The organism is Porphyromonas gulae DSM 15663 (assembly GCF_000378065.1).
In the GTDB taxonomy this organism is placed as follows: Bacteria; Bacteroidota; Bacteroidia; order Bacteroidales; family Porphyromonadaceae; genus Porphyromonas; species Porphyromonas gulae.
The window spans coordinates 1-57,671 of the sequence record NZ_KB899149.1 but is presented as its reverse complement, the minus strand read 5'-3'; the positions used below and the strand labels follow the sequence as shown (position 1 = coordinate 57,671).

Here is a 57,671-nt window from a genome sequence, read left to right as displayed (position 1 = left end):
TGTCGACAAACGAGCGATTCGCGCTTTTACCTCTCTGGTCGAGCGAGGGGCCATACGGCTGGAGGAAGAAGTAAAAAACCGGTACAAGGCCAAGACAGAAGCATTCGTTCGTCTGGCAGAGCCTTTCCGGACGGAAGAGGGTTTTGCCTCACTTCTGGATAGTTTGCATCGTGCTCCCAAGCAATCCGCCCTTTTGCTTCGCTGGGCAGAGCTGATAACAGAGCACTCCCTCCCATATTCCTCTCCCATACCGCAAAGGCTACTGGCGGAGTCCGAGCCTCATGCTACAGTTACCCTTTCCGCTCTGAAAAAGAAAGGAATCTTTCTGTCCGAATCTGTTACACACTCGGTCATGTATTCGGCCGGCGGAGGTGAGTACCGCCTGTGGGAGCAGCCCCAAGAGGAAGATAAAGCCATTCGATCGGAAGAGAGTTCTACAGACTCCGCAGTATCGGCTCCCCTGCCTCAAAAACCGCTCTCTCTCCTCTATACGCATGACTTTCGACGCAAAGAAAAACAACTCTTGGCTTGGACGGAAGCAGTTGTCCGTTCAGGAGGTCAAGTCCTGTACCTCTCTCCGGAAGCGAACAAACGAGCAGGAAGCGATACTCTGTCCACACGCATGGCCGAGAGACTGGGCAGTCGTTTGCTATCCTATCATGCCTTTGAAAGCGATGCCAAAAGGGTAGAAGTGTGGAACCGATTGGCCGCAACGGAAGATCCTTGTATGGTGCTCGGTGTTCGATCGGCTCTTTTCCTGCCATTCCGTCGTTTGCGATTGATCATAGTGGACGAGGAACAGGAATACCTCTACAAGCAGCAGGATCCTGCCCCCCGATTCCATACGCGACAAGTGGCAACTCGACTCGGCCGCCTGCATGAATGCCCCGTGGTACTGGCTTCGGCTACTCCTTCCGCCGAGGTGCTCCACCAAGTTCGCCACAAAGCCTGTGAACTGATTGCGTGGCCGGACGATTGGGTTCGCCCCCGATTCGATTTGGAAGTCATAGACATGGGCAAGATGCGCCGTCAAAGACAGGTCGGAGCAGGCGACCTGCTTTCTTTCCCCCTCGTCTCAGCGATTGAAGAGACGATTCGGCAAAAAAAAATGGCCGTCATCCTCCAAAATCGCAGAGGATTCGCTCCGTATATCATTTGCAGCTCTTGTGGGGAAAAGCTCCGTTGCATCCACTGCGACGTGAGTCTCACCTATCACAAGCATTCCGGTATGCTCGTCTGCCATTACTGCGGCTACAGCAGACCCCTTCCGCGCATCTGCCCCTCCTGCAAGGGGGCATCGGGAGCAGGAGGGCCGAGCAGCCTGCAACCCGTGGGGTATGGAGCTGAAAGAATAGAGGAAGAGCTTAAAAGACGTTTCCCTACCGCCTCCATCCTCAGAATGGACAGCGATATGGCCATGAGCCGGACGAAGATGGACGAGGCCCTGGCGCGTCTGGAGGCGAAAGAGGTGGATATACTTGTCGGCACCCAACTGATCAAGGGGCAACCCTATAACGAACATGTAGGCCTTGTAGCCGTCACCCAGCTGGACAGCATATTGGGTTTCCCGGATTTCCGCGCCTACGAGCGAGCTTATCAGCTGCTCTATCAGCTCATGCTTAGGAGCAGAGCCTCCCGTCTTTATGTACAAACGAACAATCCGGGCAACTCCTTTGCGGATTTATTGCGAGAAGGTGATTATAAGGCTTTTATCGGAGAACAACTGGAGGAGAGGCAAATGCTTTTCTTCCCTCCCTTTAGCCGGCTGATACGAATCGAGTTCCGAGCAGGCGAAGAGAATCTCGCGGAGCGAATCGCCTCCGACTATGCCGCCTCTTTGGCCGCCCATCTGCCGGAGTTGAGTCTCTCTCCCGTTTTGGTGCCCCCCATCTCCCGTCTTAGGAATGCATTCATTCGCGAATTGCTCCTTCGTCTTCCTCTCTCATTCTCCGTATCTGCAGCGCGCAATATACTCGATACCATTCGCACAGCACTTCAGACCCGCACTCAAGAATACAAGCGAGTGCGCATCCTATTCGATGTAGATCCGCTTTAGACAGCCTCCGGATCCTTCGGAGTCAGATCATTCGGGTGCACCGAGAGAAAGGCGAAGCCTGCTGATCAGATTGTTCCAGAAGTGCTCCATGTCGGCCACTTCTTCCGGAGCAATGTAGTCGATAACCTCCAAAGATTTCCCTCCGGTCAATTCCGAGTGATGGATGACAAATTCGAAACAGGCATTCTGATCCTGTTCTCTATGCCATTGGAAACGGATCCTTTCGCCCTCTCGCTGCTCGAGGACAGAAGCCTTCTCGCCACTATTCTTATCCCATTGGAAATAGAAGTCCCCGTTGTCTTCCAACCTCACATTGTAGGCAAACCATTCCGACAAACCATCCGGTGTACTCAGATAACGCCACAGACTACGTGTCGATACACGGTCGAAAATATACTCCAGCTGTAACTTATTCTTTTCCATAAACAAGTCGTCTCTGAAAAACAGAGGCCAATATAGCATTTTTCGCCGAAACAACAAAGGAACTTTGTTAAATTCTTTTCTCTTCCACTAACAAAACTATTCGTTCCGTCAGGGCATCTTCCGGATTTTTGTCGGGTTCGTAGCGAGTCTTCAGGCTAGCGCCATAAAAGCGGGCAAAGAGATTCCACCATCCGGCTTTCCATCCACCGAGAAAGGCCTTGAGCAATTGGTAGCTCGACTGCGCACACTGTCGGTCGATCAGCTTGATCAGGAGCTTGCCCTGTCGCAGAGTCAGCCGTTTCATTTCCGGCATATATTGCTGCTTCATCTCCTTTTCCATGCGCTTGAGATGCTTTTGTCTGCTTTTCTCATCGGGCATCGTCTCCATATATTCGTATGTTTCGATCAGAGTAGCAGCGATCATTTTGGCATAGGGCAAGGTTCGTTTTACGTCCCGAATCAGCCTCCAAAGCTCTTGTCTCTCCTGCGGTGTCAGCTGGCGCGACTTGTACTTCTTGTGTTTCACCCACACCTGGGGTAGAGCGATATCGTATACGGTGTCGCCCTTCTCCACGGTGACCACGGTTCCGTGCCGCAGCATGGAATCCGGTATCCCTAAGCGCGGCTCCTGAGTGTACAATCGGTTCAAAGCCAACAACTTCAAACCCAACAAAAGCAAGGCTTTTCTATACATGTCTCAAACTTACAAAAAAACGACTGAGACTGCTTATACAATCGCAGCAAAAAAAATACAATCGATTGATTTTCAAAATATTCTATACAAACCCACAACTCCGCATCCATCCCGATATTCTTTGTAGACCGTTTCCGGATATTTCCTCATTATCGCCAAAGAAATCCTTTTGACAATGGCCCTCTCTCCAATTATTTTGACTCCAAAAATTCCCTGTTCTATAGGCTCAAAAACGTGGCGCGGGAATTTTTTCGGTTTTGTTGGGGAAGTAAAAAATTCTCGTTAAGAATTAAAAATTTTTGGAACCACAGCGAAAAAATTCTCGCGCGTGTTTTCCCGAAAACACGAACCGTAATCGGGCCGATTCCGGCGCGATTTTTTCATTTAGTCATTTGAGGTAGGAGGATGTTTTGCGCCCATCGGTGACTGTCTTTGGACAAGGGGGCGGCGGTCAAGTGTGTGCAAAAAATTACCTTTGGACAAAGAAACCAAACAGAGCCTCTTGGCTCGCACTCGAAGATGATCATTCAGGATATTATAGAAGCTATCGAGGCGGTCTGCCCGAGGGCTTATCAAGAGAGCTATGACAATAGTGGCGTGCAGGTGGGCGACACCAAGCGGGAGGCAACGGGTGCCCTCCTCTGTGTGGATGTTACCGAAGCGGTATTGGAGGAGGCCATTCGGCTGGGATGCAATCTGGTCATTGCGCATCATCCTATTCTCTTCAAACCGCTCAAGCGATTGACCGGCAGCTCCTACGTGGAGCGGTGCGTGGAGTTGGCCGTACGGCACGGACTGGTGCTATATGCGGCTCATACCAATGCGGACAACGCTCCGCAGGGACTGAATGCGCTGCTGGCCGAACGCTTCGGCTTGCTGAATACGCGACCGCTGGAGCCGCTGCAGGGCAAGCTCTTGGAGCTGGTCACCTTCGTCCCCACGGAGCATGCCGATGCCGTGAGGCAGGCTTTGTGGCAGGCCGGTGCAGGCCGCTTGGGACATTACGATTGCTGTTCGTTCAGCCATGCCGGTACTGGGACTTTCAGGGCTGCCGAGGGTGCCAATCCCTTTGTGGGAGCGATAGGCGAATTGCACCGTGAGGCGGAGGAGCGGATCAGCGTCGTACTGCCTGCATACAGGCAGGGTGCCGTGATGCAGGCTCTGCACGCGGCTCATCCGTACGAGCTGCCGGCTGTCAGCCTGATCCCACTGGCCAACGATCATCCCTCGGCCGGAGGTGGCATCGTGGGCGACCTGCCTTCGCCCACAAGCGAGCGCGAGATGCTGCTACGCATCAAGGAGGTATTCGGCCTGAAGGTGCTGTCCCATTCGGCTTGGAGGGAACGGCCGTTGAGGCGGATGGCTATATGCGGCGGTAGCGGTGCTTTCATGTGGCGGCGTGCCGCGCAGGAGGGCGCAGACCTCTTCCTGACGGGTGAGGCGAAGTACAACGACTTCTTCGATGCAGGGGAGCATCTGCTGCTGGTTACGATCGGTCATTACGAGAGCGAAGAGGTGGCTAATGAGCTATTTATGCGTATAATATCGCAGAAATTCCCTACCTTTGCCACCCACAAATCATCGGTTGCAACCAATCCGGTAAACTATTTGTAGTTAGTTAATTGAGCATCATGGCTAAAGAAAAGATCATCGTTGAGAACGAACAGAGCGTAGAGGAAAAATTGGCAGCACTGAGCAAGTTGCAAAATACCCTCTCTGAAATAGATAAGATCAAGACTCTCCGTGGGGAACTGCCCCTGGAAGTACAGGATCTGGAAGACGAAATCGCCGGAATGCAGACTCGTTTGGAGAACTTCACAGCCGGATCCAAGCAGCTCAATCAGGCTGTAACCACCGAAAAGGAAAAGATCAATACAGCCAAGACGCTGCTGGAGAAATACAAAAAACAGCTCGACGAGGTGCGCAACAACCGTGAATTCGACAATCTCTCCAAGGAGATCGAATTTCAGGAGCTGGAGATCCAACTCTCAGAAAAGAAGATCAAGGAATACAACGCCGAAATCCAACAGCGCAAGACCGATATAGCTGCTCTGAAAGAGGTGCTGGAAGAGCATAGCGAGGTGTTGGCCGAAAAGCGTGGCGAACTGGATACCATCATTGCCGAGACGAAGCAAGAGGAAGAGAAGCTGCGCGAAAAGGCGAAGAAGCTCGAAGCCAAGATCGAACCGCGCCTGCTGACGGCGTTCAAGCGTATCAGGAAGGGTGCGCACAACGGCCTGGCCGTGGTGCCCGTAGAGCGTGATGCCTGTGGCGGCTGCTTCAACAAGATTCCTCCTCAGAAGCAGCTGGACGTCAAGCTTCGGAAAAAAATCATCGTCTGCGAATACTGCGGACGAATCATGGTCGATCCCGAAATGGGAGCATAAGGCTCCTGAAAAGTAAGAGGCCGGTATGGGCGGTTTTCGCTGGCGGCCGATGCTTCGGGTTCACAGGTGCGGAAGTTTTCCGAGACAAGGTCCGGCTCTCTTCGGAGGTGCCGGCAGGACTGATGAGAGAGGACGAGAGTTCTCTCTTTGTTTTATGGCAGCATTCGGCTCATTCGGATGAAGAGCCTCGTCATTTCCAAGAGATTTTCCCATCGGCAGGATGGCCGGTCCGGATATTTTCCCCTGATATATTCACGACAAGATGAAGATTTCCCTGACAAACCGCGTCCGAACGACGATCAGAGAGCGGAAGCTCTTCCGAGAAGGAGACCGCCTCGTACTGGTAGCTCTCAGCGGAGGTGCCGACTCGGTGGCTCTGCTCTGCGTATTGCGCGAATTGGGGTATGAGACGGTGGCGGCACACTGCAATTTCCACCTCCGAAGGGAAGAGAGCGATGAGGATGCAGCTTTCGTGGAGGGTCTGTGCCGTGAGCTGAATGTCCGGCTGCATCGGATCGACTTCGACACGGTTCGTTATGCTCGCGAGCGGTCGATTTCGATCGAGATGGCCGCACGTGAACTGCGTTACGAATGGTTCGGACAGTTGCGGAAAGAACTGGCTATCGAATACGTGGCAGTGGCACACCATGCCGACGACAATGCCGAAACCATGGTGCTCAACCTCTGTCGGGGAACGGGAATCAACGGCCTGTGCGGGATGCCTTATAAGCGGAACGATGGTGTCGTGCGCCCCCTGCTGGATGCCACACGGGATGAGATAGAGGCTTATCTGCTCGACCGAAAAATCACCTATCGTACGGACTCTTCCAACGAGGATACGCGCTTCCGGCGCAATCTGGTCAGACACCGGATCATGCCGCTATTAAAGGAGTTGAATCCGTCGCTTCAGGAGGCGTTGCTGCGCACTCGGGAGAATCTGGAGGGCGTTGCAGCTTTTTACTCGAAGGCAACGGAGGATTTTCACGACAGCCTGAGAACGACCGCTTCGATAAGCATTCGGGAGGTCGAAGAAACACCTGCTCCGTTTACGCTGCTGTACGATCTGCTGCATCCGTACGGGTTCAACAGGGATCAGATACGGGAGGTGGCTGCTGCTCTGGACAATCCGCCCGGAGCTTCTTTTTTCTCTTCTTCGCATCGTCTCTTGCGTGAGAGGGGGCGGCTTACGGTGCTTCCCTTATCGTCGAAGACGGAGATGTCGAAACCGTTCGGCCTTGAAATCGGAGACTCCTTCCTCGATCTGCCGGATGGAAAGCGACTGAGTTGGCAGCGTGGTACTCCTGCCGATTTGGGCTTGGAGGGTCTGCGGCTTCCGAATACCAAGCTGTTGCTTTCTTTGTCGCTTGTGCAATCCTCTCCGGAGGGGCTTTGCGTGCGTCGTCCGCAGCCAGGCGATCGTATTTATCCTTACGGGATGAATGGCTGTAAGAGAGTGAGCCGTTTCTTTATCGATCGTCATGTGCCGCGGAGCCGGAGAGAGGAGGCTTGGCTCTTATCTCGAGGTACAGAAGTGGTATGGATCATGGGCTATGCAGCCGATCGGCGATTCGCCATCAATGGGCTGACGGATTCAGAAGAATATCTGCTCTTTTCTTTCGAATTATAGAGCTTGCTCGATGGTTTTTTCTCTGTGAGTGTATTCTTTCCCCTTTGCATCCATCAGGATGAAGTAAGCACGGTAAAGGCGGAGTAGGGTATAGGAATACTGCCCATTGAGACGCTCATACAAGGATTTGAGCTCGAATATGCGAGAGGGATTGGTGAAATAGGGGCGTAATTCGGAGATGATACCGGCATTTATATAGGCATCGGGAGCCAATCGTCCTTTCTCTATCAAAAGGGCAACGTGCCCTTCGATGGTGCTCGGACTGAGTTTCCGCTCGGTAGCGACCTCTTCTATGCTCATACCTGCCAGTAGCAATTCGAGCGTTGTCTCGTGGGTAGTCTTTTTCTTTTCCTTGGTTTTTTTCTCTTTACTCTTCCGGTTGCCGGCGGCTGTTGGCAGGGCTTCGTCCTTGGGTGAGATGCTGTGAACCCATTCGGTCATCAGCTCTTCCGTCCGAAGCTCCTGTCTGCTGAGACTTTGTCCGGCAGAGAGAGCACCGAAAACGGCTCGTAAGCGAAGCAGGCGGTACACGGCGGTATGCAGATTGTCCTGTAGTTCGAGCAGTTCTTTCGCAAACTGTTTGGCTTTTTTCAGCATTCCGACTTCTTGGATCGTGGAGGAAAGTTCCCGTGCTATGGCAGAAAGTTGTGGCAGGAAATAATCCACGGCTTTGTCGATTCGCTCCTTGACGGTCGCAAAGTCGAGTGGCGATTGCCCCCAAAGACCGTTAAGCTGCCGGCGAAAACGGCCGGCTACTTTGGTGATCGCATCTATTTTGGCCGATTGTTCGGCTGCTCTATCGCTATAATGGCTTTTGCTGCTCAGCTCGCTCTCCTCTCGATAGCTGAGACTGTGTTTGTGCCATATATTCATCAAGCTCTGCCAGTCGAAAGCCTCATCGGATTGCTGCTTCCAATAGGCGAGGCTGTTTTCCTGCAAAGAAGTCCGGAGTCCCTTTTCGTCGGGCTTCGTCTGTGCATATTCGACCAGTTCTTGAGGAGTTTCCAACCCACGCAGATCCGGAGGAGAGAGCAGTACCATCCCCTCAGGGCCTGTCATACGTGACAGGGCTACGTAGGCTTGGCCGGGAACGAAGACACCTTCCAGATCGATGGCGGCATGCTCGAAAGTCAGTCCTTGGCTTTTGTGCACGGTGATAGCCCAAGCTGCTCGAAGCGGAAAGAGGCGGAAGCTGCCGATTACTTCCTGTTCGGGGGCGTTGGTTTCGGGGTTCACGGAGTAGCGGACGTTGGTCCACTCGTGTGGCTCTACCTCTATAAGTTCTCCGCCGTCAGTCCGAACGACCACCGACGATGCAGAAAGGGAGTGGACTACGGCTATTTTCCCGTTGTAGTAGCGTCTTGGGTGGTGGGTGTCATTGCGAACGAACATTACTCTGGCACCTTCTTTCAACGTCATTGTCGGTTCCAAAGGATACAGATGTTCCGGAAAATCGCCTTTGATGGTCGCTTTATAGGTTTGGGACGGTGCAGGTAAGGCTTCCAAAGCGCGTCGATTGATTTGATCGGCTTTGTGATTATGCGTTGTCAGCGTGATATAGCCTTCGTGACAGGTGCTGTCGAAAGTCGGATTCACATGATCCTTCAGGTAAGTCAAATCGTCTGCCGGCAGACGATTGTGGCGCAGGTTGTTCAGCAAGGACATAAAGCGTGTGTCCGTCTGCCGGTATATCGTTTCCAGTTCGAGGAATACAGGCGGATGCTGACAAACCACCATGGAATGAAAAAAGAAAACGCCTTGATAGATTGCTGACATTAGCTCCCATTCATGCGGTTTGACTACCGGTGGAAGCTGCATAAGATCACCGATAAACAGGACTTGTACTCCGCCGAAAGGTCGGGGATTGCTCCGCATGCGACGAAGAACGAAATCGATCAGATCCAGCGTGTCGGCACGGAGCATGCTGACTTCGTCGATGATGAGCAGCTCCATGTTTCGAAGCAATTTACGCTTCGACGCATGCATACGTGTCTGTTTCCAGAAAGATGTCGGTGTAAGGATGTTTACCCCCATTGTGCTTTCGGGAGGCAATCCGTACGGAATGAATGTCCCCGGAGGAAGCTGGAGAAGCGAATGCAGCGTCACGCCACCGGCATTTAAGGCTGCTATTCCGGTGGGAGCAGCTACTATACAGTTTTTGAATGTGTGTTGGACAATGTGGCGCAGCAGGGTCGTTTTACCTGTCCCTGCATTGCCGGTAAGGAAAAGGTTACAGTTCGTGCGGTTGATAAAGTCCAGCACATATTCTTTTGTGTTCATGGAGATTTGTTTCAGGCAGACAACAATTATATCGGTTTGTCAGCCGCTGACATAAAATGCCCCTTGCCCGAAAAGACAGAATCGGGGAGATTATCGACGCTTGCGGAAGCGGCGAACGATACTACGCTTGACAAAGCCAAGCAGGGTACTGATCAACAAAGGACGACCGAAGTCCGTAAGTTGCTCGATCAGATGAAGCGTAGGTCGACCCGTCGGAGTCATTAGTTTAGCTGAAGGCACTTGCTTCTTGCCGATGAAGAAGCGGAGTATTTTGTTGCCGAGGCTACCGGGGTAGAACAGGTGGTTCTCAACTTCTTGGAAGATCATGTCGCCATAATTGTTGCGTACATGATCCAAGCAACGAAAGATATCCTTTTGGCACCGCATTGCTTCCTTTTCGCATGCATCTCGACGACGCTTCAGTTCATAATATGCTCGCATCTTTCTTTTTGTTATGGTTTGTACGACGACTTTTGTCGGAACTATTTATTATTTGCCCTCTCTTCCTCTTCTTCTTTTTTTCTTTGATGGCGAGCTACGATTTCCAGCACCTCTCCGGCCAGCCGTCCGAGGATAAATCTTCTGATCAGATGACGACAAAGATATCCGATCAGGAAAACCAGCAGATAGATCCCTACTACAACGAAAAAGCCTCCCGTAGCTCCTATTCCGAGCCACCGCCCAAAGCCGAATCCTAAGGCGATACTCAGGAATATGAGTATCAGGAACGACATCAGGACGGACATAGCCAGCAAAGCCAATTTCGCGATCAATCGTGCTCCTTCTTCGGCTATCGTATATGCTATGCTCTCTGTCCGAAGGGCGAAATAGCGATATGTATTTTCTATTAGTCGTTTGAGCATTGTCTGTCTATCTTAGTTAAACTTAAATGGAATAGGGATGAAAAAACGAGATAAAGAGCCGGGCAGCAGATTATATTTCAGTCCGGCAACAAAATCAACTCGACCGCATACAACCATCTCTACTGCTAAAAACCTTACGTCCCTGAGGGGGTGTTCGATTGGCACAAAGGGGAACGGGCTCTCTGACACACTTCCGCCTTCAAAAGATAAGGCGTGTAGATGGTATGCCTGGCACACGATCTACACGCCCCCGGAGTTATTCGCTTCTGAGATCGTCGAGTACTTCGTCGTACTTGTCACCGATCTCTTCCACCATATCCTCGGTGATCCCCTTCATCTTCCTGCGGTACTTCTGGTAGCGGTTCTTGGCTTCGTAATAGCCTTCCACCACGCTGTCCTTTACTTTGTCGGCAGTGCTGTTGATGTCTTCAACGAAGCGATTGCGCTTTTCACGATCGGCGAAATAAGCAGCGGCAGCCCCAATGGCAAGGCCCACTAACAGACCGAGAGAAAACTTTCCTTGTGAGCTCATAAAAATCCTCCTTACTTTAATTAAATGCTTTTGAATCAATTTTGTCAGAAAACCAATTACACTCGAATGGTGAATAGTTTCGTTAATTGTTCATCCGTAAAGATAAAAGTTTTTTCCGAATGAAACAATTTCATATTTCTCCGATTCTGCAGTTCCTTCCGAATTGTAAATACCTCTTCATATTCATTGCTCCATTATTTTTACTTTTGTTTCTAAAATAGAATACGAATGGACAGAGCACAGTTGCGAGGTATGGGGGTTGCCCTGATTACCCCCTTCGATGAGAAGGGAGAGGTAGATCACGAATCGCTTCGACTTTTAGCGGATTATCAGGTAGCGGGAGGTGCCGACTACATCGTAGTACTTGGCACAACGGGTGAATCGCCCACCATCGAGGAAGCCGAACGCTCTGCCATAATGCAAACAGTCAGGGAGGCGGTGGCAGGACGGTGTCCGATCATCGTTGGGGCCGGAGGTAACTATACGGAGCGGATCGTCAATCGGCTCCAAGCCATGGACAAGACCGGCGTGGATGCCATCTTATCCGTTGCACCTTACTACAACAAACCCACGCAAGAAGGCATCTATAGACATTACAGGAAATTGGCCGAATCTACCGATACGCCTATCATCCTTTATAACGTTCCGGGACGAACGGGTGTAAATATCAAACCCGAAACTACTCTTAGACTGGCTACAGACTGTCCGAATATCATCGGTGTCAAAGAAGCATCGGGCAATGTAGACCAAGTACGTGCAATAGTGGCGGAAAAACCCGATCCTTTCATCGTCCTGTCGGGCGACGATCATCTCTCCCTTTCCTTTATTAAAGAAGGTGCCGAGGGGGTTATCTCCGTGATCGGGAATGCCTATCCGGAACTTTTCAGTCGCTTGATACATCTGTGTTTGGAGAACCGATTTGAAGAAGCCGAAGCCATCCAACAGCGACTCGAAGGAATGTACTACCTGATGTTCGTCGATGGTAATCCGGCCGGAATCAAGGAATTGCTCTATCAAAAAGGACTCATCCGTCACAATATACTACGGCTGCCGCTTGTATCTGCATCGGACTCTACGTCTACTTTGATTGCCAGAGTTCGCAATCAGATCGAACAGCGGTAAAAAGATTTTCAACTTTCGTCCATACAGCCATGCCTATCATTCCCTCTCAAGTCCTGTTTGTAACCGGAATAGACACGAATATCGGGAAAACTTATGCCACGGCTTTTCTTTTCGACAAGTTCTCCGAGTCAGGGCAAAGAGTCATCACCCAGAAGCTCGTACAGACGGGATGCGTCGGCACTTCTGAGGATATAGAAGCACACCGCCGTCTGACCGGATGCTCCATGATGGAGGAAGACCGATTAGGTCTTACCTGCCCCTATATTTTCAGTTATCCGGCTTCCCCTCACTTTGCCGCCGATATAGATGGCAAAAGGGTGGACTGCAAGATCATAGACCGGGCTACTGAGGCTCTGCTTTCTCGCGGCTACAATCGCGTGCTTCTGGAAGGCGCCGGCGGACTGATGGTGCCCATCACCAAAGACTATCTTACGGCTGATTTTATTGCTGACCGAGATTACCCGATCGCACTCGTGACGAGTGGGCGACTGGGGAGTATCAACCACACGCTACTCAATTTGGAATTATGCCGCCACAGGGGCATTACGGTCGAAACCATCGTCTACAATCTTTATCCCGCCGAAGACGACCGCATCACAGCCAACACCCTCGATTATCTCCGCTTCTATCTGGATAAATATCATCCCGACACCCAGCTTATGGTGATGTCAGAACGGCATTGATTCGGGCACAGGCCAACAATCAAGATTCTATCCTCAAAACAGAAAAGCCTCCGACTCTCCTTATTAGGCAGAGTCGGAGGCTTTCGCTATTTCCTTAGGTCTATAAGGCTTATTTCAGCGTACCTTGCTGAGCTTGTTCGATCATCTTGGCATTCGGCAAGATGTAAACCTCTACACGACGGTTGGCCGAACGTCCGGCAGCTGTGCTGTTGTCCGCAATCGGTTCGTGGCTTCCACGTCCTTCAGCTGTCATACGCGACATACTCACGCCCTGAGAATTCAGGAAAGAGTATACGCTGGCTGCACGTCTCTCGGACAGAGGATCGTTGATCTTGTCGGAGCCTGTATTGTCCGTATGGCCTACGATGCGGATGTCCGTATCGAGGTTCTTGTTCATGTTTGCAGCGAACTTCGTCAGCGCAGTGCGTGAGTTAGGACTCAGCGTGCTGGAGTTCGTGGCGAAAAGAATGCCGCTGTCGAAAGTAACAAGGATAGCTTCTCCGTCATTTACGGTCTGGATCGTAGCGTCGGGTACAGCAGCCTCCAGTTCCTTCTTCTGCTTGTCCATCTTTTTCCCGATGAGAGCACCGGCTGCTCCACCGACTGCGGTACCGACGATGGCACCGACAGCCGTATTTCCGGCCACGTTACCTACTCCGGCACCGATAGCACCTCCTACTCCGGCGCCGATAAGGCCGCCTTTTGCCATATTGTTCAGTCCGCAGCCGGCGAACACGAGACCCACGGCCAAAGCCGAGGCCACTACACTTGATTTCTTCATTAGCTCTTCTTTTTATTCGTTTACACTATGCTTTGTTCACACAAAGCTATCCCGCAGGGGATCAATTATCTTTATTGGCAAAGTACTTCATGAACTGCATACGCTCGTACATCGTTGCCGACTTCACGCTTGCAGCATTCAGTTTGCCTCGGAATTCACTGACCGAATAGTAGCCCTTTACTTGCATCCAGCTCTCAATGGTGGCGATCATTTCGGCCGCGAATTGAGGTCCCTTTTTGTAAAGAGCGGTACATATCTGCGTCACATGTGCACCGGCCAGCAGGCACTTGAGTGCAGCCTCTCCATCATGAACACCCGTGGAAGAGGCGATGGATATGCCCGGCACCAATGCGCTGACGATACCGGCATAGCGAATCGTGTCCGAGATTTCTCCGGCAGAGGTAAATACGTCTCCGGCCACCATCTGCACCTTGTCGATGTCGATGTCCGGCTGGTATGAGCGATTGAAAAGTACTACCCCCTTGGCTCCTGCCGCCCGCAGCTTATCGACGAGAGATGGGATATTGGCAAAAGACTTGGACAGCTTCACCGCTACAGGGATTCTGATGGCTTTGATCAGAGAACTGATAATATCCACATACATCTGTTCGGCCTTGTTGGCATCGAAGAAGAGATCGGTATTGAGTCGCATCACGTTGATTTCGAGAGCGTCGGCTCCGGCCTCTTCGAACTGTTTGGCAAAGTCCACCCACGAATCGGAGCGGAAGCAGTTGATGCTGGCTATTACGGGGATAGCCACCTCGCGCTTCACTTCGCGAAGGAAGTCGAGGTGTTTGGAGATCTCGTTGCTCTGTACATAGGCATTGATATAGTCTGCCGCCTCAGGGTAATCCATCGGGGACATCATTTGGGACATTTCTGCCTCGATCTGCTCTTCGAACAGTGATTTCAGTACGATGGCAGCAACACCCGCTGCTTCGAGATCTTTGATGGTTTTGAGGTTGCGGGTCAGTCCCGAACTTGCTGCGACAATAGGATTTTTCAGGCGCAAGCCGGCGAACTCAGTGGACAAATCGATCATATCTGTTTATTATGAATTACGAAAAAGACCCTGCAAGCCTTCCCCGATCACTCTCGGTCATCTCTTTCAAGACAGACGAAAAACGCCCTCGACAACAGGACTTCCCAGTGCCTCCGGCACATATATGCGAGATACGGGCTACACAGAAGGTCTATTCTATTGATACTTACACTTTTGTTAGAATGAATACTTGCACAAAGATATAATTTATTTCACCTCAGCCGTTAATCGTCCTGTTCTTTCATTCATATACCTAATATAGTAATATATGCAGCAGCCCTGCCGAATAGGGCGAAAGGCTCTTTTTATATCTCTGTCCCTTCGAGGGCAGGGGGGCCGGAAGGCCTGATGCGAGAGCTTTCCTCCCGGAAAAAGGCGAACCCGAATATAAAAGTAAAAGGGCCGTGTCGAAAAAAAACTATTTCAACACAGCCCTCTCTGCTATTGTTTTGTGACCCCGGTGAGGCTCGAACTCACGACCCAATGATTAAGAGTCATTTGCTCTACCAACTGAGCTACGGAGTCAATACCCATCAAAAGGAAAGCCCCTTTTGATTTTGACGCTGCAAAGGTATGCTTTTTTCGTTATGTGCCAAATGATTCCGGAAAATTTTTCTTTTATGCACCTTCCTGCATCAGCTGTTATGACCCCATCAGTCTAATGCGAGGGCAATGTGTGGGGATGTCGTGCTTGTCTGTTGGCCGAGTCTGTAGGATGGAGGCGTTAGAGCCTCACCATTGTCGGAAAGTCTACGACTGACAGCCTCGGAAATACGAACGGGAAATGCTCCGATTGTGGCGCGTATTTTCCCGAAAAGCGGCGCGAGAATTTTTTCGCTGTGGCGCGAGATTTTTTTACTTCTCGCACCAAAACCAAAAAGTTTACGCGCCACATTTTCAGGAAGGACAAAAGAGAAAATTTCCGCGCGTAAACTCATTCGACAGGGGATGATGCTCCCTACACTTTCTTTTAGTGGGAGGAATGTCTGTCAGCTGTCTCTGCTTGTGGAGTTTCTTCCGGTCGAATAGGCGAGGGTTGTCCTCTTCGGTTCTCGATACAATCATTGTATGGATTTTGCGTTCAATAGAGGAGGTTCTGTGGATCCGCCCCCACGGGGAAAGAACGGGGAGAGCTTTGTCCGATGATGGAGCTGTAGAGCTGCCCGAAGCTGAGAGAAATTCGGACAGAATGAGGAATATCTCCCTATCGCAGTAGACCATTATTCTCTATCTTTGGGCGCATAGCATACCTACTTTCTTATGCAAAAGAATACGAACAAGAGGCCTCACCAAGAACGAAAAGCGAAAACTATAGGGTATGAGCTGGAGCGGTAATCAAACTTTCTTCGAGCGGAGCCGCATCACGATGCGCGTTACCTTTATTTTCGCAGCCATGGTTATTGCCCTCCTTACGCTGTTTGCTTCGGACAGCCTGATCGATAAGATGGCCGGCGAGGAAAGGCAGAAAATCGAGCTATGGGCACAGGCTACCAAGATCGTGGCTTCGGACGATGAAGCCGTTCTGGCCAAAGACCTTGTTTTGCAGATTATCCAATCCAATAATAGCATCCCCGTCATCCTGTGCGATTCCAAAGACTCCATTATTTCGCACAACAATATCGACATTCCGGCCGGCAAACCTGCACTACCCTACCTCCAAAAGAAACTTCGTTATTTCAAGGAAGGGTATCCTCCTATCCGAATAGAAATAGAGGCCCGTCGGCCACAATTCCTCTATTATTCCGACAGCCAAACCCTGCGGCGACTGTTGGTATTGCCTTATATAGCTCTGAGCGTGATATTTGTCTTCCTCGGTATCTCCATCATGGCCTTGCTGGCTGAGCGCAGATCCGAACAGAATCGTGTATGGAACGGACTCTCCAAAGAGACTGCCCATCAGCTCGGTACACCCATATCCAGCCTGATGGCATGGGTGGAACTCCTCAAGGCATCGGAAGAGGATCCATCTATCACCAATGAGATGGAAAAGGATATAGACCGACTGCGTATGATAGCCGAACGGTTCCAAAAGGTAGGCTCGGAACCCAAGACGGAAGTACAGGATGTCCGTCAGGCTTTGGGCAGCACAGCGGACTACATGCGCTACCGCGTATCGCGACAGGTGGACATAGAATTGAGGATGCCGAATGAGGTCATGCGCATAGCCCTTTCGGCACCGCTGTTCAGTTGGGTGATCGAAAATATGATCAAAAATGCCGTCGATGCCATGAGTGGCAAAGGAAAGATCACGATCGAACTCAAGGAGAAAGGCTCGTACGCAGTAATAGATATTACCGACACGGGCAAAGGGATCCCCAAGGGGAAAATGCGCGATATATTCCGTCCGGGCTATTCCACGAAGACCAGAGGTTGGGGCTTGGGTTTGTCTCTGGCAAAGCGAATCATAGAGAAATATCACAAAGGGAAAATAAGCGTAAAGCAATCGGAGCCGGGTATTGGTACCACTTTCCGTATTCTGCTGCCGAAGCAGGCCGATCTGCCATAAGTATACGAATGAAATATGGAGCCGAACAAATCCTTTTCTGCCCCGTACTCCGGAGCTTTGATTTTAGAGTATATCGACTTTATCAATTTTGCCATCCAGCACAACGGTATCCGTACCATCAGTCGCTGTGCCATCTCGAACGAGAGCGGGCGCGACTGGGTGGATACGACCGTCCTCATCGAAGGAGCTTACCTCAAGCCGGCAGACTGTCATTTCGATCTGATTCCTACAGGTACTACCATAGAAGCGGAGGGTCTGGAGCTGAAGGTCGATGCAGCCCGGCTCATTTCGCTGACAGAGGGCTTCGACACTTCCTTCTCCTGCACCGTCCGAGTGGGGCAAGAAGAGATCTACAGGGAAGAGTACGAAGTGCATCTGATGGCCTATGACCAGTGGGCCGGGATCCGCATAATGCCTGAGATACTGTCGGCATTCGTCACACCGAATCATCCGCTTCTCTCCCGTGTTCTCGTCAAGGCGGCCAAATTCATGGAGCGATGGACAAAGTCCAACTCGCTATCCGGATACCAATCGCAAGACCCCTCCATCGTTCGCTGGCAGGTAGCCGCCGTGTACGAGGCCTTGCGCTCGGAAGGGATCGTCTATAGCAATCCGCCGGCGAGCTTCGAAAAAGCAGGCCAACGGATCCGGTTGGCAGACAAGGTGCTGAATGAAAAAATAGGTACTTGCATAGATTTGACCCTGCTCTTCGCGGCTTGTATAGAGCATATAGGGCTTTATCCCCTTTTGGTCCTGTTCGAAGGGCATATTTTTTTGGGTGTCTGGCAGGAAGAGCGATTCTATAGCCAGGCCACCAGCGACGATCGGGAGTTTCTGCTCAAGGGCTGTGCCAATGGTATCCACGATATTGTCTTCGTCGAGAGTACGATGCTGACGGCCTCGGAGCCTGTCAGTTTCGAACTGGCCGTTGAAATGGCTACGCAGCAGCTGCGTACGGGCTTGTTTCAGATGTTCATAGACGTAGTGGCTTGCCGGCTCGGAGGGATCAAACCCCTGCCGCAGAGAGTGGCTACGGAGGGAGGCTTCGAGCTGGTCAATGAGGGGATCAAGCACGACAATGTCACCAAGCGAATCATGAAGATCAGCCCGCTGGACATCAAGCTGGACAGCGATAAGGAGCTGACCAAACAGGATATTTGGGAAAGAAAGCTGCTGGATATTTCCCTGCGCAACAACCTTGTCAATATCCGATCCGGTCGTAGAGCCTTGCCTCTTATCTCGTACAACATCGAGCTTTTGGAGGATTCGCTCCATGCCGGCAACAAGTTTATCATCTTGCCTGCGCCCTCCGACGAATGTGCCCGTCCCAACGAATATGGTATATACGACTCCGCTACCAATCCGGAGGTCGTAGCCGCCACTGTCACGATGGGGCTGCATAGCAATACGCTCTACTCCTATTTGGACGAAAGCGAACTGCAAAACACCCTCAAAGACTTGTACAGAAAATCCAGAACAGCTCTGGAGGAGAACGGAGCCAACTCGCTTTTTCTGGCTATAGGCATACTCAGGTGGATGGAGACGGAGCAGAGTCATCGTCCTCGCTACGCCCCGATCTTGCTCATGCCGATAGAGATCGTCCGCAAAGGGGCAAGCCGTGGCTATGAACTGCGAACCCGAGACGAAGAGACCATGCTGAACATTACGATGGTCGAACTGCTCAAGCAACAATACGGCATAGATCTCTCAGGCCTGAATACGCTCCCTCAAGACGAAAAGGGTACCGATATTCCACTGGTCTTGGCGGCTATTCGCTCACAGCTTCGCGACAAAAAAGGCTGGGATGTGCTCGAAGAAAGTATGGTGGGGTTGTTCTCTTTCAACAAATTCGTCATGTGGAACGATATTCACACCCATGCCGATAAGCTGCAAGAGCACCCTATCCTGAACGGTTTGATGAACAACCGCTTGCAAATGTTCGACCACAGCGAAGAGGAAATCGACGCTCGCATCATCGACAGCACAGTGCCTCCGACGGCTTATTCCATCCCGATCGATGTGGATTCATCGCAATTGGAGGCCGTGATCGAGTCGGGGAAAGGAAAGAGCTTCATCCTTCATGGCCCTCCCGGCACGGGAAAATCCCAGACGATCACCAATATGATAGCCAACGCACTGTACCGAGGCAAGCGCGTACTCTTCGTCGCTGAGAAAATGGCTGCCTTGTCGGTCGTTCAAAAGCGTCTGGAAAAGATCGGTCTGGCACCTTTCTGTCTGGAGCTGCACTCCAACAAAGTCACCAAGAGTCACTTCCTCAGTCAGATGCAAACGGCCTTGGACATCCGACGTCTGCAGCCGGCTACCGACTATCAGAGCTGTGCGGACGAACTCTTCTCCCACCGCTCCAAGCTCATCGCATACGTAGACGCCCTGCACCAAGAGAGGGGCTTCGGACTCTCGCTATTCGACTGTATATCGGGTTTCCTTCGACATTCAGGAGCGGATATGGATGTCAGCCGAGTGCCGGCAACCCTATTGCAGAAAGAGGCGATAGAGAAAGTCGTCGAAGATATAACCCAGCTGGACACTGTGTTTTTGGTAAGCGGACATCCGGCCGGACATCCGCTGGACGGTTTGGAGCCGACTGATCCGACGATGCTGAACCTGCCATCGCTGCGCGATAGCTTAGCAGAAGCCAAACGCCTGTTCGGAGAATTGTCCTCTGCTCCGCAGGCACTGGAAGATCTGTTGGGTGTTGGTCCCGACGAATCGGTCGATGGCGTGATCCGGATGCGCGACATTCTCGGCTGTCTGTTCCATATTTCCTGCTTCAATGACGACCTGTTCCGCCTCGCCGAGAACCGACAAGCGTGCATCCGAACCCACGATCTGCTGGGTACGGCTCGTGATAGGCTCCGTCTGCATGAAGAGCTTACGCGAGACTATGCACCGACTGTTCTGGAAGAAGACGGCCACAGGCTGCGTGCGGAATGGCAAATGATCGAAAGTAAATGGTTCTTGCCTCGGTTTTTTGCTTCCGGCTCTTTTGTCAAGCGTTTGCGCCGTCATAAACCCACTCTCTCCAAAGCCGAAGTGCCTTTGCTCATCGAACGTCTCTGCGCTCTGCAAGAGCTGAGCGAATCGGTCAGTGGAAGCGAATCCGAGCTGATCCGTTTGTTCGATGTCAGAGGTTTGGGAAGTGACCGGGAATGGCTACAGGCCCAAGAAAATCTTCACCGATCCGAAGAATTTGTCCGATTGTTGGCCGGTCATGCCGAGCAGACAGGCCAAAGCTATGAAGTGATCCGCCAAGCCGTGACTGCTAAGATCGGCGGCCATTGGCAACCCATCTTCGATTCCAACAGGAATAAACTACAGCAGATATATGACCGAACCGTCCGGCTGCTACAGGTGTCGGACTCCCTCGCCCACTCCGTCGCTATCAGTCTTCCATCCGGCTACGAACAAATCTGTGCCAAACTTTCCGTTTGGATAGAGCATCTGCCTCGGTTGAAGGATTGGTCGCAATGGATCCTCTGCAAGCGAGCTCTCTTGGATGCAGGAGCAGCACCGGCCATCGACAGGATATGCCACGGCGAAGGATCCGTGCCGGCCGTATCTGTGGCAGAAGCCTTTGCGCATAATCTCTACAGGCGCATGGCAGAGGAGACCATCGCATCAGATCCTACCCTACAGCTCTTCAACGGTATCCTCTTCGAATCCGTCATAGAGAAGTACAGATTCCTGACGGCCAATTTCCAAGAGCTTAGCAAGCAGGAGCTATACTGCCGCTTGGCAGCGAAAATCCCCCAACTGACGATGACTGCGTCCAACAGTTCGGAGGTGGGCATCCTGAAACGAAACATCGCCAACGGAGGCCGTGGGACTTCCATTCGCAAGATCATAGACCAAATACCCACTCTTCTGCCCAAGCTCTGTCCCTGCATGCTGATGAGTCCGCTGTCGGTGGCCCAGTTTATCGACCTCGATGCAGAGAAATTCGATCTGGTCATTTTCGACGAAGCCTCGCAAATGCCGACGAGCGAGTCCGTAGGTGCCATAGCCCGAGGCAAGGCACTCGTCGTGGTGGGCGATCCGAAGCAGATGCCGCCCACCAGTTTCTTCATGACCGGAAGGAACAACGAAGAAGATGCCTACATAGACGATATGGAGAGTATCCTCGATGATTGTATCTCTCTGTCAATGCCTTCCCGATACCTTACATGGCACTACCGAAGCAAGCATGAGAGCCTGATCGCGTTCAGCAACAGTCGCTACTACGATGGCAAGCTCTTTACCTTCCCCTCCACTGATGACAGGGTTTCGAAAGTCAGCTTGGTGAAGATAGACGGCGTGTACGACAAGTCGAATACGAGAAGCAACCGCAAAGAAGCCCAAGCCATCGTCGATGAGATTATCCGGCGGTTGGAAGATCCGGCCCTGTGCGAGCGAAGCATCGGTGTGGTATCCTTCAGTCAGGCGCAGCAAAACCTTGTAGAAGATATGCTGATGGACGCTCTGAGCACCAAGCCCGAATTGGAACAGAAAGCTTTGCATGGTGCCGAACCGATCTTTATCAAGAATCTGGAAAATGTGCAGGGAGACGAGCGCGATGTCATACTCTTCAGCATCGGTTATGGACCGGACAAGGACGGTAAGGTGTCGATGAACTTCGGTCCCTTGAACAACAAGGGTGGGGAACGCCGGCTGAATGTGGCCGTATCGCGTGCCCGATACGAAATGATCATATATACCTCGCTCAGTCCCGAACAGATAGATCTCAAACGAACCAATTCGCTCGGTGTGGAGGGACTGCGCCTGCTTTTAGAGTTTGCCGCACACGGATTGTCTCATTTGCCCAATCGAAGCAGTCAGGTACGTGCCGAGAGTGCGATCGTAACCGATCTGGCAGCTGCACTGCGTAGCCGTGGTTATAAGACGGACACGATGATCGGCTGTTCGAACTTCAAAATAGATCTCGGCATACGCCATCCGCAGAATCCGGAACAATACCTCCTCGGCATCTTGTGTGACGGGAAAAACTATTTCGAGACGAAGACCACGCGCGATAGGGAAGTCGTCCGGCCGGGAGTCCTTCGCATGCTCGGCTGGAATATCCATAGAGTATGGAGTGTGGATTGGTTCGAAAACAAGGATCGGGTGATCGACCGTATTGTCGAACAAGTAGATGCCTTGCTCCGCTTGCCGGCTATTTCCTCTATGGCACCGGTACAGCCGGTAAAGAAGTTTTCCATCACCTCTGCCGCCCCACTCCAAAAGCCATCCAAGAGCAAAGAGCAACCCTATCGCTCTTTCCCGATCGAGAAGGCTCCTAACCACACTGCCGACCTAAGTACCCTGACCGCCAACAAGGCAGAAGCAAGAAAGGCGATCCGATCCATCGTCCAAACCGAGCAGCCTATTACCGATACCCTTTTGTACAGACGCGTAGTCGAGCACTTCGGTCTTAGTCGGGTCTCTCCTCGCCTGCGAACTCTCGTCGATAGCCTGACGGACAAATTATACCACGATCCCGTTTCCTTCGAAGGGAGCCACACGCTTTGGATAGACAGCGAAGCGGCCGAAGGATTCGACTATTACCGCACGGATTCCGGCAGAGAGATCAGCGAAATTCCCACCATCGAGATCATGAATGCCCTTATGCATATCATGGAGGAACAGCTTGCTCTTCCTCGCCTCGAACTGTGCAAACTGGCAGCCCAGCTTCTTGGGTTCGCTCGTAACGGAACGAAAGTGCAGACACATACAGATTATGCCGTCGAGGAGCTCCTGCGTAACGGCAAGTTCAGAGAATCCGATCGGGGAATGATCGCTCTGAACGAATAGCGGTTGCTCTTGATATCCGCATCTCGCAGTATGCGTCAGTTCGCCGAGGAAGATAATCTACCGCCCTTTGCCCTCGCAAGTTTGCAGATGGATCAAGTCGGTTCTCTGTACGTTGTGCACAAATGATACAGCATTATTATTACATTTACGGAGCATAAATGTAGCCGACCGGTGTCATTTTCAATAGAAATGCACGGTGTAGCGTTATAAAATAAATACAAGTTGGAGTCCGGACGTGCCTGTTGTTCCGACTCTTGCTATTCACAATTGAAAAAGTAAAAAAATGACATATAATGAATTACAACTGGAATTTGGAGCCGTTTTCCGCAGAGGAACGTTCCCTCGGGACAATATTCTGTCGGGAGCTAAGGCTCGCGCCCGTAGTGGGGTGCCTATTGGCACGCAGGGGAATAGCTTCCGTGGAGGAAGCTAAACGTTTCTTTCGCCCAAGATTGGAGGATCTCCACGATCCTTTCCTGATGAAGGATATGGACAAGGCTGTGGCTCGCCTGAACAGGGCAGTGGGGCGAAAGGAAAAAATCATGATTTACGGTGACTATGATGTAGACGGTACCACGGCAGTGGCACTCGTCTATAAGTACTTGCGCGCCACGGGCTGCTCCGAAACCCAATTGGATTACTACATTCCGGATCGGTACGATGAGGGTTATGGTATATCTTATCGAGGGATTGATTTGGCTCACTCTCTCGGAACGAAACTGATAATCGTACTTGACTGTGGTATCAAAGCCGTCGAAAAGGTGGCATACGCCAAGTCGCTTGGCATCGATTTTATTATCTGCGACCATCACAATCCGGATGAAACCCTGCCCGATGCCGTTGCGGTGCTGGATGCCAAAAGAGCCGACAATACGTATCCTTACGAGCATCTCTCCGGCTGTGGAGTCGGGTTCAAGTTTATGCAAGCTTATGCCCGGAGCAACAATTTACCCGAATCCAAGCTCCTTCCTTTGCTCGACCTCGTGGCCGTCAGTATAGCTTCGGATATTGTTCCTATTATGGGGGAGAACCGCATACTCGCCTATTACGGACTGCGCCAACTTAATAAACGCCCTTGTCTTGGCTTACAGGCTATAATAGATGTATGCGGTCTGAAGAAGCGAAGGATAGATATGAACGACATCGTCTTCAAGATCGGGCCTCGGATCAATGCTTCCGGTCGTATGATGAATGGGGGGAAGGCTGTGGAACTGCTCCTCTCTCAGGATGCTGTGGAGGCCCAAAGCCGAACGGCCAATATAGACGAATACAACGATCAACGTCGCGAGCTTGACAAGGATGTGACGGAACAGGCTATTGACATTTTGGGCGAGCTATCCGATGTGGACAAGAAGATCCTCGTTATCTACCGGCCGGAATGGCACAAGGGCGTCATCGGCATAGTAGCCAGCAGGATGACTGAACGCTATTCGCGCCCGACGATCGTGATGACGAAGAGCAGCGATTACATTTCCGGTTCGGCTCGTTCGGTGGGAGGATTCGATGTGTATAAGGCTATCGAACATTGCAAGGATTTGCTGGTCAATTTCGGTGGACATCCTTTTGCTTCCGGTCTGACGATCAAAGAAGAGAATCTGGAAGCTTTCCGAAAGATGATTACGGACTATGCCGAAGAGGCTGTATCGCCGGAATTACTGGTGCCGCAAATAGATGTAGATGCCGAAATATCCATCGAAGAGGTCAATTACAAACTTCTCGACAACCTCAAGCGGATGGGGCCATTCGGACCGGAAAATTCCAAGCCGGTCTTTATATCCCGACAGCTGTACGATGCCGGAGGTAGCAGGGCTGTGGGGAAGACATCCGAACACCTGAAGATAGATGTGAGGGTGGGATCGGGCGAACGCCATCCGGTGAGTGGGATTGCATTTAATCAGGCCGGTCATTGCGATGAGATCAAAAATGGTCCTTTCCGCCTTTGCTACACGATAGAAGAGAACGAATTCAACGGCAATAAATCATTGCAGCTACTGGTGCGCGACATCAAACCCGAAGAAGAATCCACCATTAACGGAGAGACAAGATGAAGAGAACGCTCACGATGAATCTGGGAGGCAAGGTCTTCCATATTGATGAGGATGCCTATAACCTGCTGGAGGAGTATCTACACAATTTAGCCTCACATTTCGATCGGGATAACCATACGGATTGTAAAACGATCGAAGAGTTTGAGGCTTATTTGTCGGATATGGTCATCGCCCGATTGCACAGCGAACACGCCATAATAAGTATCGGCCTGATTCGAGAAGTCATAGAAAAGATCAATATGGGTGAGCACTTTTCTTCCAATGAAGACAGTGCGACTGCCGGATATGCTGCAGGGGCCGGTTACAGACAGAAGGAGAGGGAGGCTTCAGGCTATCGATACATGTCAGGGGAGGCTCCGAAGCGGAAGTTTTATCGCGACATGGATCATGCCGTTTTGTGTGGCGTGTGTAGCGGTATTGCAGCATATACGAGATGGAATGTGAACGCCATTCGTGTGATAGTCGTGTTGATGACGATTTTGGCCTCTTCTCTCTTTTGGATGATCATTATCGGTTATTTGGCCGTTTGGATGATAGCTCCACCGGCTATAACTGCTTCTCAGAAATTGGAGATGTACGGTGAGCCGATCACAGTGGAGAATATCGGTAAGCGAGTTGCTGCCGATGTCGATACGAGCCTTCACCGCAGGAATGCCTCTGTACTGAATACGCTGGGGTGTATGCTCAAAGGACTGTTTGTCCTCGTAGGAATAGGTTTTATCCTCGCTGTCGTTTTCGGCCTTTTCGGCCTTATATTGGAGCTGTTTGCAGACGGTTACGTGGCACATGCTCCCTTGACTTCTGACTGGATTTCTATTCCCTCCTGGATGATACTCTGTGCCGCGATCTCCGTATTTATTATAGTAGTCGTACCAGTTATGGCCATCGTTTTCAGACATCAGGGACAAGGGAGAAACGGAATTATTCCTGCAGGTTTCAAATGGCTGGGCTTGACTATTTGGCTTGCTGCCGCTATCCTGTTGGCCGTAGTCTTCATATTGATGACCCGTGAGCTGGGTTTGAATTTCTTCCTCCATCGCCATTCGGTATGATGTCAGAAATGCCTAAAAAATATTTAGGTCCCTTTTGGGACAATCCTTGGTAAAGGTTTTTGCATTTTTGTTCATATCTTCGTTTTTAGAATCTTGTCTTTTGAAAAAGAATAACATCAGCTACTAATAGTATGAGTGATAATTGTCATTTGACCGAGAAATCGTTTCGAAGTGTCGTCCTCCCGAAGGATTCTATCCTGATTTTATTTTTCCGAATTTGTCTCCGAAACTGGTATTGGATACTCCTTTCCATCGTTCTTTTCGCCGGATGGGGTGTGGTGAAGTATAAGAGGGTCGGCATGGCTCCCAGCACCTATTTTACGGCCATAATGCCACGATTCCCCGAAGGTGTTCAGAGGGCAAGCTCCGGTGGATTGAATCCAAACTACAGTGCATATGATAATTATACACCTCGTTGGGAAGGTATTTCCGTATTAGATCAGAATTCTATTTTCAATGGTCTTTGTGCTACAAGTCTCGTAGAAAGAGTGGGAGAGAAAATACAGTACGATGTGAACTATTATCTCCCGGGCAAAGTGACCAAACATGATTTTTACGATCATACGCCCATTCATTTGATCTTTTCGCCGGAAAGTGCACACAGTTCTTTCACTGTAAAGATGAAGGTGGGGAAAGAATATGCTACCATCTTGTCTCTAAATGGAAAGCATGAGGCGAAAAAGATAAATCTGACCGATATTCAGCTCCCTTATGGAGTTCCTGTGGCTACTCCGATCGGAGAACTTAGGGTGGAGAAGACAGAGCGATTCGATCCGGAGACTTTGGACGAAAAATTTTCGCACACAACTATCATCGTAACCAAAGAATCGAAGAATAGTGCGCGAGTACGCTACGATTCGAACCTTAGGACGGAAGAGTCGAAGGGGCGAATAGAAATGAGGATAACGATGGGCCGATCTTTGGGCTTCGCAAGAGATTTCCTTGACGGTCTTATAGAAGAGTTTGATATTCAGTCTCGCCAGAAATATCGTCAGGAGGTAGAAGAAAAAATCGCTTTAGCCGAAAAGAGTCTAAGCGATCTTCAAAAAGACGGGATCCCTGTCTCGGACTCTGCCCTCTCTTCTTTGAATATCGCAGAGAAAGAGATAAACACCAATCGTGAGGCTTTGCGAAAGAGGTTGATAACCATGATCAATGAATACAAAGTGGATCTTCTGACAGCCGATGCTTCCTCAAGCCTGATCGTCCTTGACAAGACGAAGGCTGTTCCCGGAACGAAAAAACATTTATTGATCTTGATCATCAATCTGGCTATCGGACTCTTTCTGCCGATGATCATCTTCTTTGTTTATGTCGTTCTGCGCAATCTGATATTGGCACCTTCGGAACTTGGCGAAAAAGCGCTCAAGCGTATACTGGCTCTACTGAATGGAAGTAAGAAGAGAACGGCTACGATGCAACGGGATATAGACTTACTTCGTCTCAATCTGACTGAATACCTATCGGATTCGGCTTCCTCTTGTATTATCCTGACAAGCATGAGCGGTAACGAACAGACCGAGAGGATAGCTACAGAACTGATAAATTCTTTTGAGAAAAAGGGAAAGAAAATCCAAATGGTCCACCTTGAAGAGTCGGATGCTGCACTCCAAGAGGTGGCCGCTTTGCGTGAAAAGGGTATATCCGTTTTAGCCATGGCTCCGAGTATAGTAGGTAGTGCTTTGGCCGTTGAGGCAAGTCTCGTAGCGGATGTTTCTTTGTTGTTGGCCGAGAGCATGTGCTCGAAGAGAAAAGACAAAGACGAAGTCGAAACATTTATCTGCCAGAGTCGTTGTCCTGCTTTCGTGCTATGGTTGGATAGGTACTAAGACTTTATTCATTTTCTAACTCCAAAGTTTTATGGGTATTATCCGGAGCATATTAGACACCGATCTATATAAATTCACTACCGGCTATGCCTATGCCAAGCTATTCCCCAGAGCTTATGGCGAATTCCGCTTCATAGACCGCAACCGGCAGCTCTTTACCGAGGAATTTGCCGAGCTGGTACGTGCCGAAATACGAGCGATGGCATCTCTGTCTTTGACTCGTGAGGAAAAAGAGTTTCTCCGGCGGGAATTACCTTATCTACCGCCGATATACATCGATTTTTTGGAAGGTTTTCGTTTCGATCCGGAAGAAGTTACAGTATCGATAGACGCACAAGGTCGCTTGGATATACGAGCGCAAGGCCTTCTCTATCGTGTGACGCTTTGGGAGACACCCATCCTGGCCATTATCAGCGAACTCTACTATCGTTTTATCGGGGCCCAACCGGATTGGAAGCACGTAGAAGAGGTAACTCGATCCAAGGGGGAATTGATGCGAGAGCATCGAGCTACGTTCTCGATATTCGGTATGCGGAGGCGTTTCTCCCTTGATGTGGAAGATCGTGTGACGGATATTCTCAAGCAGTATGCAGGTGAGAGTCTCTTCGGTACCAGCAACGTACACTTAGCCCATAAGCATGGATTACGCGTGTCCGGTACACATCCGCACGAGTGGATACAATTCCACGGGGCTATTTACGGCTACAAGATGGCCAATTATGTAGCCATGGAGGATTGGATCAATGTCTATGACGGTGATCTCGGCACTGTGCTCACCGATACGTACACGACCGATGTTTTCATGCGCAACTTCAGCAAGAAGCATGCCATGCTCTTTACCAGTCTGAGGCATGACAGCGGCGACCCCGAAGTATTCATCGAGAAAGCAATACGGCGATACGAAGAGCTGCGAGTAGATCCCAAGATCAAGTACATCATATTCTCTGACAGCCTCACTCCCCAGCGAGCCATAGAGATTCAAGATATGTGTGCCGGCAAGATAAAGGCCAGCTTCGGCATCGGTACCAATTTGACGAATGATGTAGGTGGGGGTGTAGAGCCACTGAATATCGTTATGAAGCTCTGGAAGTGCAAGATGACGGCGAAAGACGATTGGCACTACTGCGTCAAGCTGAGCGATGTCGATGGCAAACATACGGGAGAGCCGGAAGAAATCCTTCTGGCGATGAATACACTGGGAATCAAACCGAAATAATGCTGACAGGGCTCTTCTTCGGATCTTTCAATCCGCTGCATATCGGTCATTTGGCACTGGCCAATTATCTGACAGAATACACTCCGATCGGAGAGTTGTGGTTCGTGCCGAGCCCGCTGAATCCTCTAAAAAACACCCAAGAGCTACTTCCGTACCATCTGCGCTGCGAGCTGATAGAACAAGCTATTCAAAACGATGCTCGTTTTCAAGTCGTGCGCATCGAAGAACTCCTGCCTTCTCCTCATTATACCATCCGGACACTTCGTGTCCTCAGCATGCTGTATCCCCGTCATCGATTCGCCCTCCTGATCGGGGCGGACAACTGGCAGAGCTTCGATCGATGGAAAGATCATCATCGGCTGACGGCCGAATACGAGCTCATTATCTATCCGCGATTCGGCTATGAAGTAGACGAAACAAAACTCCCGGCCGGATGCCGATACGTACATGATGCTCCGCGAATAGAAATCTCCTCTACCCAAATCAGGACAAGCATATTGGAAGGAAAAGATCTGCGCCACTGGCTGCCTCTTCCTGAGTACCGGGACGTCATAGCATCTGCCCTGCAAAGCTGTCTGTCACAAAAACGCTGAGAAAAAGAGAACCTATGGAAGAAAGAATGGTCACGCTCGTCTGCCTGCAAAGCAACGCTTTGGCAGAAGAACTCCAACGAATGCTCGCCGAAGCAGGTATCACGGCTTATCTGCGTAATGAATACACCAACCGCATCATAGGCCCTATGTGCGATGTCGGCGGAGTGAGAATTGAATTGGCCGAAAGCGACCTCGAGGCTGCTCGTATTGTTTTGGCTGAGTCCGGATTGCCATTGGCAGAACCGGAGCAGACCCAAGTAGGGCGTATCAGCCGATGGGCGGACAACCTGCCTCTCCTGCGCAATCGTCCTTTGGAGCAGCGCTTGTGGATCATTACGGGACTGCTCATAGTCTTTCTCGGAATGCTTTCCATCATACTCTATCTCTTAAGCTAAAGCAATATGCCCCGGCGGAAACCGCTTAGCAATAGCCAGATCATTTGTATCGCACTCCTTTGGATACTGCTCGTCATCTATGCCATTGGGGCAGGAAGGCCGAGCGGACAATTGTTTTTCGGCATCATTTCCTCCGGCATCGTCGTATTTGTCACCATCTACAAAGACATTCGTCGCAGGGGAAAGTAGAGTCGTTCGCGACTTTCTCCTCTAATATCACTATCATTACCATCCCATGTATCGTTGTTCTCGCAGGTCTCCTGCCTTTTTTCTTGCCTTGGTTTTTTGTGTAATGGCATTCTTTAGCTGTGGCACCAAGCGAAAATTGCCCCCACAAGTGTACACTGATCATCCCAAGCGGGAGTTTCGTGCAGCATGGATCCAAACCGTCTATCAGAGCGAGTATGCCCGCTTGGCCCCTGCCGAAGTTCGCCGCTTGCTGATCGGGCGACTGGATAAACTCAAAGAAGCCGGCTGTAATGCGATTATTTTCCAGATCAGACCCGAGAGCGATGCCTGGTACGAATCTGCTATAGAGCCATGGAGTCGTTTCCTGACAGGCCGTCAGGGACAAGCCCCTACGCCCTTGTGGGATCCGCTCGCTTTCATGGTCAGCGAATGTCACAAGCGGGGGATGGAGCTGCATGCATGGATCAATCCATATCGCGCCTCGACTTCCGGAACGGCAGGGCTTGCCCCCGATCATCCCTACCACCGTTATCCGGAGTGGTTCGTCACCTACAACAATCAGCTCTACTACGACCCCGGAGTGCCGGATTGTAGAGCTTACATCTGCCGTATCGTGCGAGATATTACGATGCGATATGACGTCGATGCCATTCACATGGACGATTACTTCTACCCATATCCGCTGGCCGGTGCCGCTTTCCCCGATGGCGACAGTTTTCGCCGATATGGACAGGGATATACCTCCCAAACAAAAGGAGACTGGCGGCGCGAGAATGTAAACAAGCTGGTGCATGAAATCAAGCTGACCATACTGCAGTCCAAACCGTGGGTGCGTTTCGGCATCAGTCCCTTCGGCATATATCGGAACAAACGCTCCTCCCCTTCCGGTAGTGAGACAGCCGGACTTCAGAACTATGATGACCTCTATGCCGATGTGCTATTGTGGCAAAAAAAAGGCTGGATCGACTACGTTATCCCCCAAATCTATTGGGAGATCGGACACAAAGCCGCAGACTATGCCACGTTAGCTGAGTGGTGGGGACGTAATTCTGTCGGAGCGACACACCTCTACTTCGGGCAGGATGTCAAACGAACGATGACTGCCCGACAACTCGCGCCCAAGATGCGGATGCAGCGTGCCGTAGCAGCCGGGCATGCCCTTTGGCCGGCCGGTGAGGTGGTGAACAATACCCAAGGAGTGGCAGACAGTCTGCGTAGCCGCTACCACCGCTATCCCGCTCTTATACCGGCTTATACGGCCATGCACCGACAGGCTCCTCCGAAAGTGAAAGGCCTGCATGCCGCTTGGTTGCCATCGGGCTTTCACCTGATCTGGCTTGCCGAAAAGGACGAATCCGATCCCGTCAAGGCCTCCTACTTCGTAGTCTATGCCTTCCGCCATGGCGTGAAGAAAACGACCCAACATGCCGAAAACATTTGGGTGATTACACCCGAAAACAGTATCCGCCTTCCCGACTCCCACGCTTCAGCGGATTATACCTACTGGGTGACAGCCGTGGATCGCTTCCATAACGAGAGCAAACCGGCCAAGCTGAAAGTCAAAGCCCGATACAAACGCCCCTGAGCGCATGCCTCGTCGTAAGACAAAAAAGAGAGAGGAGGCCCTGCCCACCATTGACCCGGCCAATGAGGAGATGGGCTATGTGCTCAGCCTGATCGAGCGTACAGACCAAAGTCTCTTCCTGACCGGCAAGGCCGGAACGGGTAAGTCCACACTGCTTCGGCATATCTGTGCTACGACGCACAAGAAGTTCATCGTGCTTGCACCTACCGGTCTCGCGGCTCTGAATGTCGGAGGGCAGACGCTCCACTCATTTTTCAAGCTGCCACTCCGCCCCATTCCGCCGAACGATCCCGATCTGAGCACTCGTGACAAACGGGTGTTCGATGTATTTCGCTACACGAACGAACACAAGAAACTGATCCGAAGCCTCGATCTGATTGTCATAGACGAGGTGTCCATGGTTCGGGCCGATGTCATCGATGCCATTGATAAGCTCCTCGGTATATACAGAGGCCGGCAAGAAAGGCCTTTCGGTGGTGTGCAGATGTTGTTCGTGGGGGATCTTTATCAACTTGAACCTGTGGTAACGGCAGATGATGCCGACATACTGAAACGATTTTATCCCAACCCCTTCTTTTTCTCCTCCGAGGCACTGCGAGCCACTCCTCCCGTCACAGTGGAGCTGACCAAGGTGTATCGACAGACAGAGCAGGCGTTCGTGCAGATACTCGATCGAATCCGATCAGGCAGGCTGATCGAACAGGATCTTCGGGACATCAATAAATGCGTCGATCGCCATTACGAACCACCGAAAGACGAGCCGGTCATCACCCTCGCCACCAAACGCCGGCACGTGAGCTACATCAACGAGCGACAGTTGGACCGGCTGCAGGGCGACCCCATCACCCTGTACGGCACTATCGAAGGCGATTTCCCCTCTTCATCCTTACCGACCGAGGAAGAGCTTATCCTGAAACAGGATGCTCAGGTGATATTCGTCTCCAATGACAAAGATCACCGATGGGTCAATGGGACACTCGGCATAGTAGCCGGCTTCGATCCGGAGAGTGAAACGATAGACGTATGTCTCAGCACCGGAGAAGTTGTCACAGTGGAACCATGCATCTGGGACAATAAACGCTTCTCCTATAATGAGCAGGCCAATAAAGTGGAGGAGGAAGTCCTGGGCAGATTCATTCAGTATCCGCTCAAATTGGCTTGGGCGATCACGGTACACAAGAGCCAGGGACTGACGTTCGATCGGGTGATCATCGATTTCTCGGAAGGGACCTTCGCCGGCGGTCAGGCCTATGTAGCCCTCAGCCGGTGCCGTTCGCTCGAAGGTATGGTGCTGCGTGCACCGCTTGCCGGCCGGGACGTCATCGTCCGTCGTGAGATTGTCGATTTTTATTCGCGAGCCAATGATCTGGGTGTAATCAATGACTCGCTCGAACGTGCCGAGGCGGAACGTGAGTATGCACAAGCCCTCCGGCTGTGGAATGCTTGCCGTTATACGGAAGCCATCGGCACCTTTTCACAAGCATTAGCGAAGAAGAACGATTTGGACGACCCACTCTTTCGCCGTCTGCTGGTGAGCAAGCTGTTCGAAATGGAGTATGCATACCGCCGTGAGGAACAGCTGCGGCGTGAGTTGGCCGAGCAGCGCGAGGTTATGCGTCGACTGGCCAAAGAATATGTACTAATGGGCAATGACTGTATTGCGGAGGCTCATGATGCTCACGCGGCCATCCGCTCCTACGACAAAGCCCTCACGCTCTATCCCGACTATGTGGAGGCCTTCGTCAGGAAAGGTCGGGCATTGGCCGGACTGAACGAAATAACCGCTTCCCTCTCTGCTTTGAATCAGGCTGTAGCCATTGCTCCGACGGATTTTACTGCTCGATTCACGTTGGGACAAGTCTTGGAGAAATTCGCTTACTACGAAGAGGCCCTCGATGCATACCGACAGGCCGATGGGCTCAACCCCCAAAGCCGCACATTGCTCAAACGGCTTATTGCCCTCTGCGAGGAGCTGGACGAAGAAGACGAAGCCGAGCACTACCGAATCCGCTTACGCAAGCTCCGAGAACAGGCCGGCCGGAAGTGAAACAGCTTGTGGCGTGGCTTAGCCTGCCCGCATCCCGTAAAGCATCCATCACCCCCCGATCCGATAGGCCGGTCTATCATCCCAACCTTTCGCAATATGCACCGGAAATGTGCTGATTCCTTGTGTGAAATCTCTGAAAAAGTGGCGCGAGAAAATTTTCGTTCTGGCGCGAGAAATTTTTACTTCCCGAACCAAAACGAAAATTTTCTCGCGCCATGTTTTGCGGACTGACGACCGGACAAATTCCCGCGCGTAAACTCTTTGGCAACAAAGAATAGTCTCATTGCTTGAAAAGAGACTTCAGTCGCTTTTCTGTACAGTGCGATAGAAGGAGGAAAGATGGCGTCGGAGGGGGGCTTGTCAGAGGGTGCGCTTGAGGCGGAACAGGAACTCCAGACCGCCTTCGGAGCGGTTTTTGACGGTGATCTCTCCCTTGTGGAAGAGGACTGCGTTCTTGACGATGGAGAGGCCTAAGCCCGTGCCGCCCGTTTCTCTCGTTCGCCCTTGGTGTACCCTGTAGAATCGCTCGAAGAGCCGTGTCAGATGCGATTCGTCCGAGATCCCCACTCCCGTGTCGTAGAATGAAAAGTAGAGATAATCCTCGTCCTTGCGGTAAAGATCGATGATGATCTGTATGTTTTCGCCGCCGTAGCGGATGGCATTCTCCGTCAGGTTGCGGAAGATGGCATAGAGCAGGCTCTCATTGCCGGTCAAAACGGTATCGGACGGTAGATTCGGCCGGAAGGATATGCGATGTGCCGTAAAGTCCGAGGCGAAGTCCTTGCCGACTCTTTCCAGCAGTTTGCTCAGATTGATCGGGGAGAGCTTGAAAAGAGCGGTCGACTCGTCCAGCTTCGTGATCAGGCTCATGTCGTGGATCAGATCCGATAGCGCCAAGGTGCGATGATAGGCCTGTTGGAGGAAGTACTCGCGGGTGGCTTGGTCGGGGTTCTGCTCCAGGAGTGTTTCCAAATATCCGCGAATACTCGTTACCGGCGTGCGTAGTTCGTGGGCTATATTGCCCGTCATCTCTTGTTTGATGCGGTGCATTTTCTCGTTTTCCGTCACATCGTTGAGTACCATTTCGAACCCACCGTCTTCGAATACGCCTGCTCGCAGGGAGAAGGCTTTGCCATGGCGTCTGATCCGGCTTTCGTAGGAGGTTGTTTTGCCCCCTCCTTTCACAAAGTCGAAAACAGGGGCAAAGAGGGGATCTTCCGCCAGCGTTGCTGCGCTGATGTCGTTGCAGTCGCTGATGGCATGCAGATACTGAACGAAAAGACCGTTGAAGAAAAGAACTTCGTGTGCGGGGGTGAAAAAGCAAACTCCTTCGCGCGAATAGAGTACATGCTGGGCAAGGCGTTCGCGTTCGTAGTCGATTGCTTGCGTTTTCTCCCGAAGGTCCTGATAGTTGCGCGCTATTTTCCGGCTTACTTCGCCCAGCTCATCGTCGGGGAATGTCTCTCCCGCTGCTGCCGTGTCGGGGTTGATGGCCAGATCGCGAAGGCGTCTGACTGCTCCGCTCGTGCTGTGCGCCACCCGGCCGATGAGCAGGAGGGTGACGGCCAGGAGGGCGATAGCCCAATAGAAGAAGGGGGCATCCATCCGAAGCAGATAGCGCACTTCGGTATCGTAGGGGAGAGCTACCCGTATGAAACGGGAGCCGAGCTTTTCGGCCAGGTAGAGATATTTGACTCCATCGGACTGGGAGATGCGTATGTCCGTCCCATGCCGATGACGGGAGGCCGTTACGATCTCGGCACGCGCCGAGTGGTTCTGCATTTGCTCCGAGCTGTCTATCACATTATCGAAGAGGACTACGCCCTTGTGGTCGATGATGCTGACGCGTATGGAGCGGGGGAGAAGGGGCAAAATGTGGCCGAGTCTGTGCCGATAGTCGGCCGTGGTGTCGGGGGCGGCTTTGTCTATAATGGATACGTATTCTGCCAGCCGATCCTCAAGAGCTTGTTTTTTGATCGTTCGCTGCCGCCACTGTCCTATCAGGATCACTCCTGCAAAGAAGAGCAGGAAAAGACATCCGAATCGGAGGAAGAGTTTGCCCTTGATGTTCAGTCGCATAGGAGAGCGGGATTGAACCGATAGCCGTAGCCCGAACGGTTGGTCAGCATGGGAGCACATACACCGAGTTTTTTGCGAAGCCGGGTAATGTGTACATCGACCGTTCGTTCGGTGATATAAGGCGTTTCGCTCCAGACCTTCTCGATAATCTCGCTACGGGAGAGCACGCGGTCGGAGGAGCGAACGAGCAGGACGAGCAGTTCCATCTCGGTCTTGGTCAGCTGTACGGGTTCGCCGGCCACGAATACTTCTTTGGTCTCCGGATTTATTTGCAGATCGCCGCAGACGATCAGGCGGGATGAAGCATGATGTTCGTCTTTCGCGCCTGTCGAACGACGCAGGACGGCTCGGACGCGGGCAACGACTTCTTTGATGGAGAAGGGTTTGGGGATGTAGTCGTCTCCTCCGACCGAAAAGCCCGTTAGCATATCGTTCTCGGTATCCTTGGCCGTAAGGAATATAATAGGAGTGGTGTCGCGCCTTTCTCGGAGGGTCTCCGCCATCTTGTATCCGGACATGCCGCCCATCATCACATCCAGCAGGATCAGGTCGAAAGGAACGGAGAGGGTGATCAGGGCTTCTTCCGCGGAATGGGCGCTGCATACCTCGAAGCCTTCGCTTCGGAGGTTATAGGCCAGGATTTCGCATATGCTGTGGTCATCGTCCACTATCAGGATCTTATATGCCATGCTGTCGTTGCAAAAGTTTGGATACCAAAGATATGGAATAATGGAAATGGAGCTGTCCGGAGCAGTAAAAAGAGGTGGAGGTAACCCGGGGTTGTGTCAAAGTCCATTCTTTGCACAGCCCCGGTTCGGTTCGTAAGAATGCGCAAAAAGTGTAAGGTGCTTCTCCTAATCGGCTTTGCTTTTGTTGTGCTTGAGCACTTTTGCATCCACATAGAATACGATCTCCTCCACGATATTGCCGCAGTGGTCGCCTATGCGCTCCAGCTTGCGGATCAGTAGCAGCAGCTTCAGACCGCAGTAGATGTGTTCGGGATGCTCCGTCAGGAACTGGGCAAGGACCTTGGGGGCTGCATGATAGATGGCATTCACCTCTTTGTCGCGGGAGAATATCCGACCCGCTATTTGGGTGTTTTCGCTTTCCAGTGCCACGTAGCAATCCGATAGCATGCCCTGCAGGACGGTAAATATCTGTTCCATTTCGAGTTTTTCTATCAGAGATGCCGGGATGCCTTGGCAGTCTTCATCGAGTACATGCATAGCGATGCCGGCGGCAAAGTCGCCTATCCGCTCCAGCATGCTGCAGATCTTCATCAGCGAGAGGGTCAGTCGCAGGTCTATGGCCACGGGGCTATAGAGGGCTATGTAGTTCTCGCAATCGCTTTCGATCTTCAGCTCACATACATCCACTCGTTTCTCCCTGCTGATTACTTCGCGTGCCAGATCGGTGTCGTTCGTCAGAAAGGCCTGACGGGCTTTCTCCAGTTGGGATAGCACGAGCTGCCACATGCGGTTTACTTCCTCTTTGAGGAGGATCATTTCTTGTTCGGTATGCTTCATTGCAGTTTCCTTGTTTGAATTTAAGTGTTTGGGAGGGGAGAACGATCAGCCGAAACGGCCGGTAATGTAGTTCTGCGTTTGTTCGGAATCGGGCGACAGGAACATCTTCTTCGTATCGCTGTATTCGATGAGTTGGCCGAGCATGAAGAACCCCGTCTTGTCGCTCACGCGTGCTGCCTGCTGCATATTGTGTGTGACGATTACGATCGTGTACAGCTCCTTGAGTCCATGTATCAGCTCCTCTATCTTGGCTGTGGAGATGGGGTCGAGAGCCGATGCCGGTTCGTCCATGAGCAGGACGGAAGGGGAGATGGCCAAAGCTCTGGCTATACAGAGACGTTGCTGCTGGCCACCGGACAGGGCAAAGGCGGATTTCTTCAGTTTGTCCTTTACTTCGTCCCAGAGTGCAGCCGCGCGTAGGGACTCCTCCACTCGTTGGGCAATGAATTGCTTATCGCCCATCGAATTGACGCGCAGGCCGTATGCCACATTCTCGAAAATGGATTTGGGGAAAGGGTTTGGTTTCTGAAATACCATACCCACCTTCTTGCGCAGGTCGTCTACGGATATGGATTTGTCGTGTATGTTCACACCATCTATCAGGCATTCCCCCGTGAGGCTGGTTCCCTCGATCAGGTCGTTCATGCGGTTGAACAGGCGCAGGAAGGTGGACTTACCACAGCCCGAAGGACCGATGAGTGCCGTTACCGTATTGCTCTCCATCTTCATGCTTACCGACTTGAGGGCGTGGAAGTCGCCATAGAAAAAGTCTATATTTTTCGCTTCTATCATTGCTGTTTAGGCAGATTGTTTCTTGTTTTTGGACATATAGGATCTGATACCCGTAGCTATCAGGTTCATCAGTAGTACGATGGTGATCAGCACAAGAGCGGTGCCGTAAGCTATCGGCCGCGAGGCTTCAATGTCCGTTCCGCTGGTGGCTATCACGTAGAGGTGGTATGGCAGTGCCATGACCTGATCGAATATGCTCGAAGGGAGCTTCGGCAGGAAGTAAGCGGCAGCAGTGAAGAGGATGGGAGCCGTCTCGCCGGAGACCCTTCCGATGGAGAGGATGAGGCCCGTCATAATATCCGGAAAGGCTGCAGGCAGTACCACCCTGAATATCGTCTGCAGCTTACCTGCCCCCAGGGCATAGCTACCGGTGCGGTATGAATCGGGTACGGCTTTCAGTGCTTCCTCCGTCGTTCGGATCACGAGGGGCAGTGCCAGCAGACCGAGCGTGAGCGAGCCGGCGATGATAGAATCGCCGAAACCCATGGTATTCACGAACAGAGCCATACCGAACAGCCCGAATACGATGGAGGGAATGCCGGCCAGATTGTTGGTCATGATGCGGATGATGCGTACAGGCCACCCGTTGCGTGCATACTCCCGTGTGTATATGGCGGACATGATCCCCACCGGGAAGGCCACGAGCATACTGCCTGCCACGAGGCAGAGTGTACCGACGATGGCCGGATAGATACCGCCTGCCGTCATCCCTTCGGTCGGAGCTGTGGTGATAAACTCCCAGTTGATTACCCCGATACCATTATAGATAATGAATCCGAGCAAGGCCATCAGTAGCACCAATATGGAGAATCCGAGTATCCGAAAGGTGAGAAACGCTATGCGTTCGCTGTTTTTCTTGTTCAATACCATTGTTTAGACCGATGCTTTGGGTTGTTTCTTGGAGATTACTTCAGCCGTTATGCTGATGATCATCGTGATCACGAATAGAATACATCCCAGCAGGAAGAGTGCCTGATAGTGGGAGCTACCTGCAGGTACCTCGCCCAGCTCTGCTACGATCGTGGCCGGAATGGTTCGTACCGATTCGAAGAAGGAGGTGGGCATGACGGCTGCATTGCCTGTAACCATGAGCACGGCCATCGTCTCCCCTATGGCTCGGCCGATCCCCAGTACTACGGCGGCCGATATGCCCGATTTGGCATAGGGTATCACGACTTTGTAGACCGTCTGCCAGCGGGTAGCCCCGAGAGCCAGACTGGCTTCTCGCATGGATCGGGGAGTATTGTTCATGGCGTCCTGAGCCACCGTGATGATGGTGGGCAAGGCCATGATGGCGAGGATGAGGCTGCCCGTAAAGGCCGTTTCGCCGACGGAGAGACCGAAGGTTTGCTGTACCCAGGGTACCAGCACGACCAATCCCCAGAAGCCGTAAACGACGGAGGGTATCCCTGCCAGTAGTTCGATGGCCGGTTTGAGTATCTTGCGAATACGCCCCGAAGCTAGTTCGGACAGGTAAATGGCTACACCCAGGCCCAACGGAAGGGCCAGAGCGATAGCTCCCAAGCTAACCAGTAGCGTGCCTAATATAAGCGGGAGAATACCGTATAACGGGGCGGGAGAAGCCGTAGGCATCCACTCCGTTCTCCCGAAGAAGTCGCTAAGCGAAATGTCGCCCGTGTCCATAGCCCGTACTACTCCGCTGTCCGCAGGAGCATATTTCTGCGGCAGGAAAGCGATGATGCCCGGATTGGCTGCGATCACCTCTCCTATCTTATCGGGGAGGAGCGCATAGTTCTCGCCTAATTCTTCCTCGCTGTAGATAGAAAACAGGTCATCGATACGGAAGAGCATGATATCCTGATCGTCTCCTCCCAGTTGGCTCCAATTGGTTATTTCTCCATCGAAAATCCGTTTGATGTCATGTGGCGACAGCTTCTGTACTCGGTTGTCGGCATGGCGATAGAGGGCGTATCCCTCTTCAATCACGGGCGAACGGAAAAGGCCGAGCCCTTCATTGAAGAGGAACAGTGTGATAAGCACAATAGCGATGCTCGTAATGGCACCGCTAAGTGTAAAAAGAGCCTCTACCATCCGTCCGAGGATTTTCTGTAGGAACTTCATAATTTGTGTTGAGGCTTGTGTTTATCTATTGGGGAAGGAGCTTATTTGATGCTGATAAAGCCGACTTTGTCTACGATGTCCTGCCCTTTGGGGGAGAGAACGTAATTGACAAAAGGCTTTACTTTGGCTTCTGATCGTGTGTCGTAGTAGTAATAGAGCGGACGTACGATCGGATAGCTCTTATTCTTGGCATTGGCTACCGAAGGGGCCGTGAAAGTCTTGCCCGAATCGAAGGAAACGGACAGGGCCTTTACTTCTTTGTTCAGGTAGGCAAGTCCTACATATCCAATGGCACCTGCCGTCTGACTAACTGACTGAATAATGGCTCCCGTGGCCGGCATACTCATGATACCGTTCATATAGTTCTTATTGCCGAGTACGACTTCCTTGAAGAATTCGTAAGTGCCCGAAGAGGTCTCACGAGAGTAGGGTACGATCTTCATATCGGCACCGCCTACCTCTTTCCAGTTCTTGATCTTGCCTGTGAAGATGCCTTCCAGCTGCTGACGCGTGAGCTTGCCGACTTTGTTGGACGGATGCACCACTACGGCCAGAGCATCGTATGCGATCACTACCTCCTTGACCGAGCGGCCACTCTCCTGTAGTTTCTGGCGCTCTGAGAATTTGATTCGGCGCGAAGCCTGTGCGATGTCAGTAGTACCGGACATCAGTGCTGCTATGCCGACTCCGCTCCCTCCACCGGTGATGGTCAGGCGAGCAGACGGGTTCTCTTTCATATACTGCTCGGACTCCTTCTGTGACAAAGGCAATACTGTGTCGGATCCCTTGATACGCTGTGCCTGAAGAGAGAAAGTCATAATGGTAAGCATCGCTCCGGCAAAGAGTGTTTTCTTCATTTTCATTTTAGTTTTTTGAATCGTGTGTAATTGGGTTTCTTATTACCTGAGCCAAAAGTATAGCCCACTTATTACGCCCATATGTCAGGATTGTTATGAATTTGTTACAACAGCTCTTTTGCTATGATTCCGATGTTTTTCTTCCGCCGATCTCCTTCCCCTTGATAATACGAGAAGGCCGAAACCTCGGGTGGAATACCTGAGGTCTCGGCCTTTGTATGTGTAGCGTCGGGTTCGTTTCTTCCCGTGCGCTTGTGTGCTATGTGATCAGAATTTGTACTGTACGCAGAGGTAGAGACGGTTGTCCTGACGGTCCTTTGTGTAGGAGGAAAGAGACGCGGTTTTCTCGTTGTTTACCCATTCGTGGTAGGCCGTAAGTTTGATGGACGATGTCGCTCTCCAGATCAGTCCCAGACCCAAGGTTTGGTATGCGATGTCTGCTTTCCCGGTGTAGCCCTTGCCGATTTCGTCTTTCGAAACCTTCGTATTCGGGTCGTACCAGTCGTATTTGGCAATAGCAGTGAAAGGTAGAGTGGCTATATCCTGTGCCAGCAGTATGTAACCGCCCGAGACGGGGCGGATATAGGTGTCGGCCGTCGGCAGAGAAGAGGAGTTCGGGCTTTTGCTGGAAGCATCCGTGCCGGGCTGCGTTCCACCGATAAATTCGCCACGAAGACGTGTCATACCCGTTGTGCTGCTGTAATAGGAGAATTGGGCATCCACGCCGTAGTAGCGACGCGTGGCGAATGCGCCTTTGTTGCCCTCCTTGTCATCGAGTTCGAAGTCGCTCCCGTTCATGCGGAATACTTTGGTCGACCCTTGATAAACTCCACCGCTATATAAAGATGCTCCTATCCCCCACTCGATGGCGTTGCCGATGGTATTGCCGGCAGAGATCCGTCCGATAAAATCTTTGCGGTTGTCGATCTCCGGCTTGATGCCGTTACCGGCGAAGAGTCCGGCTTCGAGCTTGAGGAAATGCCATGGAGAGGTTTTGCCTGTCTGGAGTACAACCTTGGCTCCCAGATCGCGCTCATTAGGGAAAAGGGTACGGAAGATCATAGAGCGTTCGGGCGATTCCCGGCGTGAAGAGGAGTAGCCTATTTCATGACCGAAGGGACGATCGAATAAGCCGGCACGGATCGAGCTGGCATCTCCGAGCGGTGATTTCAGATCCATGTATGCATCTTTCAGCCCTACGCCTTTTTCCGTAACGTCCATTTGCAATACGACGCCACCCCACTTGTCCCCATAGGCGAATTTGAGGTGTCCGCGGCGGATACCGATACGGTTGAAAGCCTCGTCCGTATTCTCGTTGGGGCTGCCCACATTGAGAGAAGCCTGCTTCTCTCCATGCTGGAAGTACCCCTGCACGTAGCCCGAGATCTTGATTTTCTTGTTTTCCCGAGTGACCTCTTCCTGTGCCGCCACACGCTCCTCCAGAGTACGGATAATGCTGTCTTGTCGGTTGTTTTGAGCGAAAGCTGCCATGCCGGAGAGGCAGAAGCAGATTGATAGAATCAGATTCTTGTTCATATTCATCTTGTATTATTCTTGTCACAAAGGTAGACCGTGGTTATTACAAACTCATTGCGTCCCGGCTACCTTTCAAATATCAAATTTCCGAAGCACGTGTCTTTGGTCATGCCATTCGGACGTTACGAACATAAATCATTTCAGCATGGTTCGCAAATTTCTGCTTTTACTATTGGAAATTACAGTTGTCCCAAGTCTTGGATACTCCCGTTTCTTTTATTCCTCACTCCAAATAGGTTCTTTATTCCATTCATTAAGAAACCCCTGTTTGTAAATAGGTATTTCAGGATTCTCTTTTATCAAAGCAATAATCTTTTTCCGGTAACTATCTCCCGCATCAATAGCCTTACACAAATAAAGCATTGCGGTAATCGCAAGATATGGCTTCTTTTGTGCGACTTCCGGAAGAGGTTTTTGCAACCATATCCTTTTGGGATTCTTGACCTCCATTGGACGTTTTACCATATTCCTACTCCATAATCGAGAATGATGGGCAACGATATTCCTCAAATAAGAAATGGCTTCCAGCCAACTTGATAACTCATTATGCAGATTGAGTCCGAATTCATTGGCAATTCTCGCTTTCTCCGGAATGTGGTGCTTGAGATTCTTGTATATCTTTGAAAGCGTCCCAAAGGTAGCCACCTCAAAAATAATCCATGCATCAGGTTGCTGAGTGAGAGATACACATTTCTTATCTTCCCACACTCCGTATTTGTGTTTGTACTCTTTTATGAAAACTTCACTGCTACGCATAAATTCATTCATCAAATCCTCTAAATGCTGCTGATGAAGTGCTTCATTGTCAAAGAGAGTATTGTCCGTATAATACAGACCACCATAGGATTGAGATAGATGGTAAATCATCTTTGTACGTAAGGCGATCTCTATCGTTTCGATGGCATCGAATAAAATAAGCCGTAATTCTTTGTCAAAAGAATACCGTGCAATAACATCTTCAAAGCGAGAACCTGTTTGAAAGACATGATTGACTTTGTCCTGTTGCATATCCCACCAATAGCCTTTTAGTCGATAGTAACTGATATTTCTCAGATGAAGACAAGCAAAGTCCTCATCATTTATAATCATACCTCTTTGTTTCAGCAATTCTATTTGTTCTTGAATAGAACGCGATTCTTTATTAGCCATATGACATAAAAAAATGACTCGCCGGCAGATCTTACGGTATGCCAAGCGAGTACTGTTATTTTCGAAGTGCAGGAATCTGCAACTATCTTTCCACTTGCAAAGGTAAGCATTTATTTGTGGAATGTGCATGATCGGGACAGCCTATTCTACTTGTTGGACTTAATACGTTTACAAATCGCTTCTGTAGTTCGTTAATACTACTATGTGATGCTTAGCAGTGCCGGCATATTAAATGATATGTTAGTTTTTCGTGGTCTATGCAGGGTGGGATGTAGGGGCTATTGACGGGTTCAATATGTGTATAAATGGTTTCTGTTGCAGGTGGGGGAGTTAATGCCTACCTTTGTTTCACAACAAAAAAGAAAGAAATAATTAAAAACGTAGAAGATTATGAAAAAGATTCTTGAAGTAACAGGTTTGAAAGAGCAGAATCTTGCTCCCGTTGTGAAAGGTTTGTCCGGTCTGTTGGCTGACCTCCAAGTGTATTACTCCAACCTTCGTGGATTCCACTGGAATATCCGTGGCGCAGAGTTCTTCGTTCTGCATGAGCAGTACGAAAAGATGTACGATGACCTCGCAGGAAAGATCGACGAAGTAGCTGAGCGTATCCTCCAACTTGGTGGCAAGCCTGAGAACCGCTTCAGCGAGTACCTGAAAGTGGCTGAAGTGAAGGAAGAGCACGATCTCGTTTGTGCTGCAAGTACACTGAAGAATGTGTCCGACACGCTGCAGATCATCATTGCCAAGGAGCGTGACATCGCAGAAGTTGCCGGTGAGGCCGGTGATGAGGTAACTGTGGATCTGATGATCGGTTTCCTCTCTGAGCAGGAGAAGCTCGTTTGGATGCTGTCTGCTTATGCCGCAAAGTAAAAAACTCTTGAGGATGGGGCAAGGTTAAAGTACCAACCCCAAAAGAAAAAAGCGATGTTCGAAAGAGCATCGCTTTTTTGTTGCTGTATCTCTGTTGGCTAAATGCGAATCGGAGACCGGCAGCTTTATTCCAGGACTTCTTTGTTACCCTGTGTAATGAGAGCATTAGCTTCGCGAATGTGGCGGCGATTCTTCCGTACCTGACGGTAGTAGATGAGGCAGGTAGTCAGGAAGTAGACGATCGTGTGTAGCCAAAGAGCCATATACTCGCTATTGACCTCTCGTAGATTGGCACCCATGGACTTGATTTTGATGTATCCGTTGATGCCGAATGTAGAGGGGAAGAGATGGGAGACAATGCGCCAGCCCTCCGGTATGGATGCACCCGGCCACGACACTCCGGAGATAAAGAGGAGCGGTACGGAAGTAAAGACGAAGATCATCATACAACTTTCACGATGGCGTACTAAGACAGAGAGCGACATGGCGAAGAAGATGCAAGCCAGCAGATAAGGCAGGGCAAAGAGAATCAGATCCATCGCTTCTGCCAGCTGGATAAAGCCGAACATACGAGGCACGATAACCAGTGTATAGCACAGCACTGGTACGTAGATGGTCAGATAGGCCAGCCCCTTCCCAAAGACAATACGGAGTGCACCGGAGTAGTGGCTGATGTCCGTAGGCACGAGATCGTGAAACTTATTTTTCTCACGCGCCGTACCGGCCGAGAGGCCTATACCGAGCAGGAGTGTCTGCTGTATGATCAGGATGAGCACGGCAGGCAGCAGGAACGAAGCGAAGCCGGCGGACGGATTGTACAGTGCCACGTCCTCATAGTTGATGGGGTAAGAGATGATCTCTCCCTGACGCTCCGTAGCACCCACGCTGCGCGCTATCTTGATCTCCTTGTTCATCTCCAGCGAAACTTGTGTATTGGCAATGAGCAGGCTCTTGTAGTAGAGCAGTCCACTCATATCGCAGTAGAGGGAAATATGGGCCTTTCTGCCGGTATTGAGTTGTTGGGAGAAATCCTCCGGAACATAGATGATACCATAGGCATTGCGCCTGCGGATCTGTTCCTTGGCTTCCTCCATGTCGGTGCAGTGCCCTACGATGCTTACTTCTGGAGTGGCATCTACCCTTCGCAGGTAGTCACGACTCGATGCCGAGTTCGATCTGTCCACCACCATGGCCGGTACATCGCGTACCACTTCGAGGCTGTATATATAGCTGTAGAGAAGTGGGTAGAGGAGGGGTACTATGATGAAAAAGATGACCATACCCATATCTCTGAACGTCTTGCATAGCTCGTACCTCCATATGGCAAAGAGGTCTAAGAACATCGTCAGGAAGAATGCCGTAGAAAAGCGTCGAGGCTGTTTCGGAGTAATATCGGACATGTCAAGAGACGTATTTGTGGGTTAGGAGTATGTGCTTGAGCCGGCGAAGGAGCAGCAGTGGCAGCAGTGCGAAGATGACGAAAGCGAGGATATTGGTCCAGGCATATTGCAGTGAGAATCCGTCCAAAGCACTGGTCACGTAAGTTAGATAGTAATGCCTCAACGGGAATAGCACGCTGGCGGGCTGTATGATGGTGGGCATACCGAGAACGGGAAATGAAGCTCCGCATATGGAAAAGGAAATAATGCCCCACAGAGAAGCAAAGCTAAGCCCCAACCTCATCGTCGGCAGGGTGACGAACATGAGTACGCCCAAACCCTGACAAGCGAGGATGAAGAGATACATAAGGATCAGCATCGGCATAAAACCACCATTGATCGGGTAGGAGAGGAAGCCGTACAGATATACGTCTATAAAAGTGCCGATAAGCATGAATGCCACCGTTTGGGGTAGCAGCTTGCCCAAAAGAGCGATGGACATGCTGCCGCCGGCCATTTCCATCCATTCGCGAGCTGTCGACCTCTTGATCTCCATGGCTATGCTACACACTGTGACCATAAAGATCAGCAGACCCAGCACGCCGGGTATCATGATGTTGCTCAGGTAGATGGAGTAGTTGAGCCACGGATTGCCTATGGGGTGGGTGTCGATGACGATCGGCTGCAGCCACTCCATGGCCTGGCTTTCGGTGGCTCCCCGGGCATACAGCTGCGAACGAGCGGCTGCACCGGCTACCAGCTCGCTGATCATCTTATTGTCTCTGAAGAGGAGCGAACCGCCCACCATATAGGCATAGTTGGTATAGAAGGAGAGCTTGGGTTGCTTCTGTGCGTAGGCATCCCGTGTCATTCCCTCAGGGATATAGTAGTAACCGTATATCTCACCTCGCTGTACCGCCAGCCGAGCCTCGCGTACACTCTCGAACTGCTTGACGATTTGGGTTTGCTCCATCGAATTGAGGTGGCGTGCTATGGTGCGCGACGTCTGTGTACGATCGAGATCCACAACCCCTGCAGGCAGGTTCTGCGGCAAACCCATATCCATGATAGAGGGGAAGAAGAGACAGCAAAAGACAGGAGCTATCACCATGCAGAAGAGGAAGAGGGCGCGACTCGACAGTTGTCGTACCTCTCTGCGCATGGTGGCTATAAGGGCTGTCCCGTGCATGACCTTACTGCTCATCGTTACTTGCGTATGATCACGGACATACCCGGGCGTAGTTTTTGTGCCTTGTCATTATCGACGAGGGTAGCCTTTACCTCGAACGTTTTCAGGTCGTACTGCCCCGTTGTCTTGGTCGCTTTCCAAGCCGCGTAGGTACCCATGTTCTTGACAAATGTGATCTTGAAGCGTACTTTTTCTTCATTCAGAGCAGGTACTACCGTCTCCAGGACGCTTCCCATGGCCATATTGCCGAGGAAATCCTCCCGAACGGCAAAGCTCGCCCACATATCGTTCATCTCGGCAATGTTCATGATAGGTGCGCCGGTGCCTACGAGTTCGCCGGCTTTGGGGAATATCTCCGACACTTCGCCGGCCCGTGGGGCTATGAGGTAGGTTTCATTGATGTACGACTCCACCTCGGCGACAGCCCCTCTGGCCCTATCGACGAGGGCAGAAGCCGCCAACTTGTCTTCGCGTTCAGCACCGTTGCGAGCCATATTGTACTGGGCTTCGGCCGCTTTTTGCGTAGCGATAGCCGCATCGCGCTGCGCTGTGGCTTCGTCCAACTTCTGAGCCGGCACAACTCCTTGGTCATAGAGGTTCTGCACGCGCTGGTACGTCTTGGTCGCTATGGCTACGCCGGCTTGTGCTTTCTGCCACATCTCATAGGCTGCCTGTATCTGTTCGCTGCGTGCCCCTTTGAGAGCCTTGGCATTCTGAGCCTGTGCAGCCGCTTCGGCAGCCCTTGCCTGTTCCATCTTGGCTGCTACGTCGGGGGCTTCGATGATGGCGAGGGTATCGCCGGCCTCTACCTGCTGCCCTTCGGATACCCTAAGCTCCTTGATGCGCCCGGGTACTTTGCTGGACACCCGGTATTCGGTCACTTCGATCTGTCCTTGGATAATCTCCTCGGCAGGTTTGAGCATGAAAAACCCAACGATCGTCACCACTGCGATGACTCCCAGCAAGAGGAGAAAAGCCGGGAATACGATATTACGTTGTTTGTTGTCCGTCATAATGATAATATGTTTGATCAGATGAATAACGAAATAAGGAAAAACGGTATCATTCCGAAACGACTTCTTCCGGAGAGAGGTGTCCCGAAGCCTTGCGCAGCATCAGTTCGGTCAGTTTCACATCGATCTGTGCATCGATCTTTGCAGACCGGGCCGATAGCCATGCCGTCTGCGCTTCCAGTACGTTGGAGGCCGTTATGATGCCCTCACGAAAACCTACATTGGCATAGCGCAGGTTTTCTTCTGCTTTCTCCATATTCTTCGTGGCCATGACAAGGCGTTTGCCTGCCTCCCGTACTTTGAGGACACTTTGGGAGAGCTGCAGCTCGATGCTTTCGCGTGCTTTGGCAAGCTGTTGGGCTGCGATGCGAGCTTCCGCTTTGGCCGCTCTTACCTTATGCGTGCCTTGTCCCCAGTGCCAGATGGGAACCTTGAGCATCACACCCACATTCCACATGCCTCCGAATTTGTTCTCGAAGCCGTTGAAGGAGGACGGATTAGTCACTATATAGTTGCCCACGAAAGCCAGCGAAGGCAGATATTCCGACCGTGTAAGCCGTATCTTCTGTTTGGAGATTTGCTCTAACAGGGCGAGGCTCTTGAGTTCGGGGCGGTTGTCGAGCGTATATTGCAGGTCGGCCTCTGCCGGAGCAATGGCTGTCGGCAGTTCTTCTTGCCCTTCGTCTGCGAGGACGATCTTCTCTTCCAGGGGTAGTCCTATCGTTTGGCACAGGAGCATGCGCGAGAGGCTAAGCCCGTCCTCTACCTTGGCGAGCGTCATCTCCGCTTCGTTCACTTTTACCGATACGTTGAGACCGTCGGCACGGGTGGCCAATCCCTCCTTGATGAGCTTCTGAACATCGTTGTCGAGCTTCGTCAGCAACTCCAGATAGCTCACGGCAAGGCGGTGCTTATTGGCCAGGGAAACTACCTGCCAATAGGCTTGGTCGGTGGCGAGGATCACATCCTGCTGTCCGGTCTTGTGCTGCCAGTGTGCTATCTCTTCTGCATAGCGCGTGATGCGATTGTAGGCATATATCTTGCCGCCTACGTACAGCGGTTGGGTCAGGGTCAGTACACCGGCATAGACGTTCCGAGTGTCGGTACGGAGGGCATCGACAAGGTGTGTGCCGAAGGCATTAAGCCCCTGACTCGTCTGGGCGGCTATCTGCGGCATCATGGATCCGATAAGGGGAGCCAAATCGGGATGCTGGGCGAGGATGGACTGAATGGCCGTCGTGATGTAAGGATTCTGGCCTACGGCTGTGACAAGGTCGGTGCCGAGATTCTGGAGCTTGTGCTTCTGCTCGTCGCTCAGTAGTGATACTTCCTTTTGGTTGTGCAGATAGGTACCTGTGGCCGAGATCTCGGGCAGGTAGCTGGTGAAAGCGGCTTTGCGAGTACTGGTAGCCGCATTTATCTTCTCGCGACTTATGGCCAAGTCTCTGTTGTGCTCGAGAGCGAGGCGCCGGCATTCGTTCACGCTCAGTACTCTTTGCCCATATACAGGCCACAAGGAGCACGCCAAAACGCATGCGGTAATCAATCGTTTCATACCTGAGTCTTATTTGTCTCTATCGCAAAAAAGGGGTTTCGATCGGATAGTTCCTACCGTGCCCCCATCTATTCTTCTTCGAACTTCGTCCCAAAGGTAAGGAAATGCGGCTGATAAATAAAAATCCAACAGTGAAAAAATGCAAGGGATTTTATACCAAGTGTTTCGAGTTAGAAAATTAACCAAGTAGGTTTTCTAAATGTTGGTCGGTCGATTTCCAACAAGAAGGGGATCAAAATCATAAGGATGTATTCTTCCCCCGAGGGCATAGCGGTAGGATGCGAATGTTTGCGATTCATTCGGCTTCGGCTTTTTGATTACATTTGCACACCGACAAAGCCTTTCGCTTGAAGGTAAATATCTGTATAACAGATAGATCTTGTCGTGTGAATAGAATTTGTATTGACGAATCATCAAACGATATGTATATGTACTCCGACTTCATCCTAATGTGCAAACGGTCGATGGTAGAGCCCTTTCTGCCATTTGCTTATTCGATATTCAGGGTTTTTGAACCGGTCGGACAGCCTTTCCTATTATGAAGTAAAGAGAGATAAAGCTTTCCCAATCTCCATCAAACAGATAAGGCACGCACTCGATTCATCTACGAATCAAGTGCGTGCCTCTTTTTTGTAAGCTCGTGAATCGGCCTTTTGAGCCGTCCGAACTATATATAAATCAGGTACGATTTATATACAAATAGAAAACGATTTATATATAAAACGAAAATGATCTGTATATAAATCGAATTTCATTTATACACAGATCATTCCTGTACTTCATTTAGTTGGATTTTCTTCCCTTTTTAGATTGAATCCAGCTTCCTTTTAGATGCTTATTTGGAATGATTCCAAGTTCGTCTTCGTTGTTGAAAACTTTTTTGGCTTGAGTTTTTAGCCTGTCACACCGTTTGGACTATCGGACGAGGTGCCGGCTTTTACAGCCGTATCAGTATCCGCGGAGGATTCGTTTGATGTCGTTTAGCTTATTGAGGGCCTCCAAGGGGGTGAGGTTGTCGATGTTCAGGTCGAGGATCTCCTCTCTGATTTGGGACAGGACGGGATCGTCGAGCTGGAAAAAGCTAAGTTGATAGCCGTCGATGCTCCTGCCTTTTTCGTCCCGGGGAAGCGTGGGCGATGCATTTTTTACCTTTTCGGAAGGGCCTCGTTTGGTGTCTTTGGTTTTCGGCTCTTCTCCCTCTATTCTCTCCCTTTCTTGTTCGAGCCGATGCAATATGTCCGTAGCTCGCTGTACGATATGAGGTGGCATGCCGCCGAGACGGGCTACCTGAATGCCGAAGCTGTGTGCACTGCCGCCCGGCTCCAATTTGCGAAGAAATAGCATCTTGCCGTCCACTTCGCGAGCCGATACATTGAAGTTGTGTACCCGATCGAGTTGCCCTTCCAGCTCGTTCAGCTCGTGGTAGTGTGTGGCGAAGAGGGTGCGTGGATGCGCTTTGGGATTGTCATGGATGTACTCCACGATAGACCAGGCTATGGAGATACCGTCGTAGGTACTGGTGCCACGCCCTAATTCATCGAATAGTACCAGACTGCGGGGTGTGAGGTTATTCAGAATATTGGAGGCTTCCTGCATTTCGACCATGAAGGTGGATTCGCCCATGGAGATGTTATCCGAAGCTCCCACCCGTGTGAAAATGCTGTCCACCATGCCGATACGTGCACTTTCGGCCGGTACGAAGGAGCCGATCTGTGCCATCAGAGAGATCAGGGCCGTCTGCCTGAGCAGAGCGGACTTACCGCTCATATTGGGGCCGGTGACGATGATGACTTGCTGGCGGTCTGTGTCCAAATAAATATCGTTGGCGATATAAGGTTCATCGGCCGGCAGCTGCTGTTCGATGACGGGGTGGCGGCCGGCTTTGATGTCGATGGTAAAGCTCTCGTCCACTACAGGGCAGATAAATCTGTAGCGGCGTGCCGACTCGGCAAAGGAGAGGAGACAATCCAGAGAAGCCACCGCCTGACTGTCCCGTTGCAGAGGAGCCACGTATCGCTGCAGCTCGGCTACAAGCAGGGCGTATAGCTGTCCTTCGAGGGCGGCTATTTTCTCTTCGGCTCCGAGTATTTTCGTTTCGTACTCTTTCAGTTCTTCCGTAATATACCGTTCGGCACTGACGAGCGTTTGCTTGCGGATCCACTCGGCCGGCACCTTGTCCTTGTGCGTGTTGCGCACTTCGATATAGTAGCCGAATACATTGTTGTAAGCTACTTTGAGACTGGGTATTCCCGTTCGCTCTATTTCCTGCTGCTGTAGTTTGATCAGGTAATCTTTGCCGCTGTATGCCAGTGCGCGCAGTTCGTCGAGCGTGGCATCGACACCATGTGCGATGACGGGACCGCGACCGAGAGCGGCCGGAGCGTCCGGCATCACCTCACGCAATATCCTATCGCGTAGTTCTGTACACAGTTCCAACTTTTCTCCCAGTGCGCGCAGATTCTCTTCATCTGCTTGGGTACAAACTTCTTTGATTGGTTCGAGTGCCTGCAGGGCAACGCGTAGCTGTACCATCTCTCGCGGCGAAATGCGTCCCATGGCACCTTTCGTCACCAAACGCTCCAAGTCGCCTATCTCTGTCAGGTGTTCGGCAATGGTGGCTCGCTCTTCAGGATGTCGGAAGAAAAACTCCACCACTCGCTGTCGGGCTTGTATGCGTGCAGGATCTTTGAGTGGAAATACGATCCATTGTCGCATACGCCTTGCTCCCATAGGCGTTATCGTATGGTCGATGATGTCGAGCAGGCTCTTGCCTCCTTCGTTCATCGGGCTAAGCAATTCCAGGCTTCGGACGGTGAACTTATCCAAGCGTACATACCGGTTTTCATCCAGTCGGCTCAGCGAAGTGATGTGTTGTAGCTGATGGTGCTGTGTCAGATCGAGATAGTTCAGCACGGCTCCGGCTGCCGTTACGGCTATCGAAAGCTCTTCCAGCCCGAAACCTTTGAGGCTTTTCAGGTCAAAGTGCTTGAGTACGCGTAGTCGATTGTTCTCCGAGGAGAAAGCCCAGTCCTCCATGTCGAAGATAAATCCGCTCCAGTGGAAGAGATCGTTGAAGCGAGACCGCTCCGACCGTTCCACGAGGATTTCCTTCGGGCGGTAGTTGGTCAGGAGTTTTTCCACATAGTCGGCATTGCCTTGTCCGGCCATAAATTCGCCGGTGGATATGTCCAGAAGAGAAATACCGAAGACCTCCTTGCCGCAGGAGATGGCTGCAAGGAAATTGTTCTCCTTATGAGAGAGCACATTGTCGTTGGTCGATACGCCGGGAGTGACCAGCTCGGTAATGCCTCGTTTGACCAGCGTTTTGGTCTTTTTCGGATCTTCCAGTTGGTCGCATATGGCCACGCGCTTGCCGGCTCGTACCAATTTGGGCAGATAGGTATCCAGCGCATGATGAGGAAAGCCGGCCAATTCGACAAACTGGGCAGCACCGTTGGCGCGCCGTGTCAGCGTTATCCCCAAGATCTCGGAAGCCACGATGGCATCCTCCGAAAATGTTTCGTAGAAATCTCCCACCCTGAACAGCAGGATAGCATCGGGGTGTTTTTGCTTGATCTGAAAGTATTGGCGCATCAAAGGCGTTTCTACCACAGGCTTTGCCATCGTGAAAAAAGTTGATTGGATAAGAAAAAACGCAAGCGAAGCACATTGTCCCCGGAGAGCTTGACGGGGACTGTGTCAAAATTCATTCTTGGCACAGCTCCCTTTTAGGTACGTAAGAATGCCTAAAGTACAAGGCACTGAGGCTGAAAGGAGCGTACTGTGAAGTACGTGACTGAAGCCGAATGTCGCGCAACGCAGTAATTTGCGCATTATGACACACCGCCATCTCAGCGTCAAAGTACTCCGCTTAGAGAGGTTACGGGTAAGAAGAGAAGAGGATAGAGGGAATAGGGCTTGAGTGGATTACTCCTCGCCCTCCTCTTCCTTCATGTTGTGGAAGACGTTTTGCACGTCTTCGTCTTCTTCGATTCGCTCGATGAGCTTCTCGATCTGTTCGCGCTGCTCGGCGGTCACCTCTTTCGTATCGTTGGGTATGCGGACGAATTCGGCCGAAGCGATCTCATAGCCTGCATCTTCCAGATATTTCTGGATGTTGGAGTTCTCCGAAAAGTCACCGTAGAGAATGATCTCGTTTTCGTCCTCTTCCAGTTCGTCCACACCGTAGTCTATCAGTTCGAGTTCAAGGCTTTCCAGATCCATATCGTCTTTCTTGACGATGTGGAATACGCATTTGTGCTGGAAGAGGAATTCCAAGCTGCCGGAAGTACCGAGCGATCCGCCATGTTTGTTGAAGTAGCTGCGTACATTGGCCACGGTACGTGTGGTATTGTCCGTAGCTGTCTCCACGAAGATCGCGATACCGTAAGGACCATAGCCCTCATAGTTCATCTCTTTGTAGTCCGTATAGTCTTTGGAGGTAGCTTTTTTGATGGCGCGTTCCACGTTCTCCTTCGGCATGTTCTCCTTCTTGGCTGTCTGCACGAGGATACGCAGACGCGGATTGGTCTCCACGTCGGGGCCGCCTTCTTTGGCAGCGATGGTGATTTCCTTTCCTAACTTGGTGAAGACGCGGGCCATATTGCCCCAGCGTTTCATTTTCCTTGCTTTACGATATTCAAATGCTCGTCCCATAATGATATGTCGATTCTTATTTTGTCGATTTTCGTTTGATTGTCAGCGGAGTTGCGCACCGAGCTTTTGCTCCAGAGTCGTCCGTATCTTAGCCATGATAGCCTCTATCTGTTTGTCGTTAAGCGTCTTCTCATCATTGCGCAGGAAGAAGCTCACGGCATAACTCTTCTTTCCGGCAGGCAGGTTCTTTCCCTCGTACACATCGAATAGTTCCACCCTGCGCAGCAGTTTCTTCTCACAGCCATGAGCCAGTGATTCTATTTCGGCAAAGGAAACAGCCTTGTCCAAAAGCAATGCCAGATCCCTCTTTACTTCGGGGAAGCGAGGTAGATCGCGTGCCTCCAATTTGTATCGGGCCGATTCGCTCATGAGGGCATCCCAAAGCAATTCGGCAAAGTAAACGGGTTGCTCGATGTCGAAGCGTTTGATCAGTTCCGTTGATACCGTTCCGAATGTACCCAACAGTTTACCTGAACGAGTCTTGACCTCCATGGCAGATGCGTACAGATCATTGTCAGCTGTCTCCAGCGTATAAGCTCCGGTTTCGATCCCTACGCGGCAAAGTACCTGTTCTACCACAGCTTTCAGTTCAAATACCGAAGTCGGTTCTTCGGGGTGTGCCCAGCTATTGTGCACCCGTTGTCCGCATATCCAAATGCCGAGGCGATCGTCCTCTGCATAGGCAGCAAGGGGAGTCTCGTCCGTGCGCTTTGCGGCATGGAAGCGATAGCATTTACCCCATTCAAAGAGATAGAGGGAGAGATGCTTACGACGGAGGTTGTGGCTGAGCGTCTCCAATCCCCCGAATAGCAGAGTCTGTCTCATGCAGTTTAGCTCCTGACTCAGCGGATTCATCAGCTCCACGGCCGTCTCTCTCGGATGGGTCTTAAGGCCTTCGTAATAAGAACCGGCCGTAAGCGAATTGTTGAGTATCTCATTGAAACCGGCTCCGACCAATTGTTCGGATACGACTGTCTGCCATTTGTAGCGACGATCCGTTTCTGTCTCGTGTCCCAAGCTGGCACGGATATAGCCCGTCAGCTCCACTTGGTTGTAGCCATAGATGCGCATGATCTCTTCGATCACATCCACATCCCGGGTCACATCCGTACGATAGCGTGGTACTTCCAACGTCATTACCCCGTCTTCTTCTTTGCTGATGCGAATCTCAAGACTGTCGAGGATGCTCCGTACCGTCTCAGGCTCTATCGTTCTGCCTATCACGCTGTTCACTTTCTCGAAAGACAAACAGATTTGGTGCGGTTTCAGAGGATTGGGATAGACATCTGTCATCCCACCGAGACGGCCTCCTGTAATCTCCAATATAAGCGAAGCAGCACGACGCAATGCCCAATCCGTGCGCTCCGGATCCAGTCCGCGCTCGAAGCGGAAAGAACTGTCCGTATTGAGACCCAAGCGACGAGCCGTACGGCGTACCATCGTCGGGTTGAAATTGGCACTCTCGAGGAATATGTCCTTCGTCTTTTCCGTTACACCGGAGTGAAGACCGCCGAAAACGCCTGCCACACACATGGGATCGCCGTTCGAATCGCATATCATCAGATCCTCGGCCGTCAGCTTACGCTCCACTCCATCCAGTGTGACGAACGGAGTGCCTTCGGCCACTGTCTGCACATGAACTCGATCTCCTTTGATGAAAGCCATATCAAAAGCATGAAGAGGTTGGCCAAACTCATGAAGGACGTAATTCGTAATGTCTACGATGTTATTGATCGGACGCAGGCCGATCGCCAGCAATCTGTTGCGCAGCCATTCGGGGCTTTCTCCTACCGTAATATCTCTGATCACCAATCCCTGATAGCGTGGGCAAGCTGTGGCATCTGCTACTTTCACGTCTATTCGACTGTCGATGATGTCTGTCGGCAGATTTACCTCCGGCAGTTTGAGTTCTGCAGGTATGCCATTCCGTTTCAGGCTGGCCGCCAAGTCGCGTGCCACGCCATAGTGCGAAGTGGCATCTACGCGGTTGGGCGTAATGTCCACTTCTATGCAGTAATCACTTTCTACATGATAGTACTCGGCGGCAGGCATCCCCACGGATGCATCGTTCGGCAGGACGATAATCCCGTCATTCGACGAGCCTACACCGATTTCCACTTCGGAGCATATCATTCCGAAGCTCTCCACACCCCGAATCTTGGACTTCTTGATGGCAAACTCTTCTTCTCCATGATAGAGCGTGGTGCCCACCGTTGCCACTACCACCTTTTGTCCTGCGGCTACATTGGGCGCACCGCAGACAATTTGCAAAGTGGCATCCGCCCCCACATCTACCGTGGTGATATGCAAATGATCCGAATTCGGGTGCTCCTCACAAGTCAGAACATGGCCGATCACCAAACCTCGCAAACCACCCCGAATCGTTTCGATCTCTTCTACACCGCCGGTCTCCAGTCCGATAGAGGTGAGCGTATCGGCTATCTCCCGCGGAGAGAGAGTGCAAGGCAGGTACTCCAAGAGCCATTTGTATGAGATATTCATCTTTGTTACTCCTTAGTTATATATGTGCTTCAGAGACTCATGGGTCAGGTCTCAAACGCGATTATTATATGTAAGCCCACAAATTTAGCGTTTTTCTTGGGGAGTGTTTGTTTTATGTTCGTCTTGTGCCGCTTTGTACCATCCGAGTACTCTGCTTTCATTTCTCCCAAAGACTCTGTCATATCCATTTTGGTTTGAAAAATTCGGTGTATTTGGGGCTGTAAAACGTGGTCTGAGAAAAATTTTGTTTTGGTGCGGGAGTTGAAAAAATCTCGCACCGGACCGAAAATATTCTCGCGCCATTTTTGGTGGATTTTGGTTTGAGATTTGGGTGATTTACGGCTCGATTTTCGGCTTGTGCGATTGATAACCTCTGTTTTTTTCGACACCCTTCTCTCCCCCGGTGTGCCCTTTATTCCCGACCAGCCGCCAACATTTCCGGCTGAAAAGTCTTTTTGCAGAGAAAATTTTCTTCTTCTCATTTTCCTCCTCTTTCAGTCCTTTTTCTCTCTTACGCGCGCGAACCGTATTATATATATGCCTGTATTTTCGGTTTTTCTCATGGGCGATGTCTTTCCTTTTCCGCATGTTTTGTGGGCATTTTCGAGGAAAAAAGATTTTGAAAGATTTGGTTGTAAAGAAAAAAGGAGTACTTTTGTGACCGCAAAAGCGATCGATGACCGATTGACCGAGGATGAAGGGGTTTTTCCGACAAGCGGGTCGGGGGG

At 51.1% G+C, this 57,671-nt stretch carries 50 protein-coding genes, 1 tRNA gene and 1 pseudogene (1 of these 52 running past the window's edge); 22 read left to right on the top strand and 30 right to left on the bottom strand.

All coding sequences use genetic code 11. The annotated features are described in order from the left end of the window. Positions 1-2,056, top strand: partial view of a replication restart helicase PriA gene (priA, locus tag F452_RS0101465; protein ID WP_018964490.1) — the 3' portion only. 458 nt of this gene lie to the left of the window's left edge; the window shows 2,056 of its 2,514 coding nt (coding positions 459-2,514); its start codon lies off the left edge, out of view; the stop codon is at positions 2,054-2,056. A gap of 27 nt (positions 2,057-2,083) precedes the next feature. Here priA and F452_RS0101460 read toward each other — a convergent pair whose 3' ends face one another. From F452_RS0101460 to F452_RS13180, 3 genes and pseudogenes are all read right to left on the bottom strand, one after another. Continuing rightward, positions 2,084-2,479 (bottom strand): START-like domain-containing protein, encoded by a 396-nt coding sequence (locus F452_RS0101460; protein WP_026292092.1) that lies wholly within the window; start codon positions 2,477-2,479, stop codon positions 2,084-2,086. Positions 2,480-2,546: 67 nt separating this feature from the next. After that, positions 2,547-3,173, bottom strand: coding sequence for a DUF4294 domain-containing protein (locus F452_RS0101455; protein WP_018964488.1), 627 nt, complete (start codon positions 3,171-3,173; stop codon positions 2,547-2,549). A 72-nt stretch (positions 3,174-3,245) separates the two neighbouring features. Then, positions 3,246-3,455 (bottom strand): annotated as a pseudogene (locus F452_RS13180) (DUF1661 domain-containing protein); the annotation flags it as partial. Positions 3,456-3,468: 13 nt separating this feature from the next. Here F452_RS13180 and F452_RS13175 point away from each other — a divergent pair. The 4 genes from F452_RS13175 (at position 3,469) to tilS (ending at position 7,187) form a co-directional block, all read left to right on the top strand. Beyond that, positions 3,469-3,528 carry a DUF1661 domain-containing protein gene (locus tag F452_RS13175; RefSeq protein ID WP_152567046.1) on the top strand — a complete coding sequence of 20 codons (60 nt, stop codon included), beginning with the start codon at positions 3,469-3,471 and terminating at the stop codon, positions 3,526-3,528. A 164-nt stretch (positions 3,529-3,692) separates the two neighbouring features. Next, on the top strand, positions 3,693-4,787 hold the full coding sequence (locus F452_RS0101450; protein ID WP_018964487.1) for a Nif3-like dinuclear metal center hexameric protein: 1,095 nt from the start codon (positions 3,693-3,695) through the stop codon (positions 4,785-4,787). Between the two features lie 17 nt (positions 4,788-4,804). Further along, positions 4,805-5,560 (top strand): zinc ribbon domain-containing protein, encoded by a 756-nt coding sequence (locus F452_RS0101445; protein ID WP_018964486.1) that lies wholly within the window; start codon positions 4,805-4,807, stop codon positions 5,558-5,560. Between the two features lie 262 nt (positions 5,561-5,822). After that, positions 5,823-7,187, top strand: a complete 1,365-nt coding sequence (gene tilS / locus F452_RS0101440; protein WP_018964485.1) for a tRNA lysidine(34) synthetase TilS — start codon at positions 5,823-5,825, stop codon at positions 7,185-7,187. On the opposite strand, the gene F452_RS0101435 is transcribed toward tilS, so the two are convergent. From F452_RS0101435 to F452_RS0101420, 4 genes are all read right to left on the bottom strand, one after another. Continuing rightward, a complete protein-coding gene (locus F452_RS0101435) occupies positions 7,182-9,467 on the bottom strand; it encodes a helix-turn-helix domain-containing protein (RefSeq protein ID WP_018964484.1) in 2,286 nt (761 codons plus the stop codon). The two genes, tilS and F452_RS0101435, sit on opposite strands and share 6 nt — an antisense overlap. A gap of 90 nt (positions 9,468-9,557) precedes the next feature. After that, positions 9,558-9,908, bottom strand: a complete 351-nt coding sequence (locus F452_RS0101430; RefSeq protein WP_018964483.1) for a hypothetical protein — start codon at positions 9,906-9,908, stop codon at positions 9,558-9,560. Positions 9,909-9,949: 41 nt separating this feature from the next. After that, on the bottom strand, positions 9,950-10,330 hold the full coding sequence (locus tag F452_RS0101425) for a hypothetical protein (RefSeq protein ID WP_018964482.1): 381 nt from the start codon (positions 10,328-10,330) through the stop codon (positions 9,950-9,952). A gap of 256 nt (positions 10,331-10,586) precedes the next feature. Next, a complete protein-coding gene (locus F452_RS0101420; protein ID WP_018964481.1) occupies positions 10,587-10,862 on the bottom strand; it encodes a YtxH domain-containing protein in 276 nt (91 codons plus the stop codon). A 228-nt stretch (positions 10,863-11,090) separates the two neighbouring features. On the opposite strand from F452_RS0101420, the gene dapA reads away from it, so the two are divergent. Both dapA and bioD read left to right on the top strand, forming a co-directional pair. Continuing rightward, positions 11,091-11,984 carry a 4-hydroxy-tetrahydrodipicolinate synthase gene (dapA, locus tag F452_RS0101415; RefSeq protein ID WP_018964480.1) on the top strand — a complete coding sequence of 298 codons (894 nt, stop codon included), beginning with the start codon at positions 11,091-11,093 and terminating at the stop codon, positions 11,982-11,984. A gap of 29 nt (positions 11,985-12,013) precedes the next feature. Beyond that, positions 12,014-12,667, top strand: a complete 654-nt coding sequence (gene bioD / locus F452_RS0101410; protein WP_018964479.1) for a dethiobiotin synthase — start codon at positions 12,014-12,016, stop codon at positions 12,665-12,667. Between the two features lie 109 nt (positions 12,668-12,776). Here bioD and F452_RS0101405 read toward each other — a convergent pair whose 3' ends face one another. The 4 genes from F452_RS0101405 to F452_RS11825 all read right to left on the bottom strand — a co-directional run bounded on the left by F452_RS0101405 (position 12,777) and on the right by F452_RS11825 (position 15,358). Continuing rightward, the gene (locus tag F452_RS0101405) at positions 12,777-13,448 is read right to left on the bottom strand and encodes an OmpA family protein (RefSeq protein WP_018964478.1); all 672 of its coding nucleotides are present in this window, start codon (positions 13,446-13,448) and stop codon (positions 12,777-12,779) included. A 61-nt stretch (positions 13,449-13,509) separates the two neighbouring features. After that, on the bottom strand, positions 13,510-14,490 hold the full coding sequence (locus tag F452_RS0101400) for a dihydroorotate dehydrogenase-like protein (protein WP_018964477.1): 981 nt from the start codon (positions 14,488-14,490) through the stop codon (positions 13,510-13,512). Between the two features lie 452 nt (positions 14,491-14,942). Further along, positions 14,943-15,015 (bottom strand) — tRNA-Lys (locus F452_RS0101395). 199 nt (positions 15,016-15,214) lie between these two features. Then, the gene (locus F452_RS11825) at positions 15,215-15,358 is read right to left on the bottom strand and encodes a DUF1661 domain-containing protein (RefSeq protein WP_394358151.1); all 144 of its coding nucleotides are present in this window, start codon (positions 15,356-15,358) and stop codon (positions 15,215-15,217) included. Between F452_RS11825 and F452_RS13170 the strand changes: the two genes are divergently transcribed. Next, the gene (locus tag F452_RS13170) at positions 15,330-15,422 is read left to right on the top strand and encodes a DUF1661 domain-containing protein (protein WP_152566834.1); all 93 of its coding nucleotides are present in this window, start codon (positions 15,330-15,332) and stop codon (positions 15,420-15,422) included. The genes F452_RS11825 and F452_RS13170 overlap by 29 nt on opposite strands. Here F452_RS13170 and F452_RS12270 read toward each other — a convergent pair. Further along, the gene (locus F452_RS12270; RefSeq protein WP_162473157.1) at positions 15,388-15,711 is read right to left on the bottom strand and encodes a hypothetical protein; all 324 of its coding nucleotides are present in this window, start codon (positions 15,709-15,711) and stop codon (positions 15,388-15,390) included. The two genes, F452_RS13170 and F452_RS12270, sit on opposite strands and share 35 nt — an antisense overlap. A 97-nt stretch (positions 15,712-15,808) precedes the next feature. On the opposite strand from F452_RS12270, the gene porY reads away from it, so the two are divergent. The 11 genes from porY to F452_RS0101340 all read left to right on the top strand — a co-directional run bounded on the left by porY (position 15,809) and on the right by F452_RS0101340 (position 33,758). Continuing rightward, positions 15,809-16,996 carry a two-component system sensor histidine kinase PorY gene (gene porY, locus F452_RS0101390; protein WP_018964476.1) on the top strand — a complete coding sequence of 396 codons (1,188 nt, stop codon included), beginning with the start codon at positions 15,809-15,811 and terminating at the stop codon, positions 16,994-16,996. Between the two features lie 15 nt (positions 16,997-17,011). Next, positions 17,012-22,804, top strand: coding sequence for a DUF3320 domain-containing protein (locus F452_RS0101385; RefSeq protein ID WP_018964475.1), 5,793 nt, complete (start codon positions 17,012-17,014; stop codon positions 22,802-22,804). 293 nt (positions 22,805-23,097) lie between these two features. Further along, on the top strand, positions 23,098-24,852 hold the full coding sequence (gene recJ, locus F452_RS0101380; RefSeq protein WP_026292091.1) for a single-stranded-DNA-specific exonuclease RecJ: 1,755 nt from the start codon (positions 23,098-23,100) through the stop codon (positions 24,850-24,852). Further along, the gene (locus tag F452_RS0101375; RefSeq protein ID WP_018964473.1) at positions 24,849-25,904 is read left to right on the top strand and encodes a PspC domain-containing protein; all 1,056 of its coding nucleotides are present in this window, start codon (positions 24,849-24,851) and stop codon (positions 25,902-25,904) included. The genes recJ and F452_RS0101375 overlap by 4 nt, the downstream gene beginning before the upstream one ends. 131 nt (positions 25,905-26,035) lie before the next feature. Continuing rightward, positions 26,036-27,733 (top strand): hypothetical protein, encoded by a 1,698-nt coding sequence (locus F452_RS0101370; protein WP_018964472.1) that lies wholly within the window; start codon positions 26,036-26,038, stop codon positions 27,731-27,733. A 31-nt stretch (positions 27,734-27,764) separates the two neighbouring features. Further along, positions 27,765-28,949 carry a nicotinate phosphoribosyltransferase gene (gene pncB / locus F452_RS0101365; protein WP_018964471.1) on the top strand — a complete coding sequence of 395 codons (1,185 nt, stop codon included), beginning with the start codon at positions 27,765-27,767 and terminating at the stop codon, positions 28,947-28,949. Then, positions 28,949-29,542 carry a nicotinate (nicotinamide) nucleotide adenylyltransferase gene (gene nadD, locus F452_RS0101360; protein ID WP_018964470.1) on the top strand — a complete coding sequence of 198 codons (594 nt, stop codon included), beginning with the start codon at positions 28,949-28,951 and terminating at the stop codon, positions 29,540-29,542. The genes pncB and nadD overlap by 1 nt, the downstream gene beginning before the upstream one ends. Before the next feature lie 14 nt (positions 29,543-29,556). Then, positions 29,557-29,937, top strand: a complete 381-nt coding sequence (locus F452_RS0101355) for a putative signal transducing protein (RefSeq protein WP_018964469.1) — start codon at positions 29,557-29,559, stop codon at positions 29,935-29,937. A 6-nt stretch (positions 29,938-29,943) separates the two neighbouring features. Further along, complete coding sequence (locus tag F452_RS0101350; RefSeq protein WP_018964468.1) at positions 29,944-30,126, top strand: hypothetical protein; 183 nt, start codon at positions 29,944-29,946, stop codon at positions 30,124-30,126. A 46-nt stretch (positions 30,127-30,172) separates the two neighbouring features. Then, the gene (locus F452_RS0101345) at positions 30,173-31,711 is read left to right on the top strand and encodes a glycoside hydrolase family 10 protein (protein WP_026292090.1); all 1,539 of its coding nucleotides are present in this window, start codon (positions 30,173-30,175) and stop codon (positions 31,709-31,711) included. Positions 31,712-31,715: 4 nt separating this feature from the next. Then, positions 31,716-33,758: an AAA family ATPase gene (locus tag F452_RS0101340; RefSeq protein WP_018964466.1), complete on the top strand. Its 2,043-nt coding sequence runs from the start codon at positions 31,716-31,718 to the stop codon at positions 33,756-33,758. A 48-nt stretch (positions 33,759-33,806) separates the two neighbouring features. Here F452_RS0101340 and F452_RS12545 read toward each other — a convergent pair whose 3' ends face one another. Continuing rightward, positions 33,807-33,914, bottom strand: coding sequence for a hypothetical protein (locus F452_RS12545; RefSeq protein ID WP_235316763.1), 108 nt, complete (start codon positions 33,912-33,914; stop codon positions 33,807-33,809). Between F452_RS12545 and F452_RS11815 the strand changes: the two genes are divergently transcribed. Then, a complete protein-coding gene (locus tag F452_RS11815) occupies positions 33,868-34,014 on the top strand; it encodes a DUF1661 domain-containing protein (protein WP_316928564.1) in 147 nt (48 codons plus the stop codon). The genes F452_RS12545 and F452_RS11815 overlap by 47 nt on opposite strands. A 104-nt stretch (positions 34,015-34,118) precedes the next feature. On the opposite strand, the gene F452_RS0101335 is transcribed toward F452_RS11815, so the two are convergent. The 9 genes from F452_RS0101335 to F452_RS0101295 all read right to left on the bottom strand — a co-directional run bounded on the left by F452_RS0101335 (position 34,119) and on the right by F452_RS0101295 (position 43,779). After that, positions 34,119-35,837 (bottom strand): sensor histidine kinase, encoded by a 1,719-nt coding sequence (locus F452_RS0101335; protein ID WP_018964465.1) that lies wholly within the window; start codon positions 35,835-35,837, stop codon positions 34,119-34,121. After that, positions 35,828-36,526 (bottom strand): response regulator transcription factor, encoded by a 699-nt coding sequence (locus tag F452_RS0101330; RefSeq protein ID WP_018964464.1) that lies wholly within the window; start codon positions 36,524-36,526, stop codon positions 35,828-35,830. Before F452_RS0101330 ends, F452_RS0101335 begins: the two co-directional genes overlap by 10 nt. Positions 36,527-36,691: 165 nt before the next feature. Then, entirely contained in the window at positions 36,692-37,363 is a 672-nt protein-coding gene (gene phoU, locus F452_RS0101325) for a phosphate signaling complex protein PhoU (protein WP_018964463.1), read from the bottom strand. Positions 37,364-37,408: 45 nt separating this feature from the next. Further along, positions 37,409-38,155: a phosphate ABC transporter ATP-binding protein PstB gene (pstB, locus tag F452_RS0101320; RefSeq protein WP_018964462.1), complete on the bottom strand. Its 747-nt coding sequence runs from the start codon at positions 38,153-38,155 to the stop codon at positions 37,409-37,411. A 6-nt stretch (positions 38,156-38,161) separates the two neighbouring features. Next, on the bottom strand, positions 38,162-39,025 hold the full coding sequence (pstA, locus tag F452_RS0101315) for a phosphate ABC transporter permease PstA (protein WP_018964461.1): 864 nt from the start codon (positions 39,023-39,025) through the stop codon (positions 38,162-38,164). A 3-nt stretch (positions 39,026-39,028) separates the two neighbouring features. Continuing rightward, on the bottom strand, positions 39,029-40,237 hold the full coding sequence (gene pstC / locus F452_RS0101310) for a phosphate ABC transporter permease subunit PstC (protein WP_018964460.1): 1,209 nt from the start codon (positions 40,235-40,237) through the stop codon (positions 39,029-39,031). Positions 40,238-40,278: 41 nt separating this feature from the next. Next, positions 40,279-41,100, bottom strand: coding sequence for a PstS family phosphate ABC transporter substrate-binding protein (locus tag F452_RS0101305; RefSeq protein WP_196246888.1), 822 nt, complete (start codon positions 41,098-41,100; stop codon positions 40,279-40,281). Between the two features lie 261 nt (positions 41,101-41,361). Continuing rightward, positions 41,362-42,630, bottom strand: a complete 1,269-nt coding sequence (locus tag F452_RS0101300; protein ID WP_152567383.1) for a hypothetical protein — start codon at positions 42,628-42,630, stop codon at positions 41,362-41,364. A gap of 216 nt (positions 42,631-42,846) precedes the next feature. Continuing rightward, entirely contained in the window at positions 42,847-43,779 is a 933-nt protein-coding gene (locus F452_RS0101295) for an Abi family protein (RefSeq protein ID WP_018964457.1), read from the bottom strand. A 390-nt stretch (positions 43,780-44,169) separates the two neighbouring features. On the opposite strand from F452_RS0101295, the gene F452_RS0101290 reads away from it, so the two are divergent. Continuing rightward, entirely contained in the window at positions 44,170-44,649 is a 480-nt protein-coding gene (locus tag F452_RS0101290; protein ID WP_018964456.1) for a Dps family protein, read from the top strand. Positions 44,650-44,774: 125 nt separating this feature from the next. On the opposite strand, the gene F452_RS0101285 is transcribed toward F452_RS0101290, so the two are convergent. The 8 genes from F452_RS0101285 to F452_RS13540 form a co-directional block, all read right to left on the bottom strand. Continuing rightward, positions 44,775-45,992: an ABC transporter permease gene (locus F452_RS0101285; RefSeq protein ID WP_050563580.1), complete on the bottom strand. Its 1,218-nt coding sequence runs from the start codon at positions 45,990-45,992 to the stop codon at positions 44,775-44,777. Positions 45,993-46,050: 58 nt separating this feature from the next. Then, the gene (locus tag F452_RS0101280; RefSeq protein WP_026292088.1) at positions 46,051-47,232 is read right to left on the bottom strand and encodes an ABC transporter permease; all 1,182 of its coding nucleotides are present in this window, start codon (positions 47,230-47,232) and stop codon (positions 46,051-46,053) included. Between the two features lie 2 nt (positions 47,233-47,234). Continuing rightward, positions 47,235-48,230 (bottom strand): HlyD family secretion protein, encoded by a 996-nt coding sequence (locus tag F452_RS0101275; RefSeq protein WP_018964453.1) that lies wholly within the window; start codon positions 48,228-48,230, stop codon positions 47,235-47,237. A gap of 49 nt (positions 48,231-48,279) precedes the next feature. Continuing rightward, complete coding sequence (locus tag F452_RS0101270; protein ID WP_018964452.1) at positions 48,280-49,785, bottom strand: TolC family protein; 1,506 nt, start codon at positions 49,783-49,785, stop codon at positions 48,280-48,282. 948 nt (positions 49,786-50,733) lie between these two features. Continuing rightward, positions 50,734-53,409 carry a DNA mismatch repair protein MutS gene (gene mutS, locus F452_RS0101265; protein WP_018964451.1) on the bottom strand — a complete coding sequence of 892 codons (2,676 nt, stop codon included), beginning with the start codon at positions 53,407-53,409 and terminating at the stop codon, positions 50,734-50,736. 303 nt (positions 53,410-53,712) lie between these two features. Continuing rightward, complete coding sequence (locus F452_RS0101260) at positions 53,713-54,441, bottom strand: YebC/PmpR family DNA-binding transcriptional regulator (RefSeq protein WP_004583754.1); 729 nt, start codon at positions 54,439-54,441, stop codon at positions 53,713-53,715. 42 nt (positions 54,442-54,483) lie between these two features. Then, entirely contained in the window at positions 54,484-56,943 is a 2,460-nt protein-coding gene (pheT, locus tag F452_RS0101255) for a phenylalanine--tRNA ligase subunit beta (protein ID WP_018964450.1), read from the bottom strand. Between the two features lie 44 nt (positions 56,944-56,987). Then, positions 56,988-57,425: a DUF1661 domain-containing protein gene (locus F452_RS13540; RefSeq protein ID WP_244263758.1), complete on the bottom strand. Its 438-nt coding sequence runs from the start codon at positions 57,423-57,425 to the stop codon at positions 56,988-56,990. 55 nt (positions 57,426-57,480) lie between these two features. On the opposite strand from F452_RS13540, the gene F452_RS12390 reads away from it, so the two are divergent. Next, a partial coding sequence (locus F452_RS12390) for a hypothetical protein (RefSeq protein ID WP_208854511.1) occupies positions 57,481-57,671 on the top strand: 191 nt, incomplete at its 3' end.

Coding starts and splice junctions, on each gene's coding strand:
- F452_RS0101460 (WP_026292092.1), bottom strand. CDS start 2,479: ATGGAAAAGAATAAGTTACAGCTGGAGTATATTTTCGACCGTGTATCG.
- F452_RS0101455 (WP_018964488.1), bottom strand. CDS start 3,173: ATGTATAGAAAAGCCTTGCTTTTGTTGGGTTTGAAGTTGTTGGCTTTG.
- F452_RS0101450 (WP_018964487.1), top strand. CDS start 3,693: ATGATCATTCAGGATATTATAGAAGCTATCGAGGCGGTCTGCCCGAGG.
- F452_RS0101445 (WP_018964486.1), top strand. CDS start 4,805: ATGGCTAAAGAAAAGATCATCGTTGAGAACGAACAGAGCGTAGAGGAA.
- tilS (WP_018964485.1), top strand. CDS start 5,823: ATGAAGATTTCCCTGACAAACCGCGTCCGAACGACGATCAGAGAGCGG.
- F452_RS0101435 (WP_018964484.1), bottom strand. CDS start 9,467: ATGAACACAAAAGAATATGTGCTGGACTTTATCAACCGCACGAACTGT.
- F452_RS0101430 (WP_018964483.1), bottom strand. CDS start 9,908: ATGCGAGCATATTATGAACTGAAGCGTCGTCGAGATGCATGCGAAAAG.
- F452_RS0101425 (WP_018964482.1), bottom strand. CDS start 10,330: ATGCTCAAACGACTAATAGAAAATACATATCGCTATTTCGCCCTTCGG.
- F452_RS0101420 (WP_018964481.1), bottom strand. CDS start 10,862: ATGAGCTCACAAGGAAAGTTTTCTCTCGGTCTGTTAGTGGGCCTTGCC.
- dapA (WP_018964480.1), top strand. CDS start 11,091: ATGGACAGAGCACAGTTGCGAGGTATGGGGGTTGCCCTGATTACCCCC.
- bioD (WP_018964479.1), top strand. CDS start 12,014: ATGCCTATCATTCCCTCTCAAGTCCTGTTTGTAACCGGAATAGACACG.
- F452_RS0101405 (WP_018964478.1), bottom strand. CDS start 13,448: ATGAAGAAATCAAGTGTAGTGGCCTCGGCTTTGGCCGTGGGTCTCGTG.
- F452_RS0101400 (WP_018964477.1), bottom strand. CDS start 14,490: ATGATCGATTTGTCCACTGAGTTCGCCGGCTTGCGCCTGAAAAATCCT.
- F452_RS12270 (WP_162473157.1), bottom strand. CDS start 15,711: ATGGTCTACTGCGATAGGGAGATATTCCTCATTCTGTCCGAATTTCTC.
- porY (WP_018964476.1), top strand. CDS start 15,809: ATGAGCTGGAGCGGTAATCAAACTTTCTTCGAGCGGAGCCGCATCACG.
- F452_RS0101385 (WP_018964475.1), top strand. CDS start 17,012: ATGGAGCCGAACAAATCCTTTTCTGCCCCGTACTCCGGAGCTTTGATT.
- recJ (WP_026292091.1), top strand. CDS start 23,098: ATGAATTACAACTGGAATTTGGAGCCGTTTTCCGCAGAGGAACGTTCC.
- F452_RS0101375 (WP_018964473.1), top strand. CDS start 24,849: ATGAAGAGAACGCTCACGATGAATCTGGGAGGCAAGGTCTTCCATATT.
- F452_RS0101370 (WP_018964472.1), top strand. CDS start 26,036: ATGAGTGATAATTGTCATTTGACCGAGAAATCGTTTCGAAGTGTCGTC.
- pncB (WP_018964471.1), top strand. CDS start 27,765: ATGGGTATTATCCGGAGCATATTAGACACCGATCTATATAAATTCACT.
- nadD (WP_018964470.1), top strand. CDS start 28,949: ATGCTGACAGGGCTCTTCTTCGGATCTTTCAATCCGCTGCATATCGGT.
- F452_RS0101355 (WP_018964469.1), top strand. CDS start 29,557: ATGGAAGAAAGAATGGTCACGCTCGTCTGCCTGCAAAGCAACGCTTTG.
- F452_RS0101350 (WP_018964468.1), top strand. CDS start 29,944: ATGCCCCGGCGGAAACCGCTTAGCAATAGCCAGATCATTTGTATCGCA.
- F452_RS0101345 (WP_026292090.1), top strand. CDS start 30,173: ATGTATCGTTGTTCTCGCAGGTCTCCTGCCTTTTTTCTTGCCTTGGTT.
- F452_RS0101340 (WP_018964466.1), top strand. CDS start 31,716: ATGCCTCGTCGTAAGACAAAAAAGAGAGAGGAGGCCCTGCCCACCATT.
- F452_RS0101335 (WP_018964465.1), bottom strand. CDS start 35,837: ATGCGACTGAACATCAAGGGCAAACTCTTCCTCCGATTCGGATGTCTT.
- F452_RS0101330 (WP_018964464.1), bottom strand. CDS start 36,526: ATGGCATATAAGATCCTGATAGTGGACGATGACCACAGCATATGCGAA.
- phoU (WP_018964463.1), bottom strand. CDS start 37,363: ATGAAGCATACCGAACAAGAAATGATCCTCCTCAAAGAGGAAGTAAAC.
- pstB (WP_018964462.1), bottom strand. CDS start 38,155: ATGATAGAAGCGAAAAATATAGACTTTTTCTATGGCGACTTCCACGCC.
- pstA (WP_018964461.1), bottom strand. CDS start 39,025: ATGGTATTGAACAAGAAAAACAGCGAACGCATAGCGTTTCTCACCTTT.
- pstC (WP_018964460.1), bottom strand. CDS start 40,237: ATGAAGTTCCTACAGAAAATCCTCGGACGGATGGTAGAGGCTCTTTTT.
- F452_RS0101305 (WP_196246888.1), bottom strand. CDS start 41,100: ATGAAAATGAAGAAAACACTCTTTGCCGGAGCGATGCTTACCATTATG.
- F452_RS0101300 (WP_152567383.1), bottom strand. CDS start 42,630: ATGAACAAGAATCTGATTCTATCAATCTGCTTCTGCCTCTCCGGCATG.
- F452_RS0101295 (WP_018964457.1), bottom strand. CDS start 43,779: ATGGCTAATAAAGAATCGCGTTCTATTCAAGAACAAATAGAATTGCTG.
- F452_RS0101290 (WP_018964456.1), top strand. CDS start 44,170: ATGAAAAAGATTCTTGAAGTAACAGGTTTGAAAGAGCAGAATCTTGCT.
- F452_RS0101285 (WP_050563580.1), bottom strand. CDS start 45,992: ATGTTCTTAGACCTCTTTGCCATATGGAGGTACGAGCTATGCAAGACG.
- F452_RS0101280 (WP_026292088.1), bottom strand. CDS start 47,232: ATGAGCAGTAAGGTCATGCACGGGACAGCCCTTATAGCCACCATGCGC.
- F452_RS0101275 (WP_018964453.1), bottom strand. CDS start 48,230: ATGACGGACAACAAACAACGTAATATCGTATTCCCGGCTTTTCTCCTC.
- F452_RS0101270 (WP_018964452.1), bottom strand. CDS start 49,785: ATGAAACGATTGATTACCGCATGCGTTTTGGCGTGCTCCTTGTGGCCT.
- mutS (WP_018964451.1), bottom strand. CDS start 53,409: ATGGCAAAGCCTGTGGTAGAAACGCCTTTGATGCGCCAATACTTTCAG.
- F452_RS0101260 (WP_004583754.1), bottom strand. CDS start 54,441: ATGGGACGAGCATTTGAATATCGTAAAGCAAGGAAAATGAAACGCTGG.
- pheT (WP_018964450.1), bottom strand. CDS start 56,943: ATGAATATCTCATACAAATGGCTCTTGGAGTACCTGCCTTGCACTCTC.
- F452_RS13540 (WP_244263758.1), bottom strand. CDS start 57,425: ATGAGAAGAAGAAAATTTTCTCTGCAAAAAGACTTTTCAGCCGGAAAT.